45 protein-coding genes and 3 tRNA genes (1 of these 48 running past the window's edge) are annotated in these 57,671 nt (G+C 49.8%); 20 read left to right on the top strand and 28 right to left on the bottom strand.

Annotated features, from left to right (window positions below):
* From QZ323_RS02105 to QZ323_RS02095, 3 genes are all read right to left on the bottom strand, one after another.
* On the bottom strand, positions 1 to 78 hold the start of the coding sequence (locus tag QZ323_RS02105) for a PASTA domain-containing protein (RefSeq protein ID WP_294632434.1). Its footprint begins 564 nt before the window's first position; 78 of the gene's 642 nt are visible here — the first part of the coding sequence; the start codon lies at positions 76 to 78; its stop codon lies off the left edge, out of view.
* A gap of 354 nt (positions 79 to 432) precedes the next feature.
* Positions 433 to 1,386, bottom strand: coding sequence for an acetylornithine carbamoyltransferase (locus QZ323_RS02100; RefSeq protein WP_294632433.1), 954 nt, complete (start codon positions 1,384 to 1,386; stop codon positions 433 to 435).
* 33 nt (positions 1,387 to 1,419) lie between these two features.
* Entirely contained in the window at positions 1,420 to 2,667 is a 1,248-nt protein-coding gene (locus QZ323_RS02095; protein WP_294632432.1) for a glutamate-5-semialdehyde dehydrogenase, read from the bottom strand.
* Positions 2,668 to 2,959: 292 nt separating this feature from the next.
* Between QZ323_RS02095 and QZ323_RS02090 the strand changes: the two genes are divergently transcribed.
* Positions 2,960 to 5,389 (top strand): glycoside hydrolase family 95 protein, encoded by a 2,430-nt coding sequence (locus tag QZ323_RS02090; protein ID WP_294632430.1) that lies wholly within the window; start codon positions 2,960 to 2,962, stop codon positions 5,387 to 5,389.
* A gap of 155 nt (positions 5,390 to 5,544) precedes the next feature.
* Here QZ323_RS02090 and proB read toward each other — a convergent pair whose 3' ends face one another.
* The 10 genes from proB to ribD all read right to left on the bottom strand — a co-directional run bounded on the left by proB (position 5,545) and on the right by ribD (position 15,973).
* The gene (gene proB / locus QZ323_RS02085) at positions 5,545 to 6,624 is read right to left on the bottom strand and encodes a glutamate 5-kinase (protein ID WP_294632428.1); all 1,080 of its coding nucleotides are present in this window, start codon (positions 6,622 to 6,624) and stop codon (positions 5,545 to 5,547) included.
* 29 nt (positions 6,625 to 6,653) lie between these two features.
* On the bottom strand, positions 6,654 to 6,893 hold the full coding sequence (locus QZ323_RS02080) for a DUF2007-related protein (RefSeq protein WP_294632426.1): 240 nt from the start codon (positions 6,891 to 6,893) through the stop codon (positions 6,654 to 6,656).
* A gap of 142 nt (positions 6,894 to 7,035) precedes the next feature.
* Positions 7,036 to 7,875 carry a glutamate racemase gene (gene murI, locus QZ323_RS02075; RefSeq protein ID WP_294632424.1) on the bottom strand — a complete coding sequence of 280 codons (840 nt, stop codon included), beginning with the start codon at positions 7,873 to 7,875 and terminating at the stop codon, positions 7,036 to 7,038.
* A 104-nt stretch (positions 7,876 to 7,979) separates the two neighbouring features.
* Positions 7,980 to 8,483, bottom strand: coding sequence for an OmpH family outer membrane protein (locus QZ323_RS02070; protein ID WP_294632422.1), 504 nt, complete (start codon positions 8,481 to 8,483; stop codon positions 7,980 to 7,982).
* 132 nt (positions 8,484 to 8,615) lie between these two features.
* A complete protein-coding gene (locus QZ323_RS02065; RefSeq protein WP_294632421.1) occupies positions 8,616 to 9,131 on the bottom strand; it encodes an OmpH family outer membrane protein in 516 nt (171 codons plus the stop codon).
* A gap of 24 nt (positions 9,132 to 9,155) precedes the next feature.
* Entirely contained in the window at positions 9,156 to 11,795 is a 2,640-nt protein-coding gene (gene bamA, locus QZ323_RS02060) for an outer membrane protein assembly factor BamA (protein WP_294632419.1), read from the bottom strand.
* A gap of 27 nt (positions 11,796 to 11,822) precedes the next feature.
* Positions 11,823 to 12,557, bottom strand: coding sequence for an isoprenyl transferase (locus QZ323_RS02055; protein ID WP_294632417.1), 735 nt, complete (start codon positions 12,555 to 12,557; stop codon positions 11,823 to 11,825).
* A 5-nt stretch (positions 12,558 to 12,562) separates the two neighbouring features.
* Complete coding sequence (locus tag QZ323_RS02050) at positions 12,563 to 13,258, bottom strand: DUF6089 family protein (protein ID WP_294632416.1); 696 nt, start codon at positions 13,256 to 13,258, stop codon at positions 12,563 to 12,565.
* A gap of 58 nt (positions 13,259 to 13,316) precedes the next feature.
* Positions 13,317 to 14,654, bottom strand: a complete 1,338-nt coding sequence (locus tag QZ323_RS02045; protein ID WP_363174826.1) for a DUF6242 domain-containing protein — start codon at positions 14,652 to 14,654, stop codon at positions 13,317 to 13,319.
* Between the two features lie 281 nt (positions 14,655 to 14,935).
* Positions 14,936 to 15,973 (bottom strand): bifunctional diaminohydroxyphosphoribosylaminopyrimidine deaminase/5-amino-6-(5-phosphoribosylamino)uracil reductase RibD, encoded by a 1,038-nt coding sequence (gene ribD / locus QZ323_RS02040; protein ID WP_294632413.1) that lies wholly within the window; start codon positions 15,971 to 15,973, stop codon positions 14,936 to 14,938.
* A 55-nt stretch (positions 15,974 to 16,028) separates the two neighbouring features.
* Here ribD and prmC point away from each other — a divergent pair, with 55 nt between their 5' ends.
* The 10 genes from prmC to QZ323_RS01990 all read left to right on the top strand — a co-directional run bounded on the left by prmC (position 16,029) and on the right by QZ323_RS01990 (position 22,485).
* Positions 16,029 to 16,865, top strand: coding sequence for a peptide chain release factor N(5)-glutamine methyltransferase (gene prmC / locus QZ323_RS02035; RefSeq protein WP_294632411.1), 837 nt, complete (start codon positions 16,029 to 16,031; stop codon positions 16,863 to 16,865).
* Complete coding sequence (locus QZ323_RS02030; RefSeq protein WP_294632408.1) at positions 16,862 to 17,341, top strand: regulatory protein RecX; 480 nt, start codon at positions 16,862 to 16,864, stop codon at positions 17,339 to 17,341. The genes prmC and QZ323_RS02030 overlap by 4 nt, the downstream gene beginning before the upstream one ends.
* Positions 17,342 to 17,420: 79 nt before the next feature.
* Positions 17,421 to 18,059: an orotate phosphoribosyltransferase gene (gene pyrE, locus QZ323_RS02025; protein ID WP_294632406.1), complete on the top strand. Its 639-nt coding sequence runs from the start codon at positions 17,421 to 17,423 to the stop codon at positions 18,057 to 18,059.
* Positions 18,060 to 18,164: 105 nt separating this feature from the next.
* Positions 18,165 to 18,578 carry an SRPBCC family protein gene (locus tag QZ323_RS02020; RefSeq protein WP_294632404.1) on the top strand — a complete coding sequence of 138 codons (414 nt, stop codon included), beginning with the start codon at positions 18,165 to 18,167 and terminating at the stop codon, positions 18,576 to 18,578.
* 18 nt (positions 18,579 to 18,596) lie between these two features.
* Positions 18,597 to 19,937 (top strand): argininosuccinate lyase, encoded by a 1,341-nt coding sequence (gene argH, locus QZ323_RS02015; RefSeq protein WP_294632403.1) that lies wholly within the window; start codon positions 18,597 to 18,599, stop codon positions 19,935 to 19,937.
* A gap of 15 nt (positions 19,938 to 19,952) precedes the next feature.
* Entirely contained in the window at positions 19,953 to 20,402 is a 450-nt protein-coding gene (locus tag QZ323_RS02010; protein WP_294632401.1) for a hypothetical protein, read from the top strand.
* A gap of 206 nt (positions 20,403 to 20,608) precedes the next feature.
* Positions 20,609 to 20,681, top strand: a tRNA-Gly gene (locus tag QZ323_RS02005).
* Positions 20,682 to 20,696: 15 nt separating this feature from the next.
* Positions 20,697 to 20,780 (top strand) — tRNA-Leu (locus QZ323_RS02000).
* 599 nt (positions 20,781 to 21,379) lie between these two features.
* A complete protein-coding gene (locus QZ323_RS01995; RefSeq protein ID WP_294632399.1) occupies positions 21,380 to 22,021 on the top strand; it encodes a hypothetical protein in 642 nt (213 codons plus the stop codon).
* 5 nt (positions 22,022 to 22,026) lie between these two features.
* Positions 22,027 to 22,485 carry a hypothetical protein gene (locus tag QZ323_RS01990; RefSeq protein WP_294632398.1) on the top strand — a complete coding sequence of 153 codons (459 nt, stop codon included), beginning with the start codon at positions 22,027 to 22,029 and terminating at the stop codon, positions 22,483 to 22,485.
* Positions 22,486 to 22,717: 232 nt separating this feature from the next.
* Here the strand turns inward: QZ323_RS01990 and QZ323_RS01985 are convergent, their stop codons facing one another.
* The 14 genes from QZ323_RS01985 to QZ323_RS01920 all read right to left on the bottom strand — a co-directional run bounded on the left by QZ323_RS01985 (position 22,718) and on the right by QZ323_RS01920 (position 39,747).
* On the bottom strand, positions 22,718 to 24,373 hold the full coding sequence (locus QZ323_RS01985; protein WP_294632397.1) for an AMP-binding protein: 1,656 nt from the start codon (positions 24,371 to 24,373) through the stop codon (positions 22,718 to 22,720).
* Between the two features lie 11 nt (positions 24,374 to 24,384).
* The gene (locus QZ323_RS01980; RefSeq protein ID WP_294632396.1) at positions 24,385 to 24,939 is read right to left on the bottom strand and encodes a cupin domain-containing protein; all 555 of its coding nucleotides are present in this window, start codon (positions 24,937 to 24,939) and stop codon (positions 24,385 to 24,387) included.
* 121 nt (positions 24,940 to 25,060) lie between these two features.
* A complete protein-coding gene (gene proC / locus QZ323_RS01975) occupies positions 25,061 to 25,834 on the bottom strand; it encodes a pyrroline-5-carboxylate reductase (RefSeq protein WP_294632395.1) in 774 nt (257 codons plus the stop codon).
* A gap of 217 nt (positions 25,835 to 26,051) precedes the next feature.
* Complete coding sequence (gene sulP, locus QZ323_RS01970) at positions 26,052 to 27,731, bottom strand: sulfate permease (protein ID WP_294632394.1); 1,680 nt, start codon at positions 27,729 to 27,731, stop codon at positions 26,052 to 26,054.
* Between the two features lie 191 nt (positions 27,732 to 27,922).
* Positions 27,923 to 29,953: a two-component regulator propeller domain-containing protein gene (locus tag QZ323_RS01965; RefSeq protein WP_294632392.1), complete on the bottom strand. Its 2,031-nt coding sequence runs from the start codon at positions 29,951 to 29,953 to the stop codon at positions 27,923 to 27,925.
* A 65-nt stretch (positions 29,954 to 30,018) separates the two neighbouring features.
* Positions 30,019 to 30,603, bottom strand: coding sequence for a non-canonical purine NTP diphosphatase (locus QZ323_RS01960; RefSeq protein ID WP_294632390.1), 585 nt, complete (start codon positions 30,601 to 30,603; stop codon positions 30,019 to 30,021).
* A gap of 15 nt (positions 30,604 to 30,618) precedes the next feature.
* Positions 30,619 to 31,521, bottom strand: coding sequence for a YitT family protein (locus tag QZ323_RS01955; protein WP_294632389.1), 903 nt, complete (start codon positions 31,519 to 31,521; stop codon positions 30,619 to 30,621).
* 89 nt (positions 31,522 to 31,610) lie between these two features.
* Positions 31,611 to 34,478: a leucine--tRNA ligase gene (gene leuS, locus QZ323_RS01950; protein ID WP_294632388.1), complete on the bottom strand. Its 2,868-nt coding sequence runs from the start codon at positions 34,476 to 34,478 to the stop codon at positions 31,611 to 31,613.
* A gap of 521 nt (positions 34,479 to 34,999) precedes the next feature.
* Positions 35,000 to 36,124, bottom strand: coding sequence for an aspartate aminotransferase family protein (locus QZ323_RS01945; RefSeq protein ID WP_294632387.1), 1,125 nt, complete (start codon positions 36,122 to 36,124; stop codon positions 35,000 to 35,002).
* A gap of 95 nt (positions 36,125 to 36,219) precedes the next feature.
* The gene (argC, locus tag QZ323_RS01940) at positions 36,220 to 37,188 is read right to left on the bottom strand and encodes an N-acetyl-gamma-glutamyl-phosphate reductase (protein WP_294632386.1); all 969 of its coding nucleotides are present in this window, start codon (positions 37,186 to 37,188) and stop codon (positions 36,220 to 36,222) included.
* Entirely contained in the window at positions 37,181 to 37,396 is a 216-nt protein-coding gene (locus QZ323_RS01935; protein ID WP_294632384.1) for a PspC domain-containing protein, read from the bottom strand. The genes argC and QZ323_RS01935 overlap by 8 nt, the downstream gene beginning before the upstream one ends.
* 3 nt (positions 37,397 to 37,399) lie before the next feature.
* On the bottom strand, positions 37,400 to 38,608 hold the full coding sequence (locus QZ323_RS01930) for an argininosuccinate synthase domain-containing protein (RefSeq protein WP_294632382.1): 1,209 nt from the start codon (positions 38,606 to 38,608) through the stop codon (positions 37,400 to 37,402).
* A 76-nt stretch (positions 38,609 to 38,684) separates the two neighbouring features.
* Positions 38,685 to 39,242 carry a GNAT family N-acetyltransferase gene (locus QZ323_RS01925; protein WP_294632381.1) on the bottom strand — a complete coding sequence of 186 codons (558 nt, stop codon included), beginning with the start codon at positions 39,240 to 39,242 and terminating at the stop codon, positions 38,685 to 38,687.
* A gap of 31 nt (positions 39,243 to 39,273) precedes the next feature.
* Positions 39,274 to 39,747, bottom strand: a complete 474-nt coding sequence (locus QZ323_RS01920) for an arginine repressor (protein WP_294632379.1) — start codon at positions 39,745 to 39,747, stop codon at positions 39,274 to 39,276.
* A 409-nt stretch (positions 39,748 to 40,156) separates the two neighbouring features.
* Between QZ323_RS01920 and QZ323_RS01915 the strand changes: the two genes are divergently transcribed.
* From QZ323_RS01915 to QZ323_RS01875, 9 genes are all read left to right on the top strand, one after another.
* A complete protein-coding gene (locus QZ323_RS01915; protein ID WP_294632377.1) occupies positions 40,157 to 42,691 on the top strand; it encodes a glycoside hydrolase family 88 protein in 2,535 nt (844 codons plus the stop codon).
* A 54-nt stretch (positions 42,692 to 42,745) separates the two neighbouring features.
* Positions 42,746 to 45,637 (top strand): glycosyl hydrolase, encoded by a 2,892-nt coding sequence (locus tag QZ323_RS01910; RefSeq protein ID WP_294632497.1) that lies wholly within the window; start codon positions 42,746 to 42,748, stop codon positions 45,635 to 45,637.
* A 186-nt stretch (positions 45,638 to 45,823) separates the two neighbouring features.
* Entirely contained in the window at positions 45,824 to 47,281 is a 1,458-nt protein-coding gene (rhaB, locus tag QZ323_RS01905) for a rhamnulokinase (protein ID WP_294632375.1), read from the top strand.
* A 98-nt stretch (positions 47,282 to 47,379) separates the two neighbouring features.
* A complete protein-coding gene (locus QZ323_RS01900) occupies positions 47,380 to 48,630 on the top strand; it encodes an L-rhamnose isomerase (protein ID WP_294632374.1) in 1,251 nt (416 codons plus the stop codon).
* A gap of 223 nt (positions 48,631 to 48,853) precedes the next feature.
* A complete protein-coding gene (gene rhaT, locus QZ323_RS01895) occupies positions 48,854 to 49,885 on the top strand; it encodes an L-rhamnose/proton symporter RhaT (protein WP_294632372.1) in 1,032 nt (343 codons plus the stop codon).
* A 122-nt stretch (positions 49,886 to 50,007) separates the two neighbouring features.
* Entirely contained in the window at positions 50,008 to 50,817 is an 810-nt protein-coding gene (gene rhaD, locus QZ323_RS01890; RefSeq protein WP_294632371.1) for a rhamnulose-1-phosphate aldolase, read from the top strand.
* Between the two features lie 248 nt (positions 50,818 to 51,065).
* Positions 51,066 to 51,992: an AraC family transcriptional regulator gene (locus tag QZ323_RS01885; RefSeq protein ID WP_294632370.1), complete on the top strand. Its 927-nt coding sequence runs from the start codon at positions 51,066 to 51,068 to the stop codon at positions 51,990 to 51,992.
* 16 nt (positions 51,993 to 52,008) lie between these two features.
* Positions 52,009 to 54,159, top strand: coding sequence for a hypothetical protein (locus QZ323_RS01880; protein WP_294632368.1), 2,151 nt, complete (start codon positions 52,009 to 52,011; stop codon positions 54,157 to 54,159).
* Positions 54,160 to 54,313: 154 nt separating this feature from the next.
* Positions 54,314 to 57,487 carry a DUF4450 domain-containing protein gene (locus QZ323_RS01875; RefSeq protein ID WP_294632366.1) on the top strand — a complete coding sequence of 1,058 codons (3,174 nt, stop codon included), beginning with the start codon at positions 54,314 to 54,316 and terminating at the stop codon, positions 57,485 to 57,487.
* Between the two features lie 111 nt (positions 57,488 to 57,598).
* Here the strand turns inward: QZ323_RS01875 and QZ323_RS01870 are convergent.
* Positions 57,599 to 57,671: transfer RNA gene (locus QZ323_RS01870), tRNA-Pro, on the bottom strand.

Here is a 57,671-nt window from a genome sequence, read left to right as displayed (position 1 = left end):
CACTACGCCGACCATTGCAATCAGGTTGAACCAGAAAAACTTGTTCTGTCGGAAAGAAAAGAAATCCTTTATAGTCATAATCCTTACTTGTTATTTATCAGGGGCAAAGATAGTGCAAACTAAGTGCAGAATAAAATGAACTGGTTCATTTTGTTCCGCCAAAGTGCAACTTATCTTCGCTTTTCAACAGCAAAGATAATGCAAACCGTAGGCAGTACAAAATAAGCAAGAGTATTTTTGATGTAGGATTCCTCTCGTGAGACGAAAAAAATCATCTCGTGAGGTGAAAAAAATCGTCCCGTGAGGTGAAAAAATTCCTCTCACGGGACGGATATTTTCTTCTCACGAGACGGATTTATTCCATATCCGGATTCTCGGGCAGATTCTTCTTTTTGGGAATCAGGTGACTTAAGCCTCTCCGCCGCTCACTTCTTATAACGATTCGAGCAGCCTCTTCAGCACCACTGTCGCTGAGATTTCACGGTTGGCTGCTTCGGGAATCACAATGGATTGCGGGCTTTCGATGACGTCGTCCGTTACGATCATATTGCGCCTTACGGGCAGACAATGCATGAAGTAGGCGTTGTTGGTGACTGCCATCTGCCGGTCGCTGACGGTCCATTCGCGGTCTTTGCTCAGGATTTGCCCGTAGTTGTCGCCCATGTATGCCGCCCAGTTCTTGGCATAGACGAAGTCGGCGCCTTCGAATGCCTTCATCTGGTCGTATTCCACACGGGCATTGCCTACGAACTGCGGGTCGAGTTCATAACCTTCGGGGTGGGTGATGACAAAGTCATAGTCAGTGGCGTTCATCCATTCGGCGAAGGAGTTGGGCACGGCTTGCGGTAATGGGCGGGGATGCGGCGCCCAGGTCATGACCACTTTGGGGCGTGGCGTCTTCTTGTATTCTTCGATGGTGATGAGGTCGGCAAAGCTCTGCAGGGGGTGGCGTGTGGCAGCTTCCATCGAGAATACCGGACGTCCGGAGTACTTGATGAATTGGTTGATGATGACCTCGTTGTAGTCATCCTCCTTGTTTTCGAAGCGGGCAAAGGAGCGTACGCCGATGATGTCGCAGTAACATCCCATGACGGGGATGGCTTCCAGCAGATGTTCGGGCTTGTCGCCGTCCATGATGACGCCGCGTTCCGTCTCCAGCTTCCAGGCACCTTGGTTGATGTCGAGCACGATGACATTCATGCCGAGGTTCATGGCCGCCTTCTGTGTGCTGAGGCGTGTGCGGAGGCTGGAGTTGAAGAATATCATCATCAGCGTCTTGTTCCTGCCTAACTCTACGTATTTGAAACGGTCTTTCTTAATCTCGAATGCTTCATTCAGTGCAGCTCTCAGGTCTCCGATGTCCTGCACGCAAGTAAACTTTTTCATATCTATAATTTGGGATTATGATTTGCTTTATTTTCATTCTCTCACCTGTCCTTCTCCTTCAACGATCCACTTATACGTTGTGAGTTCCTCCAGTGCCATCGGACCACGGGCGTGTAATTTCTGCGTGCTGATGCCGATCTCGGCACCCAGTCCGAATTGCGCTCCGTCGGTGAAGGAGGTCGGCACGTTGACGTAGACGCAGGCAGCATCCACTTCGCGGCAGAACCGGTCGGCATGGGCAGGGTTCTCAGTCACGATGCATTCGCTGTGTTTGGAGCCGTAGGTCTGGATGTGGCGGATGGCTTCGTCGACAGACTGTACGGTCTTGACGGACATCTTGTAGTCCAGAAACTCGGTGCCGAAATCCTTGTCGGTGGCTTCTTGCAGCAAAGTGTCCGGATAATGGCCTCGCAGAGCGTTGTAAGCGCAGGGATCGGCGTAGATGATCACGTTCTTTCCCGACAGCGGGCGGCAGAGGGCGGGCAGATCGGCGGTGCGTCCGGCGTCAATCAGCAGACAGTCCAGGGCGTTGCACACGCTGACGCGGCGCGTCTTGGCGTTGTGGATGATGGCGGCACCTTTTGCGATGTCTCCGTCGCGGTCGAAGAAGGTATGACAGATGCCTGCACCGGTCTCAATGACCGGTATGGTGGCATTTTGGCGTACAAAGTTGATCAGGCTACTGCTGCCGCGCGGGATAAGCAGGTCCACGTAGCCTCGGGCATTCAGCAGTTGGGCAGTCGCTTCGCGGTCGGCGGGAAGCAGTTCGACGATGTGCGGGTTGACGTTGAATTTTGCCAGCACATCGTGTATGATGCGGATGATGGCACGGTTGGAACAGTCTGCATCGCTGCCGCCTTTCAGTATGCAGGCATTCCCGCTCTTCAGGCAGAGGGCGAATACGTCGAAACTGACATTGGGACGTGCTTCGTAGATGATGCCGATGACACCGAACGGGACACTGACCTTGGTGAGGCGCATTCCCTTCGGATGCGTGGCCTTCTTCAGGACGCGTCGGAGGGGAGAAGGCAGAGTGGCTACGTTGCGCGTGTCGGCGGCAATGCCTTGCAGGCGTTCTGCGGTCAGTTTCAGTCGGTCGAACTTCGGGTCCTGCGGATTCATGCGTTCCAGGTCCTTCCGGTTTTCGGTAAGGATGAAGTCTGTCCGGGCTATGGCGGCGTCTGCCACGGCATGTAGTATCCGGTTGATATCGTTGTCGCTTAACGATAACAATTCACGGCTGGCATCCTGCACGTCAGCAAATACTTTGTTTAAGTTCATTTCTACTATTGTACTTTTGGGTATTGATTGTTTTGCAAAGGTAACAATTATATTAAGAAACCGCGCTTTATCTCTCTGAAAAAGAAAGGGGAGTGAACCGACTCGACAGTAGCATCGTAGAAAATCCTTCCGTTAAGCAGATTTTAAGCGGGTATTAATTCTTTTTTATTTGCTTTATTAATGGATCTTGCTTTTCTTTGCATTCGGAAAACATAGAGCCTGTTTGAATTTTCTTCACAGGCTCATAATTAACAACTCAAGTTTCGCTTGCGAAACTCAAATTAACAATGTCATGAAACACCGTTTGACAGGTCTGCTTATAGTGTGTGCCTGCTGTCTGATGGCAAAAGCCGATGACTTGAAGCTGTGGTACAGCCAGCCCGCTAAAGTATGGACCGAAGCATTGCCTTTGGGCAACTCACGTTTAGGCGCCATGATCTATGGCGGAGTAGTTAACGAACAGATACAGCTGAATGAAGAGACGCTGTGGGGCGGCGGTCCGCACCGCAACGACAGTGAGAAGGCGCTGGGCGTATTGCCCAAAGTCAGGGAACTGCTCTTCAGTGGTCGCGAGAAAGAGGCTGAAAAGTTGATTGCCGGCAACTTCTTCACCGGACAGCACGGCATGCCTTTCCAAACCATCGGTAGCCTGATGCTGGAGTTCGACGGACATGCCGGTTATTCCGAATACCGTCGGGAACTGGACTTGGAGAGAGCCGTGGCGTCAGTACATTATAAGATAGGTGAAGTGAACTACACTCGCACCCTGTTCACCTCCTTAACGGATAATGCTTTGATCGTCCGCATTGAGGCAGACAAACCCGGGGCAATCAGTTTTGTTACCCGCTATACCACTCCCCATAAGAAATATACCGTGAAGAAGAGCGGAAAAGACCTCCTCTTGTGCGGCAACGGTTCCGACCACGAAGGTGTACCGGCTGCCATCCGCTTCGAAACCCGCACCCGCATCAAGGCGGAGAAGGGAACAGTGAGCGTGAACAATGACTGCATCGAAGTGAAAGGCGCAGATGCTGCCGTGATTTATGTGACGGCGGCAACCAACTTCGTCAACTACAAAGACGTCAGCGCCAACCCATCCCGCCGTGCCGCCGACTTTATGAATAAAGCCGTGAAGACCTCCTATACCGCAGCCTTGTCTGCCCACGAAGCGGCTTACCGGAAACTGTTCGGCCGTGTCTCTCTGAACGTCGGGACTTCCAGCACGGAAGAGACTTCCGAACGTATCCGGCGCTTCAACCAGGGCAAAGATCCAGGACTGGTGGCACTGATGTTCCAGTTCGGCCGTTACCTGCTGATCTCCTCTTCACAGCCCGGCGGACAGCCTGCCGGCTTGCAAGGCATTTGGAACCAGTCGCTTTTGGCTCCGTGGGATGGAAAGTACACCATCAACATCAATACCGAGATGAACTACTGGCCCGCCGAGGTGACCAACCTCTCGGAAATGCACGAGCCGCTGTTCCAGATGGTGAAGGAGCTCTCCGAATCGGCACAAGGAACCGCCCGCACGCTATATGACTGCCGTGGATGGACGGTGCATCACAACACAGACTTGTGGCGTATGTCAGGGCCGGTAGACGGTGCATCCTACGTTTGGCCCTTGGGAGGTGCATGGTTGAGCCAGCATCTGTGGCAACACTACCTCTACACGGGCGACCGTGCATTCCTCTCGTCCGCCTATCCTGCCCTGAAAGGAGCTGCCGACTTCTTCCTCGACTTTTTGACCGAGCATCCCAAGTATGGCTGGATGGTGTGTGCCCCCTCCATGTCACCCGAACATGGTCCTGAGGGAACCGGAACCATGCTGACTGCCGGTTGCACGATGGACACGCAGATCGTGCTGGATGCCCTGACCTCCGTCCTCACTGCCACGAAGGTGCTTTACCCCGAGCGTACCGCCTATTGCGATACCCTGCAAGACATGATCGACCGCCTGCCACCCATGCAGATTGGCAAGTATAACCAATTGCAAGAGTGGCTTGCCGATGTAGACGATCCGAAGAATGAGCATCGTCACGTCTCCCACCTCTACGGTCTCTATCCGAGCAACCAGATTTCCCCTTATGCACATCCGCAGCTCTTTCAGGCAGCTAAGCGCTCGCTTCTCTATCGGGGCGACATGGCTACCGGATGGTCCATTGGCTGGAAGATCAACCTTTGGGCGCGCCTGCTCGATGGCGACCATGCCTATAAGATTATCCGTAACATGCTGAGCCTTGTGGAAGAGGGTAATCCGGACGGGCGTACCTACCCGAACCTGTTCGATGCGCATCCGCCTTTCCAGATTGACGGTAACTTCGGATTCACGGCAGGCGTGGCGGAGATGTTGCTGCAAAGCCACGACGAAGCCTTGCACCTGTTGCCCGCCCTGCCCGAAGCCTGGAGCAAAGGCAGTGTGAAAGGACTGGTGGCCCGCGGCGCTTTTGAAGTAGATATGGATTGGGACGGTGGCGAACTGACTGCGGCGACTGTGACTTCACGCATCGGTGGCAACCTGCGCATCCGCTCCTACGTGCCCTTGCAGGGTGACGGACTGAAAGAGGCAAAAGGCGAGAATCCCAACCCGCTGATGAAGCGCGGAGCCATCAAGGAACCGCTGGTCGCTTCCGGCCTGAGGGCGCAATATCCGATTCTCTATAAGATATATGAATATGATATTCAGACCCAGCCGGGCGAAAAGTACATCCTGCAGAGGGCATTCTGATGTGGGAATACGCTAAAAAGGGATTATAAAACGAATAGATCTATTATTCTTTTTGATAAAGGAGGATGTGTTATAACTCTTTTTTTGAAAAAATCCCCCTCTGCTACAAATAGCTGTGGCAGGGGGGGATTTGTGGTGAGTTCTGACATACTTTCTTATTCGATGTACAGATAGTCATAGTGGACCACGGGCTTCTTGCCGTGCTTCCCCAAGGCTTCCCTTGCCTGTGCAGAATCGCAGTTGGCTTTCCCCACACCTATGGGATTGCCGTCGAAGTCGATGATACGCACAATGTCGTCTTTCTCAAACCCGCCTGAAATGGCTGTGATGCCAATGGGGAGGATGCTGGTTGCTTTTCCTGAACCGAGGATTTCCGTGGCGCATTGGTCGAGGTGAAGCTCGCCTTTAGCAAAGCCTTCGCTGTGGGCAATCCATTTCTTGATGCTGGATACGGGGGCATCAGCAGGGATGAAACGTGTACAAAGGGTCTGTTCCGGATGTCGAAGCAGGTCGACGAGGATATTGTCGCGCTTACCGTTGGCAATGATGACTGTGATGCCTTCATCGGCTACTTTGCGGGCGATGTTAGTCTTGGTCAACATGCCACCGCGTCCGAAACTGGACTTCGATGTCTGGATGTAGGAGGAGAGGTCTTTGCCTTGACCGATTTCGCGTATCACTTGCGAGGCAGGGTCGGCAGGCGAGCCGTTGTAGATTCCGTCGATGTTGCTTAGTATGATCAGTGCCTGCACGTCCATCATGGAGGCTATCAGACCGGACAGTTCATCGTTGTCCGTAAACATCAGTTCGCTGACGGAGACGGCATCATTCTCGTTGACGATAGGGATAATGCCATTTTCCAACATGACCGCCATGCAGTTCTTCTGGTTGAGGTAGTGCCGACGGGTAGAGAAATTCTCTTTCATGGTCAGCACTTGTCCGACGGTAATGCCATGTTCGCGGAACAATTCATAATAGCGGTTGATCAGTTTGGCTTGTCCTACGGCGGAAAAGAGCTGGCGCTGATCTACGCTGTCCAGCTTCTTGGTCGGGTACACCTCGCTGCGTCCGGAAGCTACGGCACCGGACGATATGAGGATGATTTCTACTCCCGTCTTGTGCAGCTCGGCTATCTGGTCGACCAAGGCGGACATGCGTGTCACGTCGAGCGTTCCGTCACGACGCGTAAGTACGTTACTGCCTACTTTTACGGCAATTCTTGTCAGTTGTTGCATATCTGTGAAGTTTCCATGTGTGGAGAGGATTATTCTCCATCTGTATTTTTTTCGCGTTCTCTGATGATTTCCATTGCCACTTCGTAGTCTTTCTCATTGACAAGCACGGCAACATCCATCACTGTGGAGGGCAAAATGACATTGGGGATTACGCTATCTGTAAGCATGGCCTGAATGTTACTGGCATTGAGCAAACCTTTCACAAGCTCGGCTTCCCAAGGCGAACTTTTGTATACTTCTATGAGTTTACTTTTATCTTCTTTTCTCATAATGATAAGTTTTTAGGGTCCTATACTACAAATATAACAAATATCCCGAAAAAAAGATTGCCCTCAGTGTATTTTATTCAGTTGATAATTGATCGTTGATAATTGAAAATTAATAGATGAAAAGAGTGATAACTTCTCAGACCTACAGTTCAACCTTTTGTACCGTGACCGCCTCTTTCAGGAAGGTGGAGGCAGATTCGATGAATTTCTCTTCGGACTCTGTGGTGTAGTAACGGCATTGTCCACCTTTGGAACATTTGCTTTCCATTTCGGGATGCCGGTGCAGGTAGTCTTTCAGGCTGTCGGCAACCAGTTCGCCTTGGGAGACGATGGTGATGCCTTGGGGCATGTATTTCTTTATCTTGGGTAACAGCAGGGGATAGTGTGTGCAGCCTAGTATCACGGAATCTATCAGCTTGTCTTTTGCCAACAGTTCGTCAATGTATTTGCGAATGAAGTAATCGGTACCTTCTCCTTCTGTCTCATTGTTCTCGACAAGTGGCACCCATAATGGACAGGCTTCGCCCTGCACCTGAATATCCGGGAAAAGCTTGTGTATCTCCAGAGGATAGGATTCGGATTTGATGGTTCCTGTAGTGGCAAGTATGCCTACATGGCGGCTGTGGGTGATGCTTTCGATGCACTCTATGGTAGGGCGGATTACTCCCAACACACGTCGTGCCGGATCCATTTGCGGCAGATCGTTCATCTGTATGCTGCGTAGTGCCTTGGCGGATGCGGTGTTGCATGCCAGGATGACTAAGTGGCATCCCATCTCGAATAGCTTGGTTACGGCTTGCAGCGTAAATTCATATACAATCTCGAAAGAGCGTGTACCGTAGGGCGTACGTGCATTGTCGCCGATATAGATGTAATCGTATTCGGGCAGGGTTTCGCGGATCTTGCTCAAAATGGTCAGTCCGCCGTAGCCGGAATCGAATACGCCAATGGGACCAGGAAGGGTAGGTAAGTTTTGTTTCATGACAGAAAAAACGGATATATGCCTGCAATGATACGGAAAAGGCGTGGTTTATGTAATCCACGCCTCTTCCAATGTTTTTTATATAAAAAAGTGGAATGTTTCTCTTATTTGATACCCAGTTGAGTCTTTACTTTGGCTGTAACGTCGATACTTTCAGCACTTATATAAGGGATGGAAGTGCGTGCCAAGTCGAAGATATAGACAACGCCTTCTGCCTTGCCTACTGCCTGTATGGCTTCGTCCAGCTTCTTATAGATAGGAATCATAGCTTCTTGCTGTGCTTTCTGCATGTTCTGATAAGCTTCTTGCTGGAACTGCTCTTGTCTTTCTGCCATGTCCTGCAACTCTTTCTGACGTCTTTCTGCTATGTTTTTCGGCAGGGAATCGGCTTGTGCCTGATATTCTTGCAGTTTCTTCTGAAATTCAGTCTGAGTGCGTTGCATCTCTTCTGTGTACTGTTTGGACATTGCGTCAAGGTCTGCCTGTGCCTTTGTATATTCCGGCATGAGTACAATGACTTCCTGAGAGTTCATGTGTGCAGATTTTTGTGCCATTGCTCCTAGCGGAAGAGCAAACACAATGATAAGGAGTGCGATTCTTTTAAGCATAATATTTATTGTTTATTTAATTAGTTATTCTTTGAATGAATGCAAATATAGTGCAATCCGAGTGTAAAACAAAATAAGCGAGCTTATTTTTATTTTCCAATGCGTCTCTGTTTGCCAGGCAAATGTATGAAATTAATTTGAATATCCTAACTTTGCGAGGACTTCGTTGCTTATGTCGATGCGCGGAGAAGCGAAAATGATGCTTGTTGCAGAAGCCCGGTCGACAACGACGGAGTATCCTTTCTGTTCCGAAATCTCTTTCACGGCATTATAGATTTCATCCTGAATGGGCTGCATCAGGCTTTCACGTTTCTTAAACAACTCTCCTTCGGGGCCAAAGTATGCGCGGCGCAACTCGGCTGCTTCTTTCTCTTTGGCGACGATTGCTTCTTCTTTCTTGCTCTTCTGCTCTTCGGAGAGGAAGACGGCTTCCGACTGATAGTTCTTGTACAGCGTCTTGGCTTCTTCAGCCACTTTCTCCACTTCGCTTTGCCACTTCTTGGAAACCTGGTTCAGTTGCTCGTTGGCACGTTCGTATGCCGGGATGTTTTTCAGGATATACTCCATGTCGATCAGGGCAAATTTCTGCGCATGGGCTGTCATACCTATGGCGAACAGCAGAAACATGAATAAAACGGACTTTCTCATAACGTTTGGTTTTTGTGATACAAATTAGAATTCTTGTCCTAAGATAAAGTGGAACTGGCTGCCACCGTACTCTTTGGAACCGCGTATTTTGTCGAAACCGTACGCCCAGTCAATACCCATCATACCGATCATCGGCAGGAAGATACGGACACCCACACCAGCCGAGCGTTTCAGCTCGAATGGGTTGAAGTTCTTCACGTCTTGCCAGGCATTACCGGCTTCTACGAAGCCTAATGCATAGATGCTGGTGCTTGTCTCCAACATCAGCGGGTATCTCAGCTCAAGCCCCAAGCGGGTATAGGCATAACCTTCGTATCCGTAAGGAGTCAATGAACTGTTTTCGTAACCGCGGAGGGCGATGCTTTCCGTTGCATAACTGGAGTAGCCGGTCATACCGTCACCACCCACGTCGAACGTTTCGAACGGAGATTTCTTGTATTTGTTGTAATGTCCCAGCAAACCGAATTCTACGCGGCTCATGATGACTGGAGTGCGTTTTACGGTTATGGGGTCCATCAGCGGAATATAGACTTTGGATTTGAATTTCCACTTGTGATACTCAATCCACTTGTGCATCTTGTTCATATCTTCCTGGCTGCTGGTGCTGTATTTGCTGTAATCCTTACCGTCGAACAGAGAGTAGGGCGGCGTCAACTGCACGGACAGGGAGAACTCGGAACCTGAGCGCGGGTAAATCGGGTTGTCGATAGAACTGCGCGACAGGGTCAGGTTCAGACTGAAGTTGTTACACTTACCGTCAGTCACAGGGAAGTATTGCCAGTCGCTCAGAATGTAGCGCTGATAAGACAGCTCGGCAGAGAACTGGAAGTAGTCGTCCGGCCATTTCAGGCGTTTACCGAACATGGCTGCCACGCCGAACATCTGTATTGACTTGTCGGGGTCGTAATAGTTTTCGTAACTGTTGTAATTGCCATAGTTGTACATACCGTAACCGTACATTCCGCTGTACAGGCTGTTGTAGTAGTTGCTCATGTAGGCCGAGTTGTAGTAACGGCTACTGATGTCAGTCTGGCGGGAGTAGAATGCCGATACGGAGAATGCGTTAGGACGCTTGCCTCCGAACCATGGATCGTAGAATGAGATGCTGTATGACTGGTAGTACTTGGCATTGGTTTGTCCGCTGATGGTCAGTGTCTGACCATCGCCCTGCGGCAGGATACCCCGGTAATTCTCTCCCGGATGTAGCAGGTTGGCAAGCGAGAAGTTGGTGAACTTCAGGCTTAACTTACCAATGATACCGGTTTGTCCCCAACCGGCTGAGAACTCTACTTGGTCGTTGGCTTTAGACACCAAGTCATAACCTATGTCTACGGTTCCATCCTCAGGTTTGGGCTGGATATCCGGTTTGATCTGTTCGGGGTCGAAGTGTCCCATCTGCTGGATTTCACGCATGGAACGCATCAGGTCTTCACGGCTGAACAGGTCGCCCGGACGGGTACGGAGTTCTCGGCGTACCACGTTTTCGTACAAGCGGTCGTTACCGTTGATGTTGATCTTGTTGATGGTGGCTTGTCTGCCTTCGAAGATACGCATTTCCAAGTCGATGGAGTCTCCTACGATGTTGACTTCTACGGGCTCGAGGCTGTAGAAGAGGTAACCGTTGTTGTAGTAAAGGTTGCCGATGGCGTCTTCGTCGGACATGGTACGCTCTTCCAGCAATTTTTGGTTGTAGACGTCACCTTTCTTCATGCGGAGCATGTAGTCCAACTGTTCGGAAGGATACAGCGTGTTACCCACCCATGTGACATTGCGGAGGTAGTATTTGTCTCCTTCTTCTATTCGCATGAAGACGTCCACCGTACGGTCGTCGTAGGGCTTGATGCTGTCTTCCACGATCATAGCATCACGGTATCCCAATTCGTTGTATTTGTCGATGATCAGTTGCTTGTCTGCTTCGAAATTCTCTTCTACGAACTTTTTGGTGCGGAATATGTTGACCAGCTTGTTTTTCTCGTTGGTCTTCTTCATGATGCGCTTCAGCTTCTTGGTTGCTATGGCTTCATTACCGGTGATGGTGATTTCGTGTACCTTTACTTTCTCTTTCTTGTCGATGTCAATGCTCACGATCACTTGGTTCTCGTTGGAGACATCATCCTTCTGCGAGATGATTACGTCAGCGTTCTTGAAACCTTTGTCGTCAAAGTAGCGTTTGATCAGGGTCTTGGCACGGTCGATGACGTTCGGGGTTATCTGTCCTCCCTTGATCATTCCGATTCTGCTCTCTATATCTTCGCGTTCCGATTTCTTCACGCCATGATAGCGGATCTCGGATACACGCGGGCGCTGCGTCAGGTTGATGCCCAGCCATATCTTGTCGCCCTCTATCTTATCTGCCGTGATCTGGACATTGGAGAACAGACCGTGACGCCAGTAGCGCTTACAAGCTTGGGTGATCTCGTCGCCCGGAACAGTGATGGTCTGACCTACAGACAGACCGGACAATCCGATGAGTACATAGTCTTCGTAGTTCTTGACTCCTTCTACTTTAATCTCCGCAATTTCATATTTCTTGGGGGTTCCTGAGTAGAGAATGACTGGCTTTTCTGCATAGTCTGTGCTGTTGGCATCTTGGGCGTTGCTCGTCAATGCGTACCCGAAGAGGCAGATGAACGCTGTGAATATAGAGAAAATACGATAGTGCATTTATGTTTTTGATTAAATATGTTTGCTTTAACTGATTTGTTCACTGGTTTTGCCGAATCTGCGTTCCCGTTTCTGGTAGTCACAGATGGCTTTGCAAAGTTCCTCTTCCCGAAAGTCAGGCCAGTAGGTCTCGCAGAAATAGAGTTCGGAATAGGCGCACTGCCACAGCAGATAGTTGCTCAGACGGATTTCTCCGCCGGTGCGTATCAGCAAGTCCGGATCAGGCATGAAACGGGTCGTCATGTGCGTCGAGATCAAATTGCTGTCAATCGCTTCGGGTGTCAGTTCGCCTTTCTGTACCGAAGTGGCGATTTGTCGGACGGCTTCCGTGATTTCCCAACGTGAGGAGTAGCTGAGTGCAAGCACCAGACACATGCCTGTGTTTCGGGAGGTGTTTCTCACACAGTTGTATAGGCGCTCCTGCACGTTTGCCGGCAGTTTGTCTATGTCTCCGATAATTCGGAAACTGATATTGTTCTTCATAAAAGTCTCTTCTTCGATCGAATCGAAGAGAAGGCTCATCAATGCTGCCACTTCATCCGAAGGACGATTCCAGTTTTCGGTAGAGAACGTATATAGAGTCAAGAATTTCACTCCCAGCTTGGCGGCTTCTTCGGCAATGACATGCACGGTCTCCGCACCGGCTTGGTGTCCGTAGCTCCGCTCGTGTCCGCGTTGCTTCGCCCACCGTCCGTTGCCATCCATGATGATTGCCACATGCTGGGGTATCCGGCTCAAATCAAGTTGTTCTTTATATTGCATCTTCTTTAGTTGTTACAATCCTTGCATCTTGGGAAGAGGTCGTAGGTTATGAAGAAGACGGCAAATGTATAACTGTCTTTGTTCTTCCAACCTTTTCCTTTTATCTGGTACGAGTCTTCCAGTTGCAAGCCGTCCCGGCGGGTGACGTCCAACCGGTCGCTGAGGCTGAATCGCATAGTGAACTCGCATCCTATATTGGTGCGTGGCGATGCTTTGTACTTCACGCCCACCCCTATGGGGAGATTCATGGTAAAAACAGCCTTAGCGGGCTTTGGAGCAAATGTAAATCCCAGTCCACCTAATATATAAGGTGTAAACCGGCGGTCGCCCCGGTAGGTATTCCCGATACCATATCCCAAAAAGTTATATTCAAACTGTGCTCCTAAATCGAAGAGAGTCCGCTTGAAGGCGGCGTGTTCTCCGTAGGGATACACATTCTTGAAATCTCTTGTGTCGCCGGATATCCTGCCGGCTGTCAGGTTGCCTTTGATTGCCATGTGAGGATTCAGCAGATAGCGGGCTATCACTCCTCCTGCCAATCCTGTGTTCTTGAACGGGACACTGTTGTTGGCGTCTCCCATATAGAAACTTCCTCCAATGACACCTCCCAGTTCCCACGTATATTCTTCCTGTGCCGCAATGTGGCAGAAGGGGAACATGAGCAGGCAAAACACTATCTTTATTTCTTGGGCTACAGTCATACCGTTTTCTTTTTATTACTCTTTGTCATAGTAAAGAAACGGAGATCTGACTGTTTTATTATTGCTTCTGAAATCCCAACCTGTTCAGACGTCCGCGCCAAACGGTACCATCTTCGCTCCATACGATCCAGATGTAATGGTTGGCATCAATGGCCAGGGTATAGTCGCCTTTGTCCTTGAACCAGTTGATGTATTCAATGGTGTCTTCTTTATCTTCATCTTCGCCGTCTTCTTCTTCATCTTCATTCGGAATTATGACTTTCTCGCCCGGATAGAGGAACTTGTCTGGTGATTCATTCCAAGTAATACCGTCGCTCGAAGAACGGATGATGTCGAACTTGCCACCCATTATGTGGAACAGACCGCCGTAATACATGATAGACGGGTTTTCCATTGCGGGGCAGGCCAAACTTGACGGGGTACTCATATCCACCCAGTTCAGTCCGTCCATCGTGAACCAGGCTACTGTCTTCTCGGTCGCTTTTTTTGCGTTTCCTACAATCACGGTCTGTTTGATGCCGCTTGCATTGGTGAAGACTGTGGAATATATCTTTTGCGAGGGGAAGTCGGCAGGAACCTCTTTTTCGCTTTTTCTCCAGATGGTTTCATCGGAACTCTTCACGCAAAAGTAGTTGCGTCCGTTTTCCGTACAGATGCCGGCAAGTATGTTCGGGCTTCCGATGATGTTGTCTTCCGGAATGCCTGTAATGAATGTTGCCATTTGTATACCTTGCATGTCTATTTCCTGCCAATCGACGCCGTTATCGGAACAGAAGGCCTTCCCTTCGTCGTTGGTTACGAACAATTGGCCGTCGAATTTAACGATGGAATTCAGTTTCGCGTCTTCCGGAAGTCCGTTAATGTGGACCTCGTCCCAGCGGAAACCGGCGGAAACTGTTAGAGAATGGCGGTAGGCGGTAGTGGAGGAGGTGTATATCCATAATTCATCTTCCAGTACGATTGCCTTTAATTTGTCAGGGGAGGGGAGTACGGGCAGTGAGGGTTGCTGCTCCCACAACAGTGAATCCGGATCCTGCTTGTGGACATTCACTTTGATGAGGTATTCGCGCATTGTCGTTCCGTCTGCTGCATGGACTTTCAGCTTGATGGGCGCTCTCAGATCGACGGAATCGTTCATGTTGAACAGAGTGTCATTGACGCCGGAGGTGACCCATCCGATTACGTCCAAGGTGTCAATCAGGATTCTGTCGATGATGGTATCGGCCCCTACGGGCAGTGAGTCTACGTTGTAGATTTCTCCTTTCAGCTGGTCGATGGTGAATTTATAATAGATGCCTTTTCCGATGGAGTCGATGCCAAAAGCGCGTATCGTTGCGTCGGAGCTGTATTCATAGTTGGTGTCTGAGTCAAGGCACGAACTTATGGCTACTGACATAAGAAGAAAACTCAGGATTACGGATAAAAACTTTATTCTCATTTTCTAAAGACAGTGTTTAATTGGTTAAGTGTCGGATCAGGTTCCTCTATCATACTCCTTGCCATACAGTTTATTCCGGCAAGTCAGAAGAATTGAATCCGAAACTTTGATTATTTACAAGTTGCAAAAATAGGAACATTTTTTTCTATAATAAGCATTGTGGGGAAGTTTTATATAAAATTATAGATAAAACGGTATTTCTTTTCTATAAAAAGCATACTGAAATGAGGTACTACAGGTTATTTCCCCGCAGTATAATGCCGTATGTTCCTTCCGAAATGCCGTTCGATGACATAACTGTTTTTATCCTTTATTTCGGGTGATTTAACACCGGAACGGAGTCGTATAGGGCTTTCTTCTACAAAGGCTTCGTCCCAAAGTCCGGCGTCGATGAAAGATTGCAGCAAAATGCTACCGCCTTCTACCAGCAAGGATTGGATGCTACGTTCGTATAGTGTTTGCATAATTTGAGGCAACAAGTCTTGGCTGAGGTCTGTAGGGATATATTCCAGATTGGGCGATGCAGGGTGGGGCTGTCCGGTGAAGACAAGCGTGGGCACACTACCGTCAAACAGTTGGAGCGTTGGAGACAGGCGTTGATTGAGGTCGATTGTGAGGCGGAGAGGCGACGTGCCATGCCAGTTGCGGACGGTCAGTGAGGGGTTGTCCAGTTCTGCCGTGCGAGTGCCTACAAGGATGGCGGCATGCTCCGCCCGCTTTTTGTGCACCAGCATGGAAGTCAGCGGGGTAGAAAAGAGTACAGGTGTACCGCCATCCCGCTGCAAGTCGATATAGCCATCCGCGGACTCCGCCCACTTCAGGGTGATATATGGGCGTCGCAGTTTATGAAAGGTGACGAACCGTCTGATCAGGTGGCGGCATTCATCCTCCAGCACACCGACAGTCACTTCGCGTCCGGCATCTTTCAACTTCCGGATACCCCGTCCGGCTACCTTGGAGAAAGGATCCTGACAGCCGATGATGATGCGGGGAATCTGTTTTTCGATGATGAGGTCCGCGCAAGGCGGCGTCTTCCCGTAATGGGAGCAGGGTTCCAGGCTGACATAGATTGTGGAGCGTTTCAGTAGTGAACTGTCTTTGACGGAACGGATAGCGTTTACTTCCGCATGCGCCTCGCCACAACGTACGTGGTAACCTTCACCGATAATCTTCCCGTCGCATACGATAACTGCCCCTACCATTGGGTTGGGGGCTGCATTGCAAAGCCCGTTGCGCGCCAACTGAATGCAGCGCCGCATGTATTTTTCTTTTTCCATCTGTGCTTCCATTTGCAGATATTTCTTACTTTTGCGCCCCAAAAGCGCCCGATTTATGAATATTTCCACTACGTACATCCGCCGGCAGCTGCAAGAATGTTATGCTCAGCAGGAAGCCGGCAACCTGTCCAAGATTGTCTGTTGCGAAATCTTCGGGCAGCGGGTCGTGGACTATTACCTGGGCAAAGATATAACTTTATCCGCAAAAGAGGAACAGGAATTGGAAAGCATTCTCGCCCGTCTGCGCAATTTCGAGCCGATACAGTATATCCAAGGCGAGGCACGCTTCTTGGGAAGGACATTCCATGTGGCTCCCGGCGTGCTTATCCCCCGGCAGGAAACGGAGGAACTGGTGGAGCTGATGCTGGAAGAAGTTCCTTCAGCAGCCCGTATATTGGACATCGGGACGGGTAGCGGCTGTATTGCCATTTCCCTGTCGAAGGAGTTGCCGGAAGCGCAGGTTACAGCCTGGGATGTATCGGAATACGCCCTTGCCATAGCCACTGCCAACGGTAAAGCCTTGCAGGCATCCGTCCGCTTCGAACAGCGCGACGTGCTGGCTGATGTTTCCGGCATGTCGGCATGCTACGAAGCCATAGTGAGCAATCCGCCCTACGTCACCGAGGCGGAAAAGGCGGACATGGAACGGAATGTACTGGACTGGGAACCTTCGTTGGCGCTGTTTGTGCCTGATTCGGATCCTTTGCGATTCTATCGCCGCATAGCTACCCTGGGACTCGACATGCTTGTATCCGGCGGGAAACTTTATTTTGAAATTAACCGTGCTTTTGGAGAAGAGACAGTAGCCCTATTGCGTAGCCTGGGCTATCGCACTGTCCGCCTTCAGAAGGATATTTCTCATAATGACAGATTTATAATAGCCGAAAAATGACAGATATGACCGAATCGGCAGCCCTGAATAAAGTGGCGGCCTATTGTTCGACGGCAGAACATTGCCGTGCCGAGGTGGCAGACAAACTGCAACGCTGGGGATTGCCCTACGATACGATTGAACATATCCTGAGACGCTTGGAGGACGAGCGGTACATCGACGAGGAACGCTTTTGCCGTGCCTTTGTCAATGACAAGTTTCGCTTTGCCAAGTGGGGGAAAGTGAAGATAGCACAAGCGCTCCAGTTGAAGAAAGTGTCCTACGACGTATGCCGCCGTTGTCTGGACGAGATAGACGAGGAAGAATACCAGTCCGTTCTGGCCGCCCTGTTGCAGTCGAAACGGAAAAGCGTCCATGCTGAAAATGAGTTTGAACTGAACGGCAAACTGATTCGCTTTGCGCTGAGCCGGGGCTTCGAAATGGAGGATATTCGCCGCAGCATACAGCTTGCCGGCGAAAATGAAGATTTTGAATAAAAATCTTTTTGTTCTTTCTTTTATTTTCGTTCAGTTTTCGTATTTTTGTGCCATATTTACTATAACAGTTGATTTGGTTATGAAAACTTTAGAAAAACTATTCGCAGAGAAGTTGCTGAAGATAAAAGCGATTAAACTACAACCGGCAAATCCTTTCACTTGGGCTTCCGGCTGGAAATCTCCATTTTACTGTGATAACCGCAAGACACTTTCCTATCCTTCTTTGCGTAATTTTGTAAAGATTGAAATCACTCGCTTGATATTGGAACGCTTCGGACAAGTAGATGCGATAGCCGGCGTAGCAACGGGTGCCATCCCTCAGGGAGCTTTGGTGGCCGATGCACTGAACTTGCCGTTTGTGTACGTACGCTCTACCCCGAAAGATCACGGATTGGAGAATCTGATTGAGGGTGAACTTCGTCCGGGCATGAAAGTAGTGGTTGTTGAAGATTTGATTTCTACAGGTGGAAGTAGCCTGAAAGCAGTAGAAGCCATCCGTCGCGACGGATGCGAGGTAATCGGTATGGTAGCTGCCTATACCTACGGTTTCCCGGTTGCTGAGAAAGCCTTCAAGGAAGCCAAAGTGCCATTGGTGACGCTGACTAACTATGAAGCCGTTCTGGAGGTGGCACTCCGCACAGGATACATTGAAGAAGGTGATGTCAAGACGCTGAACGAATGGCGTAAAGACCCTGCACATTGGGATGCCGGAAAATAAGAACATTTCATACTGTAAGATATTTGATATAGTGGAAGGACCATTCGGATAGTTGCTGTCCGAATAGTCCTTTTCGTCTTTTTATAGAATATAGAATACTGGAATATGACGAAATTTGAAAGTGGCGTGAAGATGATACCTGCTCCGCAGGAACTCGTTTATGAGAAGTTGGCAGATCTGAACAACCTGGAAAAAATCAAGGGAAGATTGCCGGAAGACAAAGTGAAAAATCTGAGTTTTGACACGGACAGCCTGTCGATAGAGGTGGCTCCCGTTGGCAAGATAACATTGAACATTATAGAGAGGGAACCGTGTAAATGCATTAAGTTTGCTACCACCACTTCTCCGCTACCGTTCAATTTGTGGATACAGATTGTCGCCACATCGCAGTCGGAATGCAAGATTAAGCTGACTATCGGCATGGAACTGAATCCTTTCATGAAGGGCATGGTGCAAAAGCCTTTGCAGGAAGCTTTGGAAAAGATGGCTGACATGCTCTCCATCATACCTTATCAATAACCGTAAACTACAGAACAAATGGCTCAGAAACTTTGGGAGAAATCCGTTCAAGTGAATAAAGATATAGAACGTTTCACGGTGGGACGCGACCGCGAGATGGATCTTTATCTGGCGAAGCATGATGTATTGGGCTCTATGGCACACATCACCATGCTCGAAAGTATCGGTCTGCTGGCGAAAGACGAACTGGCGCTTTTGCTCGAAGAACTGAAAAGTATCTATGCGACTGCCGAGAAGGGAGAGTTCGTGATAGAAGAAGGAGTGGAAGACGTACACTCGCAGGTGGAGTTGATGTTGACGCGCAAGCTGGGCGATGTAGGTAAGAAGATACATAGCGGCCGTTCGCGCAACGACCAGGTTCTGCTCGATCTGAAGCTGTTCACTCGTGCGCGGATCAGGGAAATCGCTGAAGCGGTGGAGCAGTTATTTCATGTGCTGATAGCCCAGAGCGAACGTTGTAAAGATGTCCTGATGCCGGGCTATACTCATTTGCAGATAGCCATGCCTTCCTCTTTCGGACTGTGGTTTGGCGCATACGCCGAAAGTTTGGTGGACGACATGCTTTTCTTGCAGGCTGCATTCAGGATGTGCAACCGCAATCCGTTGGGTTCGGCGGCGGGATACGGTTCTTCCTTCCCGTTGAACCGCACGATGACTACCCGTCTGTTAGGGTTCGATTCCATGAATTACAATGTGGTGTATGCACAGATGGGGCGCGGTAAGATGGAGCGTAACGTTGCCTTTGCTATGGCAAGCATTGCTGGTACCATCTCCAAACTGGCCTTCGACGCTTGCATGTTCAATAGCCAGAACTTCGGGTTTGTCAAACTGCCGGACGATTGTACGACGGGTTCTAGCATCATGCCCCATAAGAAGAATCCGGATGTCTTCGAACTGACACGTGCCAAGTGCAATAAATTGCAATCCTTGCCGCAACAGATCATGATGATAGCCAATAATCTACCTTCCGGATACTTCCGCGATTTGCAGATCATAAAGGAGGTCTTCCTTCCTGCCTTCCAGGAGCTGGAAGATTGCTTGCAGATGACAACCTACATCATGAACGAGATCAAGGTGAACGAACACATTCTCGACGACGACCGGTATCTGCCCATTTTCAGTGTAGAAGAGGTGAACCGTTTGGCGCGCGAGGGAATGCCCTTCCGCGATGCCTACAAGAAGGTCGGTCTGGACATTGAAGCGGGCAACTTCTCTCATGACAAGCAGGTGCATCACACTCATGAAGGAAGCATCGGCAATCTTTGCAATGAAGAGATCAGCGCACTGATGCAGGAAGTGGTGGATGGCTTCAACTTTCATGGAATGGAAGAGGCCGAGAGATGTTTGCTTGGCAGATAAACCATGTGCTGCCGTATGCGGAAATTCAGTATAATTGTAGGGATGCTTTGGCTGTGTGTTGCCGGTTGTGGCGATTCGTATGAGTCGAGTATCCCTTCTGTTTCTTTTCATTTCTCATGCAGCCTTTCGCAGCATCCGTATTATAAGATTACGACTCCCGGTCAGTTCCTGAAGGTGGAGAAGAACGTAAACGGTTTGCCGGTGGGTTATGCGGGGCTGATTATCGGGCAGAGTATTTTTTCCGACGGGAATACATATGTCGCGTTTGATGCCGCCTGTCCGGTAGAAGCCCAGCGGAATGTTTCGGTGGAGTTGGCGGACGACGGGTTAGGAACGGCTGTATGTCCGAAGTGTCATACCAAGTATGACCTGAGCAATGGAGGCTTTCCTACTGGAACGGGTATGGAGTACTTGAAACATTATTCGGTTTCTATTTCAGGTTCCACCTTGCAGGTTCGTAACTGAAAGGTGGTTGTTTCTTCTTTCCGCTTTTTCCCGTTTCTCTTTGCTTTCTATTCATTTTCTTTTTGTATTCTTCTCATTTTCTTCCCATTTCTTTTTTCTTCTCTTCCAATGTCTCTTCTCTCTTCATTTATCATCACTTTTTCTGTATGAAAATTTGGCAGTAAAAGGGAAAGTCGTTATCTTTGCACCCGTTCTACAAATATCCTGCGGAAATAGCTCAGTTGGTAGAGCATAACCTTGCCAAGGTTAGGGTCGCGAGTTCGAGTCTCGTTTTCCGCTCTTTTGCCATAGGATGCTCGAATGGTGGAATGGTAGACACGAAGGACTTAAAATCCTTTGGCCATTGCGGCTGTGCGGGTTCAAGTCCCGCTTCGAGTACGTTAAGGGACGAATCGTGTTTCCCACGGTTCGTCTCTTTTTCTTTTTATCCCCGTTATCTATTGGATATGAATACTTTAGGAGAAAGAGTGGGTTTACTCTTTTAGGTTCAATATTGTGTCCTGCGAAACAGATTATTTTTGTCTCATGGAACGGCTGATTTATCTCACGAGACAACTATTTTTGTCCCATGAGACGAATAAAACCGTCTCACGAGATAAATTTTTTCGTCTCATGAGATGAATTTTTTCATCCCACGAGGCGATTTTTTTATCTCGTGAGATGATTTTTATCAGATACAGTTCATGATACTGCTTATCATCATTTTCTCTTCTTCTGTCCATGATTCGGCAATCAGAATGGGTAAGGATTACAAAGGTATGACGGGCGATGTGTTTGCTGAGTTTACGTTTTCTTTTCTATAGCATTGTGCCAAGTGGTGATGGTTGTGAATATCACTTATTCTTTCAGGCCTTGCTGAATCTTTTCGTATGGTTATTCTGCTGATTTGTATGCAAATGTTTATAACTTTTCTCTCCTTGTTATGCAGTATTTTCTGCTTTTTTGCATTTACTAAGAAATACTAAACTTAATTTGTTATGAGGTACTTACATTGTTTTCTTTGGGGGATGTTGACGGCCATCTCCCTGCATGCTCAGAATGCAGGCGATAAGAAATCTTTTTTATCTGTTCATGCCGGACCGTCGTGGTATTTGGGAGAACTGATGGGAATCACTGACAGGTCGGATGCCTACCGGAGTGATCTGCGCAAAGGAGTGGCCTGGGATGCCAGTTGCCTGACGTTTTCCAGCGGAACATTGAGATTCGGAGGGGGAGTCTTGTATCAGGGGAGTTCCTACAAGAACACACACGAGAATGGTGCAGATAAGATTCAGGAGCACTACATCGCTCCGCAGATTGCTTTGGCAATGGTGAAGAAACATTACTCCCTTCAACTGTCCGGCGGAGCGGGCTATCAGTTCTATAAGGATCGAAGCAAGGTATACGACAAACCCCGGAAGGTGTCGATGAATAAGCTGGCGGGCAATTTTGCCTTTTCAGGAGAATATTTTCTGAATGGGAACTGGGGAATATCGGGACGTTTGAATTGGGTGATATCCGATTCGGAAGCCTATTCAGTGAAGTATCACGGTGAAACGTGGAATGTGAAGAATGCGAAAGACGGTACCGGCTATTTCGGTCAGCTCTCTTTGCTTTTTGGTTTAAACTATCATTTTTGAAGACTATGAAGAAGTTATTGTTTCTGTTTCTGCTGGTGTTTTGCTGCGCCTGCGAGGAAGACAAGTCGGTAGATCCGACACTGATGCCCGAAGCTACAACGTCGGGGCAAAATACATTAGGTTGTTTGATAGATGGTTGGCTGTATGTATCCGGTCGATATGGAAGGCCGGAAGTCTATGTCCATGATGATGAAGAAGATGGCAATCACTACGTTACAGTTGTTGCCAAGGTAGGCGTATTCAATGTCTTGGAATTTACGCTTGTGAATCCGCGGCAAGGGGCTTCCTGTTCTTACATCAAAGCAGCACTGGATTCCGATAAACTGAAAGACGGAGAGACTTATATCACCCGCATGAATGGAAGTATCATCAGCGGAACTTTCAGCGGGGAAGATCTAAAGGAAGGACGTTTCGACTTGAGGTACGATGGCGATTCCGAAGGTAGCGGAGAGGTGATCTATTGAAGTGTTGAATAATAGTAGATAGAATTCTGAATAGTACACAGAAATGCCGAACAGTACACAGAAATACCGGATAACACACGAATGACACAGAACAAACAGATATTCACAAACTGTTATCCTCCGATTGGTAAGAGGTATAAACCTATGGTCGTCTGTCCCTTCTGTGTCATTCTATGCACATTCCCTATATACGTCGTACCTCCATTATGAATAATGGAGCATCCGCTTGCTTTTATTTCTTATCGTTTTCGCGTATTTCCACGCGGCGGATCTTGCCACTGATGGTCTTGGGCAATTCGTCAACAAACTCGATGACGCGCGGATACTTGTAAGGAGCTGTCACCTTCTTCACATGGTTCTGCAGCTCTTTGATAAGCTCCTCGCCTTCCTTCCCCTTATACTCCTTGGCAAGCACGATAGTCGCTTTCACTACCTGACCACGGATTTCGTCGGGTACGCCGGTGATGGCACACTCCACTACGGCAGGATGAGTCATCAACGCGCTTTCCACTTCGAACGGGCCGATGCGGTAGCCGCTACTCTTGATGACGTCGTCGGCACGTCCCACGAACCAGAGATAGCCGTCTTCATCTTTCCAAGCTACGTCTCCGGTGTAGTAGATGCCGTTGTGCCATGCTTCGCGCGTACGGGCGGCATCTCGATAATACTCCTTGAACAAGCCTAACGGTTTCCCCTTGTCGGTACGGATGACAATCTGTCCCTGTTCTCCGGCTTCTACCGAGCGGCCGTCGTTGTCTATCAGGTCTACGTCATATTGCGGGTTGGGAAGTCCCATGCTGCCCGGTTTCGGTTCCATCCAAGGCATGGTAGCGATGGTCAGGGTGGTTTCGGTCTGTCCGAAGCCCTCCATCAGCTTGATGCCGGTCAGTTTCTTGAAGGTCTCAAATACGGTGGGATTCAGGGCTTCTCCGGCGATGGTGCAGTATTGCAGGGACGAGAGGTCGTACTTCGTCAGGTCTTCGTGTATAAGGAAACGGAAGATGGTGGGGGGAGCGCAGAGCGAAGTCACGTGATGTTCCTGTATCTTCTCCAGAATGGCGGCGGGAGTGAACTTCTCGTGGTCGTAGACAAAGATGTTCGCGCCGGCAAACCATTGACCGTAGAGCTTTCCCCATACGGCTTTTCCCCAGCCGGTATCGGCAATGGTGAGGTGCAGGCTGTTTTCTTTCAGGTTGTGCCAGAAGCAACCGGTGGCGATGTGTCCCAGCGGGTAGGTGAAGTCGTGGGCTACCATCTTGGGTTGACCTGTGGTTCCGCTGGTGAAGTACATCAGTGAGATGTCGTCGTTCGTGTTCGGGTGTTCCGGTTTCACGAAGGTGGCAGCGTTCTCGATGCCGTCGTGAAAGTTGTCGAAACCTTCGGGCACTTCGGGACCTACACTGACCAGCCGTTTCACGCTGGGCGATTCAGGCATGGCGGCGATGATGTGGTCGGTGATTACGTTTTCTCCCGCGCATACAATCATCTTGATGTCTGCGGCGTTGCAGCGATAGACGATGTCCTTCTTGGTCAGCAGGTGCGTGGCGGGGATGACGACTGCGCCAAGCTTATGCAGGGCAATGATGCTGAACCAGAACTCTACGCGGCGTTTCAAGATCAGCATCACCATGTCTCCGCGTCCGATGCCGAGGCTTTGGAAGTAGGCTGCCGTCTTGTCGCTGTAGCGCTTCATGTCGGCGAAGGTGTATTGGCGCGCTTCTCCTTTGTCGTTGGTCCACAGCAGGGCATGCTTGTCGGGTTGTTCTGCTGCCCAGGCATCCACTACGTCATAACCGAAGTTGAAGTTCTCCGGTACGTTTATTTTCAGGTTCTTGATGAAATCCTCTTGCGAAGAGAAAGAGGTTTGCGATAAAAATCTTTCTACCATTGGTTTTCGAGTTACATTATTGTTGCCAGGAAACGTACCGTTTTTCCATCCAGAGCCTTCATGCCGTGCGGCAGCTTGGCGTTGAAGTAGATGCTGTCCCCTTCACTAAGTATAAGTTCTTTTCCATTGATGTTGAACATCATGCGACCTTCGAGCACGAGGTTGAACTCTTGTCCGGCATGGCTGTTGTAGTGTATCGGTTCGTCGTCCGTTTTGGGTTCTACGGTTACGATGAACGGGTCTACGGTACGGTTGATGAATCCTGAGGCAAGAGATTCGTATTTGTATGCCTTGGTGCGTTCTATACTTACTCCTTTTCCGGCGCGGGTCAGGAAGTAGCTGCTCATTTTGGGTTCCTCGCCAAACATGAGTGCATCGAGTGACACTCCATACCGGCGTGCGACTTTCTGCAACATGCTGACAGAGATGTCAAACTCGCCGGTTTCTGCCAGGCGGTAGTCTTCGGCAGAGATGTCGCATTCGCGTGCGATGTCTTCTGCTGTCAGTTCCAGTACATCGCGAAGGCCTCGAAGGCGTTCTGCTATTTGCTTGATTTGTTCGTCCATGATTATAATTGTATAGTTAGAAAAAATACTTGTCGGTTTCTGCCGGATGAAGAGTCTGCGGTCTGTCGGAGGGAACTTCCGTGTGGAGTGGCTTCCGGTGGCGGAGTGTCCGGCGGAGTGGTCATACGCTTTTCTTTATGGCATTGATGATTGCCGAACTGTAGCCGGCATGTTCCAGTTCGTTGATGCCCTTGATGGTGATGCCTCCGGGCGTACATACTTTGTCTATCTCTACGCTGGGATGCGTGTTGTTGTTCAGTATCAGTTGGGCGGCTCCTTTCATGGTTTGTGCCACCATGCGCATGCTGTCGTGCGGAGTAAGACCTGTTTCGATGCCGGCTTGCATGGCTGCCTGTATGTATTTCAGCACGTATGCGATGCCGCAGGAGGTCAGGGCGGTGGCGGCGGCAAACTTCTCTTCGGGGAGGAGCATGGAGATGCCCATTTGATTGAAGACATCCTGCATCAATTGTTCTTGTTCCTTGGTGGCATTGCGGCTGGCGATGAGGGTCATGCTCTCCATTTCGCTGATTGCCGTATTGGGGATGATGCGGAACATGGTCATCTCTTTTTCGGCGACGCTTTGTGCCAGTTCTTCAAAGGAGATACCTGCGGCAACGGATATCAGGATCTGTTTGCTTTTCAGTTTCAGTTCGCGCAGCACGGATTTGATGAGCCAAGGTTTGACGGCAAGTATGACGAGAGCGGCACCGTTGACGGCTTCCTGATTGTCGTGAGTAGTATGCAAGGCGGGAAATTCGGCTGCCAGTGCATCCAGTTTGCCTTGCGAAGGATTAGAAATGGTGATGTCGCTGGCGGGAATGATACTTCCTTTTGCCAATCCACGGGCGATGGAGCCGCCCATGTTTCCTGCTCCAATGATTGCTGTCTTCATTATCATTCTGTGATTAAGAGGGTTGATGATGGGCAAAGGTAGCTATTTTTTGCCTATATAGAGAGGGAACGGGTGTTTTTTCTTTCTAAAGTAAAGGGATACTTTATTTCAAGGTAAGCAGATATGTAATCTAAGATAAGTAGATGTTTTCGGGAAAAATAAAGGGATACGCTGTTTTTGGCGCATCCCCTTGTCGTTGTGAAATCGGTCTGAGAGACTATTTCAAGAGTGCTTCTGCCCTTTCCAACGCCACGTTGATGTTGGGGCAGATGTTCTTTTCGCCCAGAAGTTCGTAGAAACCAGACTTCTGCAATGCGTTGTGTACTTTCTCGTTGACGCCGGAAAGCACGATGGACGTCTTTTCACGCTGCGCCATTTGACAGAGGTTGGTCAGGTTATGGATACCTGTAGAGTCGATGAAAGGTACTTTCCGCATACGGATGATGCGCACTTTGGGGCGGTCGCCCAGTCGGGACATGATCTCCTCGAACTTGGTGGCGATACCGAAGAAGTACGGACCGTTGATTTCATATACTTCCACACCTTTCGGAATAACCAGATTCTCTTCGTGTACGGTGATGTCCGACTCTGCGTTCGGATTGATTTCATCTTTGATAACAGAGATTTCGGTGGTCTCCATCACACGGCGCATAAAGAGCACGCAAGCGATGACCAGACCGACTTCGATGGCAATCGTCAGGTCGAAGATGACTGTCAGGAAGAACGTGATCAGCAGGACGCTGACGTCCGACTTCGGATTTCTCAGCAATGCCTTGAATGTCCGCCAGCCGCTCATGTTATAAGAGACGATGACCAATACGCCTGCCAGACATGCCATCGGGATGTATTGTGCCAAAGGCATGAGGAACAGCAGGATCAGCAGCAGTACTACTGCATGCACCATGCCGGCAACAGGAGTTTTTCCGCCATTGTTGATGTTTGCCATTGTACGTGCTATGGCACCCGTGGCAGGTATGCCGCCGAACAGAGGTGTCACCAGATTGGCAACTCCCTGTGCTATCAGTTCCGTATTAGAGTCGTGCTTGTCGCCTATCACACCGTCTGCCACCGTAGCAGAAAGCAACGATTCGATGGCTCCCAATACGGCAATCGTGATGGCTACAGGGAAGAGGTTCTTGACAGCCTCCCAGTTCAGGGCAGGCATGGCAGCATCAGGCAGTTCGGCTTTGATGCTGAAACGGTCGCCAATGGTGTCGATGCAATCGATGCCTCCGTACATCTTCATCAGATATACCGCCACGGTCACTACGATGATAGCAATCAGCGAACCGGGCACCTTCTTTGAGAACTTTGGCGTGATGGCAATAATGAAGATACTGACTATGCTGACAATCGTGTTCCACCAGTTGATCGTCTCGAAATGGTTGAAGTAGATGATCCATTTCCCTATGAAGTCACCCGGCACCTTCTCTCCTCCGAAGTCCAGACCAAAGATGTCGGCAATCTGTGTCGTGAAGATGGTGACGGCAATACCACTGGTGAACCCCACAATGATAGGATAGGGGATGAACTTGATGACAGCTCCCAACTTGAAGGCTCCCAGCAGGATGAGGATGACTCCCGCCATGAGCGTGGCGACAATCAGACCTGCCTCACCATATTGTTGGATGATGCCGAAGATGATAACGATAAAGGCTCCCGTCGGGCCTCCGATCTGTACCTTGCTGCCTCCTAACATGGAGATGATGAATCCGGCAATAATTGCCGTGATAATGCCTTTTTCCGGCGATACACCGGATGCGATACCGAACGCAATGGCAAGAGGAAGAGCTACGATGCCGACGATGATACCCGCCATCAGGTCTGCCATGAGCAATTCTTTAGAGTAGTTTTTCAAAGCTGTGTATAGCTTTGGTTTAAAATCGAACGCTTTCATTACTTTAAACTGAGTATATATATTTATTAAATGAGGCGCAAAATTACTTATTTTTTGTGAAATACGATGTATATGTGGTTATATAAATTCATTTCTGTCATTTTCGCAATGATGGTATAGGATGCGAAGAACAGGAGGAACAGGAATAAGAGGTATAAGAGGTATAAGAGGTTTGTATCGTAATATTCTCCTTATCTGACGAATGCTATTTTGGTAACTACCCCTTCTTTTCCATTCCTGTCTGCTGCAAGCACCATGTAAATGCCCGTAGACACTCGTTTCCCTTGCCTGTTTCTGCCGTCCCATGTGAATTGCCCGCCTAAAGAAGTACCTTGATGGATGAGATGTCCTGCGGCATCTACAATCTTCACATCACTGTCATAGACTAAACCGGTTACGGTGATCACCCCTCCATAGTCCGGTCTGACGGGGTTGGGGTAGGCATGGACGCTATTCTCTTCGAAACTGCTTGCAGCTTCCGTTGCGTCGCTTTGGTAAGAGACCAATCCTTTGCTGGTGCCAATGAAGACTTCGCCCGTGCGGGGATGTATGGCAATGGATTCGATGCTGTTGGAAAGCAACGGGCTGTTTTCTTCCGTAAAGTGATGGAATGTCTCCAATCCGTCTGCACTCAGCAGATAGATTCCATTGTTTGCCGTGCCTATCCATTTGCGGTTGGCACCGTCTACGGCAATGGCATTGATGGCTTCGTTCACCAATAGGAAGTCTGCCAGATTGCTTCCGTCGTTGCGAGGTATTTTAATCTGTGTGCAGTAGAAATTATCGTTGAAGTAGCGCGCAGGGTAGTTCAGTACCAAAGGCCCCTTATTGGTACCTATCCAGATGGCCCCTTCCTTATCTTCGGCAATGCAATAGACGGCAAGCTGCTCCAGAATCGTTCCATCCTGATTGGTGAACTGGGTGATGAACTTGTGCTGGTCGTCCGAAGTATCTTCTATTGTTCCGTTATAGTTCAGGCAGAATACCCCTCCCGATTCAATGCGTGAAGAAGTCGCCCATAACCAACCTCTTTTATCGAATATCGTACGTCCGAAGTTACTTCTCATCATCGCTTCCGGATAATGGAGGCTTACCCAGCTTCCGTCTCTCCTTAATACTTGTACCGGATTTCGGGAAACATCGCAACTCACCATCCAGAGGTTGTTCTCCTTATCGTAGATCAGTCCGTTTACGCGTACATAGTTATGCCTTACAGGCTCGTCGGGCAATGCGCTTTCGAGCGGAGAATTGTGCATGCTGTACCAGTTTACAAATTTTCCGTTCTTGAACTCATAGATGCCTTCGCCTGCCGATGCGGCAAAGTGATGCGTCTGGTCTTGCGGATCCTGTGCAAGGCAATTGATATCTTTATACCATTGGTTGGTTTGCTCGACGATGCCTTCTTCCTGGAAATTGTTCCAAATCTGCCCTTCGAATGTCATGAGTGTTCCAGGACGTAGGAGCCTGTTGGCGATGTGTCCTCCTCCGGCAATCAATAACCTTTCACCTGAGAAGTTCATGAAATAGGGATAATTTCGTATCGGACTGTTTGGGGTTATATTCTCCGGTACTTCTTCTTTAAAAGGGATATCCTTGTGGGCAGAAAGGAACTCGGACGTATCATCTGATATTTTCTTCCAATTGTCAGGGTCAAGCAGGTTGTCGGTCAGTGTTCCTGCAAACAAACCATCGGAAGTGGCGGCATAAAGCCTCCCGTCCGCAACGTTGCAGACCAGTACGTTCTTATTCAGTGCATAGTAATTGCTGATTTCCCGTTTTTTCAGATTGATGCACAGGATGCCCGATGCGGTGGACAGGTAGGCGGATTCCTTATGGAAGCAGACATGGTTGACGGATTTGTCTTGTGTCATGCTTTTGTTTTTGTAGTCAGGTAGGTTATAGACGTATTCTTCGTTCTCCAATAGATCGATATTGGCATTAGAGTAAACGATGACTAATATGCTATAGGCAGGCTGGTAGGCGATGTAAGATATATCCGTATCGCTCAACGATAGGGCTTTGGAGTAGATGTGTGTGCTGGTGTCTTCCTTGTCGTAGGCATACAATCCACCGTTGGCAAGGATGAAGAGTGTGTTTCCTGCCACTTCGCAGCGTGTAGGGTTGTGATAAGAAAGATAGGTCTGCCATTTTCCTATTGCATTTTGTGCATGGACAGGTAGAAGGGCAGCTAAGCAGAATAAGAGTAGGTATGTAAGTCTCATAAAAATCAGAGTTTATTAGCCTGTAAGCGATACGCCTACAAACTAATAACTCTGTATTTAGATGTTTATTGTATGCTGTTGAGGAATTTGCACAACTTGTTGGTCGCGATGGCGCGATGGCTGATTTTGTTTTTCAGCTCATTCCCCATTTCGGCAAAGGTCTGGGAGTAGCCTTCAGGAACAAATATCGGGTCATAACCGAAGCCGGAAGTACCCCGTTTGTTCTTGATGATTTCTCCTTTTACGATGCCTTCGAACAAGTGTTCCTTACCGTCGATGATCAGTGCGAATACAGTCCGGAACTGAGCCTTGCGGTTTTCTATCTCTTCCAGATTGTGCAGAAGTTTCAGCATATTCGCTTCCGAATCGTGTCCGCCTTCGGCATAGCGTGCGGAATATACCCCTGGAGCACCGCCTAAAGCTTCTACTTCCAGACCTGTGTCATCGGCAAAACAGTCCACCTGATAGTTCTCGAAAATGTATCGGGCCTTGATCAGGGCATTTCCTTCTAAGGTATCCGCCGTTTCGGGAATGTCGGTGTGACAGTTGATGTCTTTCAGGCTGAGGACTTCTATTCTGTTGCCTAAAATAGCTGTGACTTCTCCCAGCTTGTGTGCATTGTTTGTGGCAAATACAAATCTACATTTCATGATTGATACTATTTCTTATTTCACCTTCAATCTGTCGAATCCTTCCCCATACACGCCGATGACGGAACTCTGCGAGATGAATGCATTGGGATCAATGTCTTTCACCAAGCGGAAGATGTCGATTGACTGGCGCTTGTATGCCAGGACCACGAGTACTTTTACGCTATGCTTGCTATACCAACCGATGCCATCGAGCACAGTTACACCACGGTGCGTTTCTTTGGTTATACGGTCGGCAATCTTTTCATATTCCTTGGAAAAGATGAAAAACTGTACGGACTGGCGGGCACTGTTGACAATGTAATCAAGCACGAAACCAATGACAAACAAGGTCACAAAACCGAAAATCACCCGTCGCCAGTCATGGAAAATAAAGTAGCAGGAACTGATGATGACGACATCACAGAGCATGATCATACGCCCCAGAGTGACATCTTTATACTTGTTGATGATAGCAGCAATGATGTCCGTGCCTCCCGTACTTCCGTTGCAGTTGAAGACGATTCCCAATCCGGCACCACACATCGACGCGCCTATCAGGCAAGCCATAAAATCCTGCCCCTCTCCTAAAATAAGAGGCGGAACTCCATCCGAACCGTTTATCATCCATTGGAAGAATGCCAGCAGGAACGTCAGCATGATAATGGCGAAGGTGGTCTTGATGCTGAACTTAGGGCCCAGTAGCTTGATGGCGAATGTCATCAGCACGGCATTGATGATGAAATAGGAATACTGTATGGGAAACTTGGTGGTGTAGTAAATGATGGCACCGATACCTGTGGTTCCTCCGGTTGTTATCTGATAGGGAAGCAGAAAAGCCGCCCATCCTAAGGCGTAGCTGATAAGACCGACAGTGATGAAGATATAATCTCTCAACTCCCTGAGTACTTCAGCTTTGGTTGGTTTGGTAAATTGCATATCAATTAGCGATAAATAGCAAACTATGAACAACAAGCGGCAAAAGGATACTGAACGCTTCTTTGCCGCTTGCACGCTATAGCTTTAGCTTATTTGACAACGATGTTTACTATCTTTTTCGGTACGACGATTATCTTCACGACCGACTTGCCCTCTATCCATTTGGTGGAACGCTCGTCTGCCAATGCAGCGTTCTGAATGGCTTCCGATGTCTCATCCGCAGCGAACTCCATGTTGAAGCGTGCCTTCCCGTTGAAAGATATGGTGTAGTTCACCGTATTTTCCACAAGATACTCTTCATTGTATGCTGGCCATTGGGCATCGCAGACCGTAGTGGAATGTCCCAAAGTTTCCCATAGCTCTTCGCATACGTGCGGTGCGAAGGGTGCCAGTGTGACGATCAACTGCTCCAGAATCTCCTTCTTGAAGCATTTCAGTCCAGACAACTCGTTGACACAAATCATGAAAGCACTGACAGAAGTGTTGTAAGAGAACTGTTCGATATCTCCGCTCACTTTCTTGATGAGTTTGTGCAGGGACTTCAGTTCCTCTTTGCTTGCAGGTTCGTCCGTCACCAAATAGTTACCGCTGCGGTCGTAGAAGAGCGACCAGAATTTCCTGATGAAACGGTGTACACCGTCAATGCCGTTTGTATCCCAAGGTTTGGACTGTTCTACGGGACCAAGGAACATCTCATACATACGCAGCGTGTCGGCTCCATACTTTTCTACGATCATGTCCGGATTAACCACATTGAACATGGATTTACTCATCTTCTCCACTGCCCATCCGCAGACGTATCTACCGTTGTCAGAATTTGCTTCTTTCCCTTCGGGCGATTCGAGGATAAACTCTGCATCGGCATACTCGGGACGCCATGCCTTGAAGGCTTCCAGATCCAGGATATCGTTAGAGACAATGTTGACATCCACATGCAGAGGAGTCGTGTTATACTGTTCTTTCAGGTTTAGCGATACGAACTTGTTGGTGTCTTTGATGCGATAGACAAAGTTGCTTCGTCCCTGTATCATGCCTTGGTTGACCAATTTGCGGAAAGGTTCTTCTACGGCAGATACGCCTATGTCGTGCAGGAACTTATTCCAGAAGCGTGAGTAGATCAGGTGGCCGGTGGCATGTTCCGTACCGCCAACGTAGAGGTCTACATTCTTCCAGTATTCATCAATACGCTTGTCAATCAGAGCCTCGTGGTTGCGTGGATCCATGTAGCGCAGGTAGTAGGCGCTGGAACCGGCAAAGCCCGGCATGGTGTTAAGCTCCAAGGGGAATATTGTCTTGTGGTCTATCTTTTCGTTCTCTACTACACACTTGTTCACGGTATCCCAGGCCCATTTGGTTGCATGTCCCAAGGGTGGTTCTCCGGTTTCGGTAGGAAGGAACTTATCCACCTCCGGCAATTCGAGCGGCAGATAGGTGTCTTCAATCACGTAGGGCATTCCCTCTTTATAATATACGGGGAAAGGTTCGCCCCAGTAACGTTGGCGTGAGAAGATGGCATCGCGCAACCGGTAGTTCACCTTCACACGTCCGAGGTTATGTTCCTTTACATACTTCTTGGTGGCAGCAATAGCTTCCTTGATGGTCAGTCCGTTCAGTGTAAGGTCGCAATAAGGCTTGGCATCGGGACGCGGAGAGTTGCAGACGATACCCTCCTTGGCGTCGAAACTCTCTTCGCTGACGTCGCAACCTTCTACCAGCGGACGGATCTCCAGTCCGAAGTGCTTGGCAAAAGCGTAGTCGCGGCTATCGTGTGCAGGCACAGCCATAATAGCTCCTGTACCATATCCGGCAAGTACATAGTCACTGATCCAGATGGGCACAGCCTCGCCAGTGAATGGGTTGATGGCGTAACTGCCGGAGAACACTCCTGTGACACTGCGGTCGGCGATGCGTTCACGTTCCGTACGTTTCTTCGTACGTTCCAGATAGGCGTTCACTTCATCCTTTTGAGCCTCAGTGGTCAGTTGTGCCACCAACTCGCTTTCCGGTGCAAGTACCATGAACGTAACTCCGAACATTGTGTCTGCGCGAGTGGTGAAAATGGTGAACTCCAAATCGCTGTCTTTCACTTTGAACTGCACTTCGGCACCTTCGCTACGTCCTATCCAGTTCCGTTGGGTTTCTTTCAGAGAGTCTGTCCAGTCGATAATGTCCAGTCCGTCCAGCAACCGCTGTGCGTATGCCGAAACCCGGAGGCACCATTGGCGCATCTTCTTCTGCACAACCGGGAAACCGCCTCGTTCGCTGACGCCATCGATGACTTCATCGTTGGCAAGCACTGTACCCAACTGCGGGCACCAGTTCACCATGGTCTCTCCCAAGTAAGCGATACGGTAGTTCATCAGAATTTCCTGCTGTTCCTTTTCGCTTTTGGCATTCCATTCTTCGGCTGTGAAGCGGATCTCTTCGCTGCATGCGGCGTTCATACCCTCGTTACCCTGTTTTGGGAATGCATCTATCAACTCCTGAATGGGGCGTGCCTGCTTGGTGTCGTTGCAGTAGTAACTATTGAACATCTTGATGAACGCCCACTGTGTCCAATGATAATATTCGGGGTCGCAGGTGCGTATTTCGCGGTTCCAGTCGAACGAGAAACCGATTTTGTCCAGCTGTTCGCGATAGCGGTTTATGTTGTTTACGGTAGTGATGGCAGGATGTTGTCCCGTCTGTATGGCATACTGTTCGGCGGGAAGTCCATAAGCATCATATCCCATAGGATTCAGTACGTTGAAGCCTTGCAGTCGTTTGTAGCGAGCATAAATGTCGGAAGCGATGTAACCCAGCGGATGTCCTACGTGCAATCCGGCGCCTGAGGGGTAGGGGAACATATTCAGTACATAGTACTTTTGCTTCGTCTCATCTTCTTTCACTTGGTAGGTTTTCTCGTCCACCCACCTTTTCTGCCACTTCTTTTCAATTTCCCTGAAATTGTACTCCATAGTGTCTTTCTGTTTTTATGGTTGATACTTAGTTATATGCTTTATTGAACGGCACAAATTTACGGGTTTATTTTCAGATTTGTAGCGTAGTGCATTAAAAAAGCATCTTACTTGTATGGCTTTTGATCGATAACTCCATGTAACTTCCGGTTGTGTCTTCTATTCCTATACCTGGGATATGTTACAAAAAAAAGTAAAAAGATGGGGAAATACTTTGGGGAATGCTTTTTATTTCCTAATTTTGGAAGTGTTTTTTTTATTACATAATTAATCACATTAAAAAAGTAGGTTGTTTCAATAGGAGTGAACAAGACGTTTTTAGGATATTAAGGGAGGATGAAGGCTGTGAAGTTTTTATCCTCTTTTGTCTGTATATAGTGTGGTTGGAGGCTGGAGGAAAGAAACAATTAGGAGAAAAAACAAGCAACCCTGTCGCGAAGACGTCTCTCCGGACAGGGCTACATTTTCTTTTGCTGATTGTTAATAGGGTGGCATAAAAGTATAGAAGATAGGTCTTCGTCTTATGCCAATGCTTTGCTGAAGCGATTGAGGAATTCTTCCGCTTCTTCCATGCTGAGGCAGAGAGGCGGTAACAGGCGGATTACATTTGTTCCGCTGACGCCGGTGAATATATGCTGCTCTTTCAGCAGTTTCAGGCGTAATTCCTTAATAGGCTCTTCAAACTCAAGCCCAATCATCAGTCCGCGTCCGCGTACCTCCTTGATTTGCGGGAACTTCTTCAGCTCCGTTAGCAGATAGTCGCCTACCCGGGCTGCATTTTCTATCAGTTTCTCTTGCTCTATGACGTCCAATACGGCGAGCGCCGCACTACATGCCAAGTGGTTTCCACCAAAGGTGGTGCCCAGTTGCCCGTAGACGGGGGTGAACATGGAGCTAATCAGCACACCTCCCATTGGGAAACCATTGCCGATGCCTTTCGCTACGGTGATGATATCGGCTTTGATGCCGTTGTACTGGTGGGCAAAGAACTTGCCGCTACGTCCGTAGCCGCTTTGGATTTCGTCGAGCACCAATACGGTGTTGTGCGCCGTACAGGTTTCGCGCAGGGCGTGCATAAACTCGTCTGTCGGTAGTTGGATGCCGCCTACGCCCTGGATGCCTTCGATGATTACTGCGCAGACATCTCCTTTGGACAGTTCGGCTTTCATGGCTTCTATGTCGTTCAGGGGGAGATAGGTGACATGCCCGCAATCGTTGATCGGAGCGATGATTTTGGGATTGTTGGTTGCTTCCACAGCCAGCGAGGTACGCCCGTGGAATGCCTTCTTGAAGGAGAGGATACGTGTGCGCCCGTTATAGAACGAGGCAAGCTTCAGGGCATTTTCGTTGGCTTCGGCACCACTGTTGATGAGGAACAGGGAGTAGTCGTCGTAGCCGCATACTTTTCCTAAGCGTCCGGCAACTTCCTGTTGCAGTTTATTGATGACTGAGTTGGAATAGAATCCCAACGTTGCCACTTGTTTGCTTACCATTTCCACGTAGTGTGGGTGGGCATGCCCGATGGAAATGACCGCATGACCGCCATAGAGGTCGAGATACTCCGTTCCGTTTTCGTCCCATACGTGGCAGCCTTTTCCCTTGACGATGTTGATATCGAAAAGAGGATATACGTCGAATAGATTCATGTCTTAATTATGAATTGTAAATGATAAATGATGAATTGGCGAGAGGGGACGCTTGGCATCGGTTGTAATCCGATGCTTTGATGCACCCTCTACTGTTAAAATGCGCTGGGCTTCAACCGTAATCCCACGGTCTCTTCCAGGTTGAACATCAGGTTCATGTTGTGCACTGCCTGTCCGCTGGCACCTTTCAGCAGGTTGTCGATACAGGAGATGATAAGCAGTTTGTCGCCATGTTTCTCCAGATGCAGGAGGCACTTGTTGGTGTTCACCACTTGCTTCAGGTCGATGTTCTTGTCAACGATGTGCACAAAAGAATCTTTCGCATAATACTCTTCGTATATGCGGGTGATTTCCTCCAGTGCGACCTTGGTTCTTACCACGATGGTGGCGAAGATGCCCCGTGCGAAGTCGCCGCGGTAGGGGATGAAGTCTATCTCCGAGTTAAAGCTGTTCTGCAATTGCTTGAGCGATTGTTTGATTTCGGGCACATGCTGATGGTTGAATGCCTTGTAGACGCTCATGTTGTTGTTGCGCCAGCTGAAATGGCTCGTGGCTCCCGGTTTTACGCCTGCGCCGGTACTGCCGGTGATGGCATTCACCATGATATCGCTGTTCAGCATCAGGTGTTTGGCGAGTGGCAGCAGTCCCAGTTGGATACAGGTGGCGAAGCATCCGGGATTGGCCACATACTTTGCCTTGCAAGTGGCACGTCGGTTCAGTTCCGGCAAGCCGTAGATAAATTCATGTTCCGGAGAGGCGATGCGGTAATCCATCGAAAGGTCGATGACCTTCAGTTTTTCGGGCAGGTTGTGGCTCTCCATGAACTTCCGGGTATCGCCGTGAGCGGTACAGAAGAACAATACATCGATGTCATCCAGAGGTAACTCGTCGGTGAAGACAAGGTCTGTTTCTCCGTACAATCCTTCGTGTACGTCGGTGATTTTGTTTCCGGCGTTGCTTGAGCTGTTGATGAAGACGATTTCCGCTTCCGGATGGTTGAGCAGCAGACGTATCAGTTCGCCTGCCGTATATCCTGCTCCGCCGATGATTCCTACTTTAATCATGATGATAATATCTATTGGGTCCTTCAGGTATGATAATCAATAATATAATGTATATAATTATGCCTGCGAATGCAGTGAAGATCGTGGCTAACGTATAAACGATGCGCACCAAGGAGACGTCCAACCCGAAATAGTCTGCCAGTCCGGCACATACACCAGAGAGCATTCTTCCGGTACGTGGCCGTACAAGTCTCTTTTTCTGTTCCATCCTTTAGATCTCTTCGTCTTTATGGTTCGAATAGTAAGCACGTAGTGCTGTGGAAGTCACTTTGATGAAGCCCTTGGCATCTTCTGCCGTCCATCCCTTCTGCATTTCGCCATATTCTCCGAACTTGTTCTTCACGAGGTCGTCCTTGCTCTCCACTCCCACGGTCGAGAAGCAGAACGGGCGGAGCTCCAGGATAGCTGTACCGTTCACGTTGCGTTGCGAAGACTCCAGCATGGTTTCGATATCGCGCATCACAGGTTCCAGATATTGGCTCTCGTGCAGGAACATGCCATACCAGTTGGCAACTTGGTCTTTCCAGTATTGCTGCCATTTACTCAAGGTATATTTCTCTAGGAAGCGGTGTGCACCGATGATGAGCATCGGAGCGGCTGCCTCAAATCCTACACGCCCCTTGATGCCGATAATCGTGTCTCCCACGTGCATGTCGCGTCCGATGCCATAGGCGGCACCGATTTCCTCCACTTTCTGGATGGCCTTGATCGGGTCGTCGAAGGTCTCGTCGTTCACGGCTTTCAGTTCACCTTTTTCGAAAGTGAGGCGCAGTTGCTCGCTGCCCTCTTTGGTGCAATGTTTCAGGTAGGCGCTTTCGGGCAGGCCTTGTGCGGAGTCTAATATCTCGCCGCCGCAGATGGAAGTACCCCATAAGCCGACGTTGTAGGAGTATTTCAGTTTGGTGAAGTCAGCGGAGAAACCGTGTTGGTTCAGGTAGTCGATCTCCTCCTGGCGGCTCAGTGCCATGTCGCGGGTCAGGGTGATGATTTCTACGCCGGGAGCCAGTACGAGGAACGTCATGTCGAAACGGATTTGGTCGTTGCCTGCACCAGTGGAACCGTGTGCGATGGCATCGGCACCGATTTCGTTGGCGTAGCGGGCTATAGCAAGCGCCTGGAAGATACGTTCGGAACTGACAGAAATAGGGTAGGTACCGTTACGTAATACGTTTCCGAAGACCATGTACTTTAGACTCTTCGCGTAGTACTCTTGCGTCACGTCGAGGGTGACATATTGCTTGGCGCCCAGCTTGTAGGCATTCTCTTCGTTGGTTTTTAGCTGTTCAGGGCTGAATCCGCCTGTATTGGCGCAGGCTGCATATACCTCATAACCTTTTTCTTTGGCAAGATACATCACTGTGAATGAGGTATCAAGTCCGCCGCTGAATGCGACTACTACCTTTTTCTTTTTTGTTTCCATAACTTTGTGGAATTATGATTGGGGATTAATGATTTATAATCTATAATTTTGTAAACTACTCTCAGGCTTTATCTCCTTAGATTTTATCTTCTTCATGCAGTTCCGGATCGTAAAGCATTGCGGTGCAGATGCAGAACTTGCGGTTTTTTGCTACCAGAATGTCATGATTGATACATCCTTCGCAACCTCTCCAGAAGGCGTCGTCGTCGGTCAGTTCGTTGAATGTGACAGGGACATACCCCAGTTCTGTGTTCATTTTCATGACAGCGGCTCCACTGGTAAGGCTGAATAGCTTAGCATTGGGCCACCGCAGGCGTGCCAGCCGGAACGATGCTGTCTTGATTCTCTTAGCCAGTCCGATGCCGCGGAAGTTAGGATGAACGATCAGTCCGGAGGTGGCGACATACTGTTTGTTTCCCCAACTTTCGATGTAAGTGAAACCGGCAAATTCTTCTCCACACAAGGCGATGATTGCCTTTCCTTCTTTCATTTTTGTTGCCACATATTCGTGTGTACGCTCTGCAATGCCTGTACCGCGTACTTTGGCTGCTTCTCTGATGGTATCCAAAATCTTATCCACATAAATTTCGTGGGAGGCATCTGCCACCATTACGTCTACTTTTTTGGTATCCATTTTCTTTATTCGGTTCTGATTATATTAGTTGTTAGTGTAAATTCGGGATGACTTGTGAAAGAAAAATGCGTACTTCGTCGTGTGAAGCTGCTTCGTGCAATACCAGCATGATGGTGTCGTCTCCAGCGATGGTTCCTAAGATGGCAGGGCATTCACGGTTGTCAATGTCGTATGCCATGCTGCTGGCATAGCCCGGTCGCGTGCGGATAACGGCGATATTGCCGGAGAACTGCAGAGATACGAACCCGCTGTTCATCAGCATTTCGCTGGCGGTTACTATGTTATTGCGCTTATACATGATGTCGTTGGGCAAAACATATACGTATTTGCCGTTCGTATTGGCGGCCTTGGCTACTTTCATTTGTTTTAGGTCGCGTGAAAGGGTAGCTTGTGTCAAGTCGAAACCCTCCGTTTTCAAGGCTTGCAGCAATTCGTCTTGCGAACTGATCTCCTTGCTTGAGACAATCATCTTGATAGCGTCTAACCGATCGGTCTTTTTCTTCATTTTTTGTATAATTATTCTTTTAGTGAGGCAAAAGTAGGGATTATTTTGGAAAGAATATGCATATAAAGAAGGTTTTTTGTGATTTTTATACCGCATATTCCAGATTTTATGTATAAATTCGGAATATACGGTCGGAAGAATCCGGTTACATGCGTTTTTTCGCTTCATGTCCGGTTTGTATCTCCTCCATACATGTTCCGTATCTGCTCCAGGCAGAGGTACACGGGAAACTACGGACCGGATACGGAACGGGAGTAGAGGATGGAGCGGCTTTGGAGTTTCTGTAAACGACAAAAGCAATACGAAAACTATCAAAATATAAAGAGCTACTTTCGGAGAAAACCTTTATTTTTGCATTATTGGATTTTAGCAAATATTTATAAGTGAATCTATAAACTATTAAAAGCACATGAAAAAAAACTTCAGGCTTTCAATTTTATTCCTTTTGAGTTTGGTAGCTTCTTTCGAGGCGGAGGCCAAAGTGACGCTTCCTGCTATCTTTTCGGACAACATGGTGTTGCAACAAAAGGCATCAGTCAATCTGTGGGGTAAGGCTACGCCCGGCGAGCGGGTAACTGTGAAAGTATCCTGGGCGGACAAGCTGATGACCGTGAAAACGGCGGCTGATGGAAAGTGGTCGGTGACATTGAAAACTCCGAAGGCAACTACCGCGCAGTCCGTGGAGGTTAGCGGCGAGAATACGATTCGGATACATAATATATTAATAGGTGAAGTATGGCTTTGCACCGGACAGAGTAATATGGAATTTTCGGTATCGCGTCATCCCACTACCAAATGGAAGACCGGCATGCTGAACGAGGCTGAAGAGATGAAGGATGCTGATTTCTCGGAGATGCGCTTGTTTCATGTAGAACACCAGTTGGCGCCTGATGGCGAGATGGACGACTGTAAGGGCGAGTGGATGGTTTGCCGTCCCGAGAATTTGAAGGACTTCTCTGCCGTTGCCTTCGTCTTCGGACGTAGGCTGCATAAAGAGTTGAAGGTGCCTGTGGGACTGATACAATCCACGTGGGGCGGTACGCATGCGGAGGCATGGACCAAGATGAACGTGATGAAGAAGAATCCGCTTTATGCCGATGTGCTGGAAGAGTTCTCGAAGGAGGAGAGCGAGAAAGACCCGAAGAAAAAGAATAAAGTGCCCGCCACGCTATGGAACGGCATGATACATCCCATCTTGGGCTATACGCTGAGGGGCAATATCTGGTATCAGGGAGAATCGAATGCTGTGCGTGCCGACCGCTATCAGCAGGTCTTTACCAATATGATAAACAGCTGGCGCAAGGAATGGAAGCAGCCGGATCTGCCCTTCTACTTTGTACAGATAGCCCCACAGTACGGTCAGCCGGCTACGATTCGCGAAGCACAACTCAAGACGTGGCAGAGCGGGCTGAAGAATGTGGGTATGGCGGTGATTACCGATGCGGGCGATTCGCTCGACATCCATCCGCGCAACAAGACAGTGACAGGCGAACGGCTGGCTGCATGGGCGCTCGCCAAGCAGTATGGAAAGGCTGTGCCCTTCTCCGGTCCCTTGTTTAAGTCGATGAAGGTGGAGGACAATAAGGCGGTGTTGAGCTTTAGCTACGCCGACGAAGGACTGATGACGCCGGACGGCGAACCGGTGAAGGGAGTCATTGTTGCCGGTTCCGACCGCCGTTTTTATCCTGCTACGGCTGTCATAAAGGGCGGCACGCTGGAAGTGTCGGCTCCACAGGTTGCCGAACCCGTGGCTGTGCGTTATGCTTATTGTAACTTCTTCCGGGTGAATCTTTATAATCGGGCGGGGTTTCCTGCCTCCCCCTTCCGCACGGACGACTGGGCACCAGATACGTATGCCCGCCGGTTTGCCGATTCGGAGATGTTCCGCTTCCCGAAGGCCTATCAGCTGGATCACGGCAAGCGCCTGTTCTTTGGTTATGCGCAGGGCGTGGGTTGTTGTGCGATGCTGGAGATGTGGAAGAAGACTGGCGAGCGCCGTTATTTCGACTATGTGGAGCAATGGGCAGATTCGCTGATCAGCGATAAAGGGGAGATCCACCTGTATCAGATGGAGACTTATAACCTCGATTACATCAACTCTGGCAAGGTCTTGTTCGACTTATACCGTGAGACGGGCAAGGAGAAGTACAAAGTGGCAATGGATACACTCATCAGGCAGTTGCAGAACCATCCCCGCACACTGGAAGGTGTTTATTGGCATAAACTGATCTATCAGCATCAGATATGGCTGGACGGGCTGTACATGGCTTCGCCCTTCATGGCGCATTATGGGGCGGAGTTCGGTAAACCCGAATGGATTGATGAGGCGGTAAGGCAATTTACGCTTTGCCGGAAACATACGTATGACGCTGTCACCGGGCTTTATCATCATGCTTGGGACGAGAGCAAGAGCCAGCGATGGGCAAATCCTGAGACAGGGCATTCGCCTAACTTCTGGGGGCGCAGCATCGGATGGTGGTTTATGGCCATGGTGGATGTGCTGGATTTCATACCGGAGAACCACGAAGGGCATGCCCGGATCGTGGGTTGGATACGGGAACTGGCGGATGTGCTGCCGAAGTATCAGGATAAGAACGGTCTGTGGTATCAGGTGCTCGACCAACCACAGCGGAAGGGTAACTTTCCCGAGGCCTCTGTGACGGCACAGTTCATGAATGCCTATGCCAAAGCCGTGAACAAAGGGTATTTGGACAAGGCATATCGTGACGTAGCCGTGAAGGCTTTCAATGGATTGAAGAGCAGATTGATGATAGAACGCCAGGACGGCATGCTGACATTGACTCGTTGCTGCCAAGTGGGTGGTTTAGGTGGAAACCCTTATCGTGACGGTAGTTTCGAATATTATATAGGTGAGAAGATACGTGAGAACGATGCAAAGGCTACCGGACCGTTCATCATGGGATGCCTCGAACTGGGGTTGTAGAACAACATGGCGTATATCAAATGGAATTTTAACTTATAGTTTTATATATTTATGATGAAAAAGAGTTTATGGACGATATTCGTTGCCTCTTTGGGAACCCTGTCTCTTTCCGCGCAAGACATTGCGTGGCCAGAGGTGACTACTGAAGCAAAGCCTGCCGCCCGCTGGTGGTGGATGGGTAGTGCGGTGGATGCCGCCAACCTGACGCGTAACCTGGAGGATTATTCCAAAGCGGGAATGGGAACGCTGGAGATTACTCCTGTCTATGGCGTGCAGGGAAATGATGCGAACGACATCGACTTCCTCACCCCGAAGTGGATGCAGATGCTCCGACACACCGAGAGCGAGGCGGTACGCTTGGGAATGCAAGTGGATATGAATACGGGCACGGGATGGCCCTTCGGCGGACCGGAGGTTTCCATCGAAGACGCCGCTTGCCGCCTGCTGGTGGAGGAATATACATTGAAAGGTGGCGAACGCCTGAAGAGCAAGATAGAAGTGACGGACGAAAAGCAACGTCCGTATGCCAAACTTGTCCGTCTGATGGCTTTCAAGCTTTCCGCTGATGCCGTTGCTCCGGAGTCAAGGATCTGTTACGACCTGACCGACAAAGTCAGCGAGGGCAAGCTGAACTGGAAAGCCTCGAAAGGGGAGTGGCGCCTGATTGCCGCTTTCATGGGCAAGACACTCCAGAAAGTGAAGCGTGCCGCTCCCGGCGGAGCAGGATATGTGATGAACCACTTCTCGGCGAAAGCCGTCTCCAACTATCTGGGACGCTTTGAACGTGCCTTTGCCGGACAGCATTCCGATGGCGCTTCCGCTGCTTCTGTGGGGACTTCCGGTACTTCTGCTGGGGTGTCTACTGCCTATCCTCACAACTTCTTCAATGACTCCTACGAGGTGTATGGCGCCGACTGGACGGACGAACTGTTTGAAGAGTTTGCCCGCCGGCGTGGATATCACTTGGAGAACTATCTTCCCGAATTCCTCTCCGAAGAGCGTACGGAGGTCACCCGTCGTATCGTTTCCGACTATCGGGAGACCTTGGGTGAACTACTTCAGGAGAACTTTACCCGCCAATGGACAGATTGGGCACACAAGCATGGTTCGCGCACTCGCAATCAGGCGCATGGCTCGCCTGGTAACCTGATAGACCTGTATGCCACGGTCGACGTGCCGGAATGTGAGGGCTTCGGATTGTCGGACTTCGGCATCCGCGGGCTGCGCCGCGATTCCCTGACACGTCCCAACGATTCCGACCTTTCCATGTTGAAGTATGCCTCTTCGGCTGCACACATCTCCGGAAAGCCTTTCACCACTTCGGAAACGTTCACCTGGCTGACCGAGCACTTCCGTACTTCGCTTTCGCAGTGCAAGCCCGATATGGACCTGATGTTCATCTCCGGTGTGAACCATTCCTATTTCCACGGCACTACGTACTCGCCCGCCGAGGCGGCATGGCCGGGATGGAAATTCTATGCCTCCATCGACATGAGCCCCACGAACAACATATGGAGGGATGTTCCGGCTTTCTTCAATTATATTACCCGTTGCCAGAGTTTCTTGCAGATGGGGCAACCGGACAACGACTTCCTGGTTTACTTGCCCGTGTACGACATGTGGAACGAGCAGGAGGGGCGCCTGATGCTGTTCGATATTCATAAGATGGCAGAGCGTGCGCCGCGCTTCATCAAGGCGGTGCACCGCATCTATGACGCAGGCTATGACATGGATTACATTTCAGATAACTTCATCCGCAACACCGTCTGCCGGGATGGCAAACTGCTGACGCCGGGTGGTGTCGCCTACAAAGCGTTGGTGGTGCCCGGTGCCCGCCTGATGCCTGCAGATGTGCTGGAGAAACTGCTCCGGTTGGCTGACGAAGGAGCTACGGTGGTTTTCTTAGAGCAATATCCGGAGGATGTGCCGGGATTCGGTGAGTTGTCTGCCCGCCGTGTGGAGTTCAACAAGACGCTTGAACAGCTCAGGCAGCGTGAGGGGAAAGGTCACGTCCTGTTCGGGACGGACTATGCCGCTACGCTGAAAGCTACTGCCGCCGTTCCCGAAGCAATGAAGACGACTTTCGGGCTGAGAAGCATACGCCGCTCGCATCCCGAAGGACACCACTACTTTATCTCCGCCCTGAAGGCAGAAGATACCAAGGGGTGGATTCCCTTGGCTGTGCAGGCGCGTTCGGCGATGCTCTACAATCCGATGGACGGAACGTCGGGTAAGGCGCGTGTGCGACAGAACGAGGGTAGGACAGAGGTGTTCATGCAATTGGCTTCCGGTGAATCGGTCATACTGAAGACGTTCGATAGTAGCGACGTGTCTGCACCTGAATATGGATATTGGCGGCAGATGTCGGAAGTGAAATCCGCCCCTGCCAAGCCGCGCACGGTGAAGAACAAGCGTGCGGTCGCACCGGAGGAGGTGAAGAGCCTGTTGCTGGACGGACATTGGGGCTTCCGCTTTGTTGAGGCAGTTCCGGCAGTGGAGTCTGCACCGGACAGTGTGGCGTTGGGCTCCTGGACGGAACTTGCTGCCAAAGGCGCAAAGAATACGATGGCTACGGCTTGCTACACAATCACGTTCACAGTGAAGAATCCCGGTGCAGCTGCCGAGTGGATGCTTGATTTGGGTGATGTCCGCGAAAGTGCACGCATCCGCATCAATGGGCAGGAGGTGGCTACTCTGATTGCCGTACCCTACCGTTGCTTGGCAGGCAAATATCTCCGCGCAGGGGTGAACACGCTCGAAGTGGAAGTGACCAATCTGCCGGCCAACCGTATCTCCGACATGGATCGCCGAAACGTTAATTGGCGTATCTATAAGGATGCGAACATCGTGAATATCCATTATCAGAGGGACAACTATGGAAAATGGGAACCGATGCCAAGCGGATTGCTCGGACCGGTACGCCTGATGCCGATGGAATTTTTTTGAGTTCGTAAGTTTTTGAACTTGTAAGTAGATGAATTGTGGGGAAAACTCACGACTTCACATACTAATCAACTCACAAACTCAAAAAACTTTAAATTATCAGAAACTGTATTCTTTCAGTCAAAACCGATAAGGGCAATGAGGGGAGAATCTCCTACATTTGCCCTATCTAAAAATCTATATATTATCATGAAACATTGTTTTTTCGCGGTCGACTTGGGTGCTACAAGCGGTCGTACTATTTTAGGAACCTTTACTCCGCAAGGATTGGAATTGCAGGAGGTCAACCGCTTTCCGAATCACCTGATTAAGGCTGGGGGACACTGCTACTGGGATATTTACGAACTATACCGCCATATCTTGGAGGGGTTGAAACTAGCAGCTGATATGGAAGACGTGCAGATCACTTCCATCGGTATCGATACCTGGGGAGTAGATTTTGTCTGCGTCGGTAAAGACGGCGCATTGCTTCGCCAGCCCTATTCTTATCGCGATGCCCATACTACGGGCGCACCTGAGGCTTTCTTTGCCAGAGTGCCTCGCAAGCAAGTCTACGAGTGGACGGGTATTCAGATTATGAATTTCAACTCGCTCTACCAACTGGACACTCTGCGCCGCAATAACGATAGCGCCTTAGCTGCTGCCGACAAGTTGCTCTTTATGCCCGATGCGCTCAGCTATCTGCTGACGGGAGAGATGGTGACGGAGTATACTATCGCTACCACCGCACAACTGGTGAATGCCGGTACGCGCCGTTTGGAGCCTGCCTTGCTTGAGGCACTGGGGCTGACGGAAGAACATTTCGGACGTTTTGTCTATCCAGGTGAGACGGTGGGCGTACTCACGAAGGAAGTGCAGACGATTACCGGATTGGGGGCTATCCCTGTGATTGCCGTTGCCGGACATGACACTGCGTCGGCTGTGGCGGCTGTGCCTGCCTTGAGTCGTAACTTCGCTTACCTGAGTAGCGGCACATGGTCGTTGCTAGGTGTAGAGACGGACGCACCAGTTATCAATGAGAAGACCGAAGCCTTGAATTTCACGAACGAAGGCGGAGTGGATGGGACTATCCGTCTGCTGAAGAACATCTGCGGCATGTGGTTGCTGGAGCGTTGTCGTTGCGACTGGGAGGAAGTTTCCTATGCCAAGTTGATTGCCGAAGCTGAGGCTTGTGAACCGTTTCGCAGTCTGATCAATCCGGATGATGCTCTGTTTGCCAATCCGATGAATATGGAGCAGGCGATCCGTACATATTGTGCTGACCATCGCCAACCCGTGCCGGAGACTCGCGGACAGGTGGTACGCTGCATTTTCGAGAGTCTGGCATTACGCTACCGTCAGGTATTAGACGACCTGCGTGAGCTTTCGCCGCGTCCGGTGGAAGTGCTGCACGTCATCGGGGGGGGGAGCCGTAATGAACTGTTAAACCAGTGGACGGCAAACGCCTTGGGTATACCCGTGGTTACTGGACCGTCGGAGGCGACTGCCATCGGCAATGTCATGATACAGGCTTTGGCGGCAGGCACGGCAAGTGACGTGGCTTCGATGCGCCAGCTCATCAATCGCTCTATTCCGCTGAAGACGTTTGCACCTGCTGACGTCGAAGTGTGGGAAGCGGCTTACGGCAAGTTCCAGCAGTTGGCATGATTATTGGGGAGATAACTCGTCCTAAAAAGCATAGCTTCTTAAGCAAGTATATAACTGAAAAAATCATATATTTTATTAATAATAAAACTAATACCATCATGAAAGAAGAATTGATTCTGAAAGCCTATGAAGTGGCAAAAGAACGTTACGCTGCCATCGGCGTAGATGTAGAAAAAGCAATGGATGCTTTGCAAAAGATTTCCCTCTCCCTGCACTGCTGGCAGGCAGACGATGTGGCTGGCTTTGAGGCGCAAGGTTCGCTGACGGGCGGTATACAGGCTACGGGAAACTACCCCGGCAAGGCTCGCAATATGGAAGAACTGCGTCAGGACATCCTGAAAGCTGCAAGTTATATTCCCGGCACCCACCGACTGAATCTGCACGAAATCTACGGTGACTTTGGCGGTAAGTTCGTGGACAGAGATCAGGTAGAACCGGCACATTTTGAGAGCTGGATACAGTGGGCTGCCGAGCACAGCATGAAGCTCGACTTCAACTCCACATCCTTCTCTCATCCGAAGAGCGGAAGCCTCTCGCTGGCTAATCCCGACAAGGGAATACGCGACTTTTGGGTGGAACATACGAAGCGTTGCCGTGCCATCGCCGAGGAGATGGGACGCCGTCAGGGGGATCCGTGTATCATGAACTTGTGGGTACACGACGGTAGCAAGGACATCACCGTCAACCGCATGCTCTATCGCGAACTGCTGAAGGACTCGCTCGACCGCATCTTCGAGACGGAATATAAGAACATGAAGGATTGTGTTGAATCTAAGGTCTTCGGTATCGGTCTGGAAAGCTACACCGTAGGCTCCAACGACTTTTACATCGGTTATGGCGTGAGCCGCAACAAGATTGTTACGCTCGACACCGGACACTTCCACCCCACAGAAAGCGTTGCCGACAAACTCTCTTCACTGCTGCTGTTCATCCCCGAAATCATGCTGCACGTGAGCCGTCCGATACGTTGGGACTCCGATCACGTGACGATCATGAACGACGAAACGATGGATCTCTGCAAGGAGATCGTACGTTGCAACGCCCTCGATCGCGTGCATATTGGTCTGGACTACTTCGACGCTAGCATCAACCGCATCGGTGCCTACGTCATCGGTAGCCGCGCCACGCAGAAGTGCGTGCTTCAGGCACTGCTCGAACCGCTGGAGACGTTGCGCCGCTACGAGGCAAACGACCAGTTATTCGAACGCCTCGCCCTGCTCGAAGAGGCGAAGACACTGCCGTGGAACGCTGTATGGGATATGTTCTGTCTGAAGAACAATGTACCTGTGGGCGAAGATTTTATTGCCGAAATTCAAAAATACGAAGTGGACGTTACATCGAAGCGCTGAAAATAGCGCACATTTGTAACGGTCAAGGATAATGTTGAAAGCTACATGCCTAATGTAGCAGTTTAGGACATCAAGGTGTCTTGACCTGAGACATCAAGATGTCCTGACACTATAACATCCGTTCCTCTTCGAGAGGATTACGGCATATGGACTTCGCCTTATCCTTAGTTTGCTACAAATGTGATGAAATTTGTTTGCGAATGACGCAAGAAAGGTGGAATTTATGAATACACTGATAGGACTTTTGATTATAGCTATCGGTAGTTTCGGGCAGAGCAGCTCGTATGTGCCGATAAAAAAAATAGAAGGCTGGTCGTGGGAAAGTTTCTGGCTGGTGCAAGGTATCTTTGCTTGGCTCATCTTTCCGTTGCTGGGGGCATTGCTTGCTATTCCGGCAGGTAGCTCCTTATTGGAACTTTGGAGTGCTGGAGGTGCCCTTCCAGCTGTGGTCTATGGCGTTTTGTGGGGCGTGGGTGGATTGACGTTCGGCTTGAGTATGCGTTACTTGGGCGTGGCGCTCGGACAAAGTATCGCTCTCGGCACGTGCGCCGGATTTGGAACGCTCTTTCCGGCACTGTTTGCCGGCAAGGATCTCCTGCATGGCGAAGGGCTGATGTTGCTTGTCGGCGTATGTATCACGCTGGTAGGTATCGCCATTATCGGATATGCCGGCAGCCTCCGTTCCAAGAACATGACCGAAGAAGAAAAACGTGCAGCAGTCAAGGACTTCGCCCTGACGAAAGGCCTGCTCGTGGCCCTGTTGGCAGGCGTAATGAGCGCATGCTTTGCTCTTGGATTAGATGCGGGAACGCCCATCAAGCAGGCTGCACTCGATGGCGGTGTTGAAGCGCTCTATGCAGGATTGCCTGTGATACTTCTTGTGACCCTTGGTGGTTTCTGTACCAATGCGGTCTACTGTATCCAGCAGAACTTGAAGAACAAGACCGGAGGGGAGTACTTCTCCGTGAAAGCTCCCGTGCTGATGAATAATCTTCTGTTCTGTGCCCTTGCTGGTGTACTGTGGTACTCACAGTTCTTCGGCCTCGAGATGGGCAAGAGCTTTCTGACTGACAGTCCCGTGCTGTACGCCTTCTCTTGGAGCATCCTGATGTCGCTGAATGTTACCTTCAGCAACGTTTGGGGCATCCTCCTGAAAGAGTGGAAAGGGGTGGGTAGTAAGACCATCACTGTACTTATCCTTGGCCTTGTCGTACTGATATCTTCCATCATCGTGGTGGCTATGGCGCAGGCATGATACAAATAGCATGTAGGAACTGGATATTTAGGCATTAAATTATTTACTTAAGTTTCGGTTGTGGGAGATATGTGTTGTAGTCAAAGTTTTGCTTCCGGAACTTGAACCATTTATTTATAGATATGAAATCAATACTTGACAATCGCCCTGCATTGGCTTATGCAGTCAATCAGGCGGCCGAAGTTGCTGGATACCTCTGGCAAAAAGGGTGGGCCGAGCGCAATGGCGGAAACATTACCCTGAACATCACCGAATTCGTAGACGATGAAATCAAAGCATTGCCTGCCATCAGCGAAGTAAAGCAAATTGGAACCACGCTTCCCCATCTGAAAGGTTGCTACTTCTACTGCAAAGGCACTAACAAACGCATGCGCGACCTCTCCCGCTGGCCGATGGAGCACGGTTCCATTATCCGTATCTTGGATGACTGCGCTACATACGTCATCATTGCCGACCAACCGGTCAATCCCACCTCCGAACTGCCTGCACACCTCTGCGTGCACAATCGCCTCATTGAGAAAGGTTCTCCCTATAAAGCTTCCCTGCACACCCATCCTATCGAACTGATAGCCATGACTCACTGCAAGAAGTTCCTCGAGAAAGACGTTGCCACCAACCTGCTCTGGAGCATGATTCCCGAAACGAAAGCCTTCTGCCCGCGCGGCCTCGGCATCATCCCCTACGAACTGCCCAGCTCCGTGGAACTGGCTGAAGCCACCATCAAGCAACTGGAGGACTACGATGTAGCCATGTGGGAGAAACACGGCGTCTTCGCCGTTGACGTCGACATCATGTCCGCCTTCGACCAGGTTGACGTGCTGAACAAGTCCGCCCTGATCTACATTGCCGCCAAGAACATGGGCTTCGAACCCGATGGCATGACCACAGAACAGATGCAGGAGATGACGCGGGCATTCAACTTGCCGAAATGATTTTTATTTATTGAAGGAGTTATTCGGGAGTTGTTTTTTATAGGAAGGAGTTGCCGGGAGTTAACAGGAGCTATCACTTCGCTCCGTTAGGAGTTAAAGTCCATAGTCTAACTTCTGTAAAACTGAGTATCGGCCGATAACTTCCGATAACTCCTTCAATAAATATCCCTTCCTTTCTCTTCCTCCCCTTTTTTTATTCGCAAATAATACCTATTTTTGCCCATACCTAATTATGCAAAACACGTATTATGTCTAAAAACTATAATGATTTGGGAATTGAATTCAAGTATCTGATTGTGAATGATATGGACCGTAAGTTCGGTCTGTGGGTAAATTCAGTCGGTTTTCAGGCTATCCAGCCCAATTCTCCTTATCCCCTGCGGGAACATCCTTCCGGTTACTTCTTCAATGCGCAGAAAGGACGTATTCTGCGTGAATATCAGTTGGTCTACATCACCAAAGGGCGCGGACTGTTCACTTCCGAGACTACCCCTGAAAAACAAGTCTGTAAAGGGCGTCTTATGGTGCTTTTCCCAGGGCAATGGCATACGTACCACCCCTATCAACAGACTGGATGGAATGAATATTACATCGGTTTCGAAGGCCCTGTAGTGGATGACATGGTACGTGGCGGCTTCTTTTCCAAAAATAATCAGATCTTGGAGGTAGGATTGAACGAAGAACTGGTTTCCCTTTTCTCGCGTGCGCTGGACATTGCAGAGGCAGACAAGATATCTTCCCAGCAATACCTCGCCGGTATCGTGCTGCACATGATTGGGATGATCCTCTCCATCTCCAAGAACAAGATCTTCGAGATGGGGGATGTGGACCAGAAGATCGAACAGGCGAAAATCATAATGAACGAAAACGTATTCAAAGATGTCGATCCCGAAGAACTTGCCATGAAACTGAACATCAGCTATTCATGGTTTCGCAAGGTATTCAAAGACTATACAGGGTATGCGCCCGCTAAGTATTTCCAGGAACTCAAGCTGCGCAAGGCAAAGCAGTTGCTGGTCGGCACTTCCCAATCCGTCAAAGAGATTTCCTTCATGCTCGACTACAAGTCAACGGAACATTTCTTCTCCCTCTTTAAGAAGCGTACGGGTTTCACCCCGTTGGAGTACCGCTCTTTTGGACGCGAAACCAATGTTGAGGAGGAAGATTCACTTTAAAACATTAAAAGGAAACATGAAAGCATTATTATCTACTCTTTTTGCAGTTCTGCTGTTCATATCATGTAATGCAGAACGCGCTGCCCCCATAGACCGCGAAGCATTGGTCACCCGTAATAATCCCCACGTAACCGAGTTCGATTCCCTGTCTACACTCAGTGTCGGTAATGGTGAATTTGCATTTACAGTAGACGCTACCGGTTTGCAGACCTTCCCTGGAAACTGTAGCCGAGGCGTTCCTCTGGGCACGCAAAGCCAATGGGGTTGGCACAGCTTTTCTAACCCGAAGAACCTTAAGCACGAGGAAACGTTGAAAGCATTCGATTTCGGTCGTGGACACGAGGAACTCTATGCCTGTCAGTTCAAGGAACCTGGTCGGCAGAACGAAGCTGCCGATTGGTTTCGCGTGAACCCACATCGTCTGCATTTGGGCATTATTGGTCTGGAACTGGGCGAAGGCGTTACACCCTCCGATATGGCAGATATCCGGCAAACATTGGATCTGTGGACGGGTGAAATCACCAGCCATTTTACCCTGCATGGCAATGCTTACGATGTGCAGACTGTCTGCCATCTCGTAAAAGACATGATCTCTGCACGCGTTACCAACTCCGCACGCAGTGGAGTCAATCTGCGTTTTCCCTATCCCACAGGCGCCCATGCCGACGATGCTTGTAACTGGGAAGCTAACGACCTACACTCTACAACTATCGTTTGTTCCGATGCTCAAAGTGCTGTGCTGAAACGTGTGCTTGATGAAACAGTCTATTACGTAACCCTCCGTTGGGAAGGCAAGGCGCACCTGATAGAAAAGGCGAAGAATTACTTTGTGCTGACCCCCGGCGAAGATACCCTGACATTCTCCTGCCTCTTCACGCCCAACTTTGCAGGAACTGTTTTTGAAAGCGAACCTCCTCTCTATACCCACGTTGAGGCATTACCCACTTTCGCTGAGACAACCGAAGCCAGCGCTTCCCACTGGACCGCGTTCTGGAAGAACGGCGCAGCTGTCGATTTCTCCCATTGCACCGACCCTCGTGCCCAAGAGCTGGAACGCCGCATAGTGCTGAGTCAATACCTACTTGCCATTCAGTCGGCTGGGAGTGTACCCCCGCAGGAAACCGGCCTGACTTACAACTCTTGGTTCGGTAAGTTCCATCTGGAGATGATCTGGTGGCATCAGTCTTGGTTGGCACTTTGGGGGCATGAAGATCTGCTGGACCATACGTTGGGTTGGTATGAGACCGTTGAGCCGGTGGCCCGCGAGATTGCCCGTCGCCAAGGCTTCCCTGGCGTGCGCTGGATGAAGATGACCGACCCCAGCGGTGTGGAAGCTCCCTCGAACGTAGGCTCTTTCCTCATCTGGCAACAGCCGCACCTGATTTATCTGGCAGAGCTTGTCTACCGTGCCCACCCCTCCGAAGAAACCATCCGGAAATACAACCGCCTGGTGCAGGCAACTGCCGAGTTCATGTATGCCTTTGCCACATACGATGACTTGCACGGGCGTTTCCTGCTGAAAGGCGTCATTCCGGCACAGGAGACACTGCGTGCAGCCACTACCGTTAATCCGCCCTTCGAGCTTTCCTATTGGCATTATGCCATGCAGACAGCGCAACTGTGGCGTGAGCGTGCCGGCGAGAAACGCAATCTGGAGTGGGACGAACTGATCGACAAACTCTCTCCGCTTGCCTACAACGAAGACTGTCTTTATCTCGCTTCCGAAGATGCCGTCGATACCTATAAGGATATCCGTTTCACCAGCGACCACATGGCTGTGCTGGGAGCAGTAGGTATCTTGCCGATGAACAAACTTATCCGCAGCGATTACATGAAGAACACCCTCGACTGGGTATGGGACAACTGGAACTGGGGGAAAACCTGGGGCTGGGATTATCCGATGACTGCCATGAATGCCACCCGATTGGGCGAACCGGAAAAGGCGGTGGGAGCCTTGCTGATGGACAAACGCACGAATACTTACCTGCCGAACGGACATAATTATCAGGATGGTCGTCTGCGTGTTTACCTGCCCGGTAACGGTGGTTTGCTGACTGCCGTGGCGTTGATGTGTGCCGGTTGGGATGGTTGCCAAGTGAAGAATCCGGGATTCCCGAAAGATGGTACGTGGGATGTTCGTTGGGAAGGGCTGAAGCCCATGCCTTAAGCAGGTATCTCATGCAGCGTTTCGTACCCTCTTTATATCTTATTCATCTTATTCCTTAAAGGCATTCTTTTTGTGCCTTTGGGGTATTCTTTTTATACCTCAAAGGTGTTTATATTATACCTTAAAGGCATTCATCTTATATATTAAAGATATCATGAGAAACTATATTCTTTATATCCTGTTTGTTCTGTTGTCAACTCCGGTTCGTGCACAATACGCTATCGGCAATAAGCCTCAGGGGGCAGGTGACCGTATCGAATCTGCCTCCTTCAACGATCATAAGCGTGGCACTGCCCGCAGGCTCCAATATCGTCCCGATGGTGACGATTTTGTCTGTGTGAACGGTGAGAACCGCTATACCCGTGCCCTGTATGGTAGTCATACAGCTTTTCGTGTCGAGACAAGTGACCGCCCGCTCTTTGCGGTATACGACAAAAGTAATAGCAAGAACATCCGTTTCTGTCTGCTTCTGCCCGACGGCTCGTTTCAGCCATTGGAAGAGATATCATGGTGTGAGGCTCGTTATACTTCCGGTCGTCGTTCCTATCGGTTAACACATCCCGACTGGGGAACAGGCGTGGAGTTACGGTTCTCCGTTCTGGCTCTTCCCGATGAAGATGCCGCCATCTGGAAATTTACACCTGTCCATCTGCCTCAAGGCACACTACTCCGCTCTTTGCTAAGCGAGATCCGTCTGCCGAAATTAAACCGTAATGGAGATATGGGCGCCGATCCTCCGGGATGCTTCGATGCACCCGAACATCCCCAACATGTACAGACTTTGGATGTGCCGCTCGATACACCCCAATATATCCTTGTGCGTGACTACTCTTTGTCCCTTCCCCAGCAGGAAGAGGGGACGGCTCTTTACGAAAAAGCGGAACAAGCCCGTGCCGAACTTGCCTCACGCATCCGGATTACTACTCCCGATCCATTCTTCAATACCCTTGGCGGTGCCCTTGCTGTGGCAGCCGATGGCATTTGGGATGGTGAAGTCTGGCTGCACGGCGCTATCGGTTGGCGTATGCCCCTCAGTGGCTGGCGTGCGGCATATACCGGCGATGCCCTTGGTTGGCACGACCGTGTACGTACGCATTTTGATGCCTATGCAGCCAGTCAGGTCATTGACGTGCCGAACACCATTCCCCATCCTGCTCAAGACACAGCCCTCGCCTTGGCACGCTCTGTGAAGCAGTGGGGAACCCCGCAGTACAGCAATGGATATATCTGCCGTAACCCCCGCCGCAATGATCAGATGCACCACTACGATATGAATCTTTGCTATATCGACGAACTGTTGTGGCATCTCAACTGGACGGGTGATCTGGATTACGCCCGCAGCATGTGGCCCCTCCTTACCCGCCATCTCGCTTGGGAAAAGCTCAACTACGATCCGGACAATGACGGGCTTTACGATGCATACGCCTGCATTTGGGCAAGCGATGCCCTCTATTATAATAGCGGTGCCGTTACCCATTCTTCTGCCTATAACTACCGCGCCAACCGACTTGCGGCCATGATTGCCGAAAAAATAGGAGAGGATGCTTCGCCTTACCGTGTCGAGGCGGAGAAGATCTTAAAAGCCCTGAACTCCCGCCTCTGGATGCCTGAGCGTGGACATTGGGCTGAATATCAGGATTTCATGGGACATAAACGCCTGCATGCCAGTCCAGGTGTATGGACCATATACCATGCCCTCGATAGTGATATAGCCGATCCTTTCCAAGCTTATCTTGCCACCTGCTATGTGGATCATGAGATTCCCCATATCCCTGTCCGTGCAGAGGGGCTGGAGGACGAAGGTTATGCCATTATATCCACTACCAACTGGTTGCCCTATTCTTGGAGTATCAACAATGTCGCTTTTGCAGAAGTGATGCATACCGCCCTTTCCTACTTTCAGGCAGGTCGGGCCGATGCAGGCTTTAAGTTGCTGAAAAGTTCCGTGCTGGACGGCATGTATCTGGGGGAGAGTCCGGGCAATTTCGGTCAGATCAGCTTCTATGATGCTGCCCGTGGCGAATGTTACCGCGACTTTGGCGATCCTATCGGCGTAGCTTCCCGCGTTTTGATACAAGGGCTCTACGGCATTCTTCCCGATGCCATGAACCACCGTCTGCTGGTGCGCCCCGGTCTGCCGTCAGCTTGGCAGTATGCCTCCTTGCATACGCCGGACATTGATTTTGATTTCAGAAAGGAGGCATTGGGAATGAAGGGTAAGGACCTGAAAACCTCATTTACTGTCTCCCATCGCTTGTCGGCTGTCCGCATGCTGGAGCTACGTTTCCCTGCGCAACGTTCGCGGGTGGCAAAGCTGACAGTCAACGGGATTCCTGCTTCTTGGACGTTGGTAGAGAACTCGGTCGGTCGTCCGGTACTTTCCGTTGTCGTACCTGCCTTAGTGGGCGAAGAAATGAATATTGAGATCGAATGGGGTGGGGAAGAACTTCGAGAACCGGTGTCCTCTCAGGGAGATACCCTGTCTGTAGAAGCTCCGGTTGGTTTTGTTTTCATGCAACAGGATGAGATGAAGTGGTGGCATCCCGTAGAAAAAACGCAGACAAAACAGAAAGACAATCTCGTGCAGCACGCAGCCTTTGCTCACGTCAATCCCGCTAAATGTGAGATGGTGGTGATGGACACACAGTTCAACTCTCTGGTAACGGATATTTTCCGCAATGAATATCTTTCGCCTCGCTCTCCTTATACCACTCTGCAACTGCCTAAACAGGGTATAGGCGAATGGTGTCATCCCTTGCATACGATAGAAATCGATGATGCCGGCTTGCGCTCTTCCGTCCGGAATGGTGTGTTGGAGACAAAATTGGGAGTATCTTTCCGGACGCCTGCCGAGGGGCGTAATATAGCTTTCACCTCTTTGTGGGATAACTATCCCGACAGTTTGACTGTTCCTCTCAAGGGAAAAGCGTCCGCTGCTTATCTGCTGATGGCAGGCAGCACCAATCACATGCAATGCCACATTGATAACGGACTTGTTCGAGTGTACTATAAAGACGGTACTTGCGACGTCATGCCATTGCGCAATCCGGACAACTGGCCTCCTATCGAGCATATTTTCTTTGAAGACGGCTTGGCTTTCAATCGCAATGCTCCGGCGCTCTATCGTCTGCGCCTGAAGACTGGTGAGGTCAGCAATAATTTGGGTGAGGAGTTGGGCTTTCCCGGTGCGTCCCGTGAGTTGGATGGTGGTGCTGCCGTATTGCTTGAGATGCCTTTAAATTCCGGTAAGAAACTTTCGCATCTTGTTCTTGAAACTCTCTCCAATGATGTGGTGATAGGGGTGATGGGAATTACGTTACAACGGTAGGGAGAGCCGGTTTCCGGAAGAAGATTCTTTGCAATCTAATTCCGGATCGGCGGTTTGCGAAGGTGGAAAAGAAAAAGCGACAATCGATTTTACTCGTTTGTCGCTTTATCGTCGGAATGAGGCGACTCGAACGCCCGACCCCTACGTCCCGAACGTAGTGCGCTACCAACTGCGCTACATTCCG

The sequence above is a fragment of the uncultured Bacteroides sp. genome, from assembly GCF_910585845.1.
In the GTDB taxonomy this organism is placed as follows: domain Bacteria; phylum Bacteroidota; class Bacteroidia; order Bacteroidales; family Bacteroidaceae; genus Bacteroides.
Note: the sequence above shows the minus strand (reverse complement) of the source record. Positions and strands in the feature narration are given on the sequence as shown.

Bases quoted from the DNA above. Each gene is read 5' to 3' on its own strand.
- QZ323_RS02055 (WP_294632417.1), bottom strand. From the start codon at position 12,557: ATGCAATATAAAGAACAACTTGATTTGAGCCGGATACCCCAGCATGTG.
- QZ323_RS01935 (WP_294632384.1), bottom strand. From the start codon at position 37,396: ATGGAACAGAAAAAGAGACTTGTACGGCCACGTACCGGAAGAATGCTC.
- QZ323_RS02080 (WP_294632426.1), bottom strand. From the start codon at position 6,893: ATGAGAAAAGAAGATAAAAGTAAACTCATAGAAGTATACAAAAGTTCG.
- QZ323_RS01915 (WP_294632377.1), top strand. From the start codon at position 40,157: ATGAAAAAAAACTTCAGGCTTTCAATTTTATTCCTTTTGAGTTTGGTA.
- QZ323_RS01920 (WP_294632379.1), bottom strand. From the start codon at position 39,747: ATGAAGAAAAAGACCGATCGGTTAGACGCTATCAAGATGATTGTCTCA.
- sulP (WP_294632394.1), bottom strand. From the start codon at position 27,731: ATGAAAGCGTTCGATTTTAAACCAAAGCTATACACAGCTTTGAAAAAC.
- QZ323_RS02010 (WP_294632401.1), top strand. From the start codon at position 19,953: ATGCGGAAATTCAGTATAATTGTAGGGATGCTTTGGCTGTGTGTTGCC.
- QZ323_RS02030 (WP_294632408.1), top strand. From the start codon at position 16,862: ATGACAGATATGACCGAATCGGCAGCCCTGAATAAAGTGGCGGCCTAT.
- rhaT (WP_294632372.1), top strand. From the start codon at position 48,854: ATGAATACACTGATAGGACTTTTGATTATAGCTATCGGTAGTTTCGGG.
- QZ323_RS02020 (WP_294632404.1), top strand. From the start codon at position 18,165: ATGACGAAATTTGAAAGTGGCGTGAAGATGATACCTGCTCCGCAGGAA.
- QZ323_RS01980 (WP_294632396.1), bottom strand. From the start codon at position 24,939: ATGGACGAACAAATCAAGCAAATAGCAGAACGCCTTCGAGGCCTTCGC.
- prmC (WP_294632411.1), top strand. From the start codon at position 16,029: ATGAATATTTCCACTACGTACATCCGCCGGCAGCTGCAAGAATGTTAT.
- QZ323_RS01885 (WP_294632370.1), top strand. From the start codon at position 51,066: ATGTCTAAAAACTATAATGATTTGGGAATTGAATTCAAGTATCTGATT.
- murI (WP_294632424.1), bottom strand. From the start codon at position 7,875: ATGAAACAAAACTTACCTACCCTTCCTGGTCCCATTGGCGTATTCGAT.
- QZ323_RS01930 (WP_294632382.1), bottom strand. From the start codon at position 38,608: ATGGAAACAAAAAAGAAAAAGGTAGTAGTCGCATTCAGCGGCGGACTT.
- QZ323_RS01990 (WP_294632398.1), top strand. From the start codon at position 22,027: ATGAAGAAGTTATTGTTTCTGTTTCTGCTGGTGTTTTGCTGCGCCTGC.
- QZ323_RS02050 (WP_294632416.1), bottom strand. From the start codon at position 13,258: ATGACTGTAGCCCAAGAAATAAAGATAGTGTTTTGCCTGCTCATGTTC.
- QZ323_RS01985 (WP_294632397.1), bottom strand. From the start codon at position 24,373: ATGGTAGAAAGATTTTTATCGCAAACCTCTTTCTCTTCGCAAGAGGAT.
- QZ323_RS01965 (WP_294632392.1), bottom strand. From the start codon at position 29,953: ATGAGACTTACATACCTACTCTTATTCTGCTTAGCTGCCCTTCTACCT.
- QZ323_RS02065 (WP_294632421.1), bottom strand. From the start codon at position 9,131: ATGAGAAAGTCCGTTTTATTCATGTTTCTGCTGTTCGCCATAGGTATG.
- QZ323_RS01910 (WP_294632497.1), top strand. From the start codon at position 42,746: ATGAAAAAGAGTTTATGGACGATATTCGTTGCCTCTTTGGGAACCCTG.
- argH (WP_294632403.1), top strand. From the start codon at position 18,597: ATGGCTCAGAAACTTTGGGAGAAATCCGTTCAAGTGAATAAAGATATA.
- QZ323_RS02100 (WP_294632433.1), bottom strand. From the start codon at position 1,386: ATGAAAAAGTTTACTTGCGTGCAGGACATCGGAGACCTGAGAGCTGCA.
- QZ323_RS01875 (WP_294632366.1), top strand. From the start codon at position 54,314: ATGAGAAACTATATTCTTTATATCCTGTTTGTTCTGTTGTCAACTCCG.
- leuS (WP_294632388.1), bottom strand. From the start codon at position 34,478: ATGGAGTACAATTTCAGGGAAATTGAAAAGAAGTGGCAGAAAAGGTGG.
- QZ323_RS02045 (WP_363174826.1), bottom strand. From the start codon at position 14,654: ATGTCAGTAGCCATAAGTTCGTGCCTTGACTCAGACACCAACTATGAA.
- QZ323_RS01945 (WP_294632387.1), bottom strand. From the start codon at position 36,124: ATGAATCTATTCGACGTATATCCTCTTTTCGATATCAACATCGTCAAG.
- ribD (WP_294632413.1), bottom strand. From the start codon at position 15,973: ATGGAAAAAGAAAAATACATGCGGCGCTGCATTCAGTTGGCGCGCAAC.
- rhaB (WP_294632375.1), top strand. From the start codon at position 45,824: ATGAAACATTGTTTTTTCGCGGTCGACTTGGGTGCTACAAGCGGTCGT.
- proC (WP_294632395.1), bottom strand. From the start codon at position 25,834: ATGAAGACAGCAATCATTGGAGCAGGAAACATGGGCGGCTCCATCGCC.
- QZ323_RS01960 (WP_294632390.1), bottom strand. From the start codon at position 30,603: ATGAAATGTAGATTTGTATTTGCCACAAACAATGCACACAAGCTGGGA.
- proB (WP_294632428.1), bottom strand. From the start codon at position 6,624: ATGCAACAACTGACAAGAATTGCCGTAAAAGTAGGCAGTAACGTACTT.
- QZ323_RS01995 (WP_294632399.1), top strand. From the start codon at position 21,380: ATGAGGTACTTACATTGTTTTCTTTGGGGGATGTTGACGGCCATCTCC.
- QZ323_RS02090 (WP_294632430.1), top strand. From the start codon at position 2,960: ATGAAACACCGTTTGACAGGTCTGCTTATAGTGTGTGCCTGCTGTCTG.
- rhaD (WP_294632371.1), top strand. From the start codon at position 50,008: ATGAAATCAATACTTGACAATCGCCCTGCATTGGCTTATGCAGTCAAT.
- QZ323_RS01880 (WP_294632368.1), top strand. From the start codon at position 52,009: ATGAAAGCATTATTATCTACTCTTTTTGCAGTTCTGCTGTTCATATCA.
- QZ323_RS01925 (WP_294632381.1), bottom strand. From the start codon at position 39,242: ATGGATACCAAAAAAGTAGACGTAATGGTGGCAGATGCCTCCCACGAA.
- pyrE (WP_294632406.1), top strand. From the start codon at position 17,421: ATGAAAACTTTAGAAAAACTATTCGCAGAGAAGTTGCTGAAGATAAAA.
- bamA (WP_294632419.1), bottom strand. From the start codon at position 11,795: ATGCACTATCGTATTTTCTCTATATTCACAGCGTTCATCTGCCTCTTC.
- argC (WP_294632386.1), bottom strand. From the start codon at position 37,188: ATGATTAAAGTAGGAATCATCGGCGGAGCAGGATATACGGCAGGCGAA.
- QZ323_RS02070 (WP_294632422.1), bottom strand. From the start codon at position 8,483: ATGCTTAAAAGAATCGCACTCCTTATCATTGTGTTTGCTCTTCCGCTA.
- QZ323_RS02095 (WP_294632432.1), bottom strand. From the start codon at position 2,667: ATGAACTTAAACAAAGTATTTGCTGACGTGCAGGATGCCAGCCGTGAA.
- QZ323_RS01955 (WP_294632389.1), bottom strand. From the start codon at position 31,521: ATGCAATTTACCAAACCAACCAAAGCTGAAGTACTCAGGGAGTTGAGA.
- QZ323_RS01900 (WP_294632374.1), top strand. From the start codon at position 47,380: ATGAAAGAAGAATTGATTCTGAAAGCCTATGAAGTGGCAAAAGAACGT.